General features: G+C 67.2%; 46 protein-coding genes (1 of these 46 running past the window's edge). 22 read left to right on the forward strand and 24 right to left on the reverse strand.

All coding sequences use genetic code 11. From position 1 onward, the window contains the following. The 3 genes from BLS55_RS11920 to BLS55_RS09080 all read left to right on the forward strand — a co-directional run. Nucleotides 1-159 (forward strand): transposase (locus BLS55_RS11920; RefSeq protein WP_180365437.1); only part of this gene is annotated, 159 nt, incomplete at its 5' end. Between the two features lie 41 nt (nt 160-200). After that, the gene (gene mgtA / locus BLS55_RS09075) at nt 201-2996 is read left to right on the forward strand and encodes a magnesium-translocating P-type ATPase (protein ID WP_092154505.1); all 2796 of its coding nucleotides are present in this window, start codon (nt 201-203) and stop codon (nt 2994-2996) included. Nucleotides 2997-3049: 53 nt separating this feature from the next. Further along, nucleotides 3050-3664 (forward strand): nitroreductase family protein, encoded by a 615-nt coding sequence (locus BLS55_RS09080; protein WP_092154506.1) that lies wholly within the window; start codon nt 3050-3052, stop codon nt 3662-3664. A 454-nt stretch (nt 3665-4118) separates the two neighbouring features. On the opposite strand, the gene BLS55_RS09085 is transcribed toward BLS55_RS09080, so the two are convergent. The 5 genes from BLS55_RS09085 to galE form a co-directional block, all read right to left on the reverse strand. Beyond that, nucleotides 4119-5600, reverse strand: a complete 1482-nt coding sequence (locus tag BLS55_RS09085; protein ID WP_092154508.1) for an aldehyde dehydrogenase family protein — start codon at nt 5598-5600, stop codon at nt 4119-4121. A gap of 106 nt (nt 5601-5706) precedes the next feature. Continuing rightward, a complete protein-coding gene (locus tag BLS55_RS11925) occupies nt 5707-5919 on the reverse strand; it encodes a hypothetical protein (RefSeq protein ID WP_143339541.1) in 213 nt (70 codons plus the stop codon). 444 nt (nt 5920-6363) lie between these two features. Beyond that, nucleotides 6364-8427, reverse strand: a complete 2064-nt coding sequence (locus BLS55_RS09090; protein ID WP_092154510.1) for an elongation factor G — start codon at nt 8425-8427, stop codon at nt 6364-6366. 265 nt (nt 8428-8692) lie between these two features. Further along, nucleotides 8693-9616, reverse strand: a complete 924-nt coding sequence (locus BLS55_RS09095; protein ID WP_092154581.1) for a bifunctional methionine sulfoxide reductase B/A protein — start codon at nt 9614-9616, stop codon at nt 8693-8695. Nucleotides 9617-9621: 5 nt separating this feature from the next. Beyond that, the gene (galE, locus tag BLS55_RS09100) at nt 9622-10617 is read right to left on the reverse strand and encodes a UDP-glucose 4-epimerase GalE (protein ID WP_092154512.1); all 996 of its coding nucleotides are present in this window, start codon (nt 10615-10617) and stop codon (nt 9622-9624) included. 169 nt (nt 10618-10786) lie between these two features. On the opposite strand from galE, the gene BLS55_RS09105 reads away from it, so the two are divergent. From BLS55_RS09105 to BLS55_RS09125, 5 genes are all read left to right on the forward strand, one after another. Continuing rightward, complete coding sequence (locus tag BLS55_RS09105; protein ID WP_092154513.1) at nt 10787-11221, forward strand: hypothetical protein; 435 nt, start codon at nt 10787-10789, stop codon at nt 11219-11221. A 201-nt stretch (nt 11222-11422) separates the two neighbouring features. Next, nucleotides 11423-12856 carry an efflux transporter outer membrane subunit gene (locus BLS55_RS09110; RefSeq protein WP_092154515.1) on the forward strand — a complete coding sequence of 478 codons (1434 nt, stop codon included), beginning with the start codon at nt 11423-11425 and terminating at the stop codon, nt 12854-12856. A gap of 35 nt (nt 12857-12891) precedes the next feature. Continuing rightward, complete coding sequence (locus BLS55_RS09115; RefSeq protein WP_092154517.1) at nt 12892-13305, forward strand: copper-binding protein; 414 nt, start codon at nt 12892-12894, stop codon at nt 13303-13305. A gap of 61 nt (nt 13306-13366) precedes the next feature. After that, nucleotides 13367-14740, forward strand: coding sequence for an efflux RND transporter periplasmic adaptor subunit (locus BLS55_RS09120; protein WP_092154519.1), 1374 nt, complete (start codon nt 13367-13369; stop codon nt 14738-14740). Next, nucleotides 14737-17895: an efflux RND transporter permease subunit gene (locus tag BLS55_RS09125; protein ID WP_092154521.1), complete on the forward strand. Its 3159-nt coding sequence runs from the start codon at nt 14737-14739 to the stop codon at nt 17893-17895. The genes BLS55_RS09120 and BLS55_RS09125 overlap by 4 nt, the downstream gene beginning before the upstream one ends. 273 nt (nt 17896-18168) lie before the next feature. On the opposite strand, the gene BLS55_RS09130 is transcribed toward BLS55_RS09125, so the two are convergent. The 4 genes from BLS55_RS09130 to yedF all read right to left on the reverse strand — a co-directional run bounded on the left by BLS55_RS09130 (nt 18169) and on the right by yedF (nt 21308). Further along, on the reverse strand, nt 18169-18615 hold the full coding sequence (locus BLS55_RS09130; RefSeq protein WP_092154523.1) for a flavodoxin: 447 nt from the start codon (nt 18613-18615) through the stop codon (nt 18169-18171). Between the two features lie 191 nt (nt 18616-18806). Then, nucleotides 18807-19487, reverse strand: a complete 681-nt coding sequence (locus BLS55_RS09135) for a hypothetical protein (RefSeq protein WP_092154525.1) — start codon at nt 19485-19487, stop codon at nt 18807-18809. 115 nt (nt 19488-19602) lie between these two features. Next, a complete protein-coding gene (locus BLS55_RS09140; protein ID WP_373886027.1) occupies nt 19603-20322 on the reverse strand; it encodes a septal ring lytic transglycosylase RlpA family protein in 720 nt (239 codons plus the stop codon). 380 nt (nt 20323-20702) lie between these two features. Beyond that, on the reverse strand, nt 20703-21308 hold the full coding sequence (yedF, locus tag BLS55_RS09145; RefSeq protein ID WP_092154528.1) for a sulfurtransferase-like selenium metabolism protein YedF: 606 nt from the start codon (nt 21306-21308) through the stop codon (nt 20703-20705). Between the two features lie 209 nt (nt 21309-21517). Here yedF and BLS55_RS09150 point away from each other — a divergent pair, with 209 nt between their 5' ends. Further along, complete coding sequence (locus BLS55_RS09150) at nt 21518-23212, forward strand: bacteriohemerythrin (protein ID WP_092154530.1); 1695 nt, start codon at nt 21518-21520, stop codon at nt 23210-23212. A gap of 229 nt (nt 23213-23441) precedes the next feature. On the opposite strand, the gene BLS55_RS09155 is transcribed toward BLS55_RS09150, so the two are convergent. Further along, the gene (locus BLS55_RS09155) at nt 23442-24998 is read right to left on the reverse strand and encodes a sigma-54-dependent transcriptional regulator (protein ID WP_092154532.1); all 1557 of its coding nucleotides are present in this window, start codon (nt 24996-24998) and stop codon (nt 23442-23444) included. Beyond that, nucleotides 24983-27484, reverse strand: coding sequence for an ATP-binding protein (locus BLS55_RS09160; RefSeq protein WP_143339542.1), 2502 nt, complete (start codon nt 27482-27484; stop codon nt 24983-24985). The genes BLS55_RS09155 and BLS55_RS09160 overlap by 16 nt, the downstream gene beginning before the upstream one ends. Before the next feature lie 196 nt (nt 27485-27680). Here BLS55_RS09160 and BLS55_RS09165 point away from each other — a divergent pair, with 196 nt between their 5' ends. From BLS55_RS09165 to BLS55_RS09185, 5 genes are all read left to right on the forward strand, one after another. Beyond that, nucleotides 27681-28148, forward strand: coding sequence for a cytochrome c3 family protein (locus BLS55_RS09165; protein ID WP_092154536.1), 468 nt, complete (start codon nt 27681-27683; stop codon nt 28146-28148). Beyond that, a complete protein-coding gene (locus tag BLS55_RS09170; RefSeq protein ID WP_092154538.1) occupies nt 28141-29721 on the forward strand; it encodes an ammonia-forming cytochrome c nitrite reductase subunit c552 in 1581 nt (526 codons plus the stop codon). Before BLS55_RS09165 ends, BLS55_RS09170 begins: the two co-directional genes overlap by 8 nt. Before the next feature lie 300 nt (nt 29722-30021). Beyond that, on the forward strand, nt 30022-30741 hold the full coding sequence (gene dsrO, locus BLS55_RS09175) for a sulfate reduction electron transfer complex DsrMKJOP subunit DsrO (protein ID WP_092154583.1): 720 nt from the start codon (nt 30022-30024) through the stop codon (nt 30739-30741). After that, on the forward strand, nt 30734-31798 hold the full coding sequence (locus tag BLS55_RS09180; protein WP_092154539.1) for a polysulfide reductase NrfD family protein: 1065 nt from the start codon (nt 30734-30736) through the stop codon (nt 31796-31798). The genes dsrO and BLS55_RS09180 overlap by 8 nt, the downstream gene beginning before the upstream one ends. Next, the gene (locus tag BLS55_RS09185; RefSeq protein WP_092154541.1) at nt 31710-34832 is read left to right on the forward strand and encodes a molybdopterin dinucleotide binding domain-containing protein; all 3123 of its coding nucleotides are present in this window, start codon (nt 31710-31712) and stop codon (nt 34830-34832) included. Before BLS55_RS09180 ends, BLS55_RS09185 begins: the two co-directional genes overlap by 89 nt. A 216-nt stretch (nt 34833-35048) precedes the next feature. Here the strand turns inward: BLS55_RS09185 and BLS55_RS09190 are convergent, their stop codons facing one another. The 4 genes from BLS55_RS09190 to BLS55_RS09205 form a co-directional block, all read right to left on the reverse strand. Beyond that, the gene (locus tag BLS55_RS09190) at nt 35049-35864 is read right to left on the reverse strand and encodes an energy transducer TonB (RefSeq protein ID WP_257243197.1); all 816 of its coding nucleotides are present in this window, start codon (nt 35862-35864) and stop codon (nt 35049-35051) included. Between the two features lie 573 nt (nt 35865-36437). Next, nucleotides 36438-37421, reverse strand: coding sequence for an AEC family transporter (locus BLS55_RS09195; RefSeq protein ID WP_092154543.1), 984 nt, complete (start codon nt 37419-37421; stop codon nt 36438-36440). A 143-nt stretch (nt 37422-37564) separates the two neighbouring features. Further along, nucleotides 37565-38158 carry an OmpH family outer membrane protein gene (locus BLS55_RS09200; protein ID WP_092154544.1) on the reverse strand — a complete coding sequence of 198 codons (594 nt, stop codon included), beginning with the start codon at nt 38156-38158 and terminating at the stop codon, nt 37565-37567. Between the two features lie 168 nt (nt 38159-38326). Next, complete coding sequence (locus BLS55_RS09205) at nt 38327-39397, reverse strand: transglycosylase SLT domain-containing protein (RefSeq protein ID WP_092154546.1); 1071 nt, start codon at nt 39395-39397, stop codon at nt 38327-38329. A 294-nt stretch (nt 39398-39691) separates the two neighbouring features. On the opposite strand from BLS55_RS09205, the gene BLS55_RS09210 reads away from it, so the two are divergent. The 5 genes from BLS55_RS09210 to BLS55_RS09230 all read left to right on the forward strand — a co-directional run bounded on the left by BLS55_RS09210 (nt 39692) and on the right by BLS55_RS09230 (nt 45979). Further along, the gene (locus BLS55_RS09210) at nt 39692-40816 is read left to right on the forward strand and encodes a hypothetical protein (RefSeq protein ID WP_257243198.1); all 1125 of its coding nucleotides are present in this window, start codon (nt 39692-39694) and stop codon (nt 40814-40816) included. 76 nt (nt 40817-40892) lie between these two features. Further along, on the forward strand, nt 40893-43022 hold the full coding sequence (locus BLS55_RS09215; protein WP_218970738.1) for a SulP family inorganic anion transporter: 2130 nt from the start codon (nt 40893-40895) through the stop codon (nt 43020-43022). Further along, the gene (locus BLS55_RS09220) at nt 43019-44026 is read left to right on the forward strand and encodes a tRNA dihydrouridine synthase (protein WP_092154548.1); all 1008 of its coding nucleotides are present in this window, start codon (nt 43019-43021) and stop codon (nt 44024-44026) included. Before BLS55_RS09215 ends, BLS55_RS09220 begins: the two co-directional genes overlap by 4 nt. A gap of 33 nt (nt 44027-44059) precedes the next feature. Then, nucleotides 44060-44911, forward strand: a complete 852-nt coding sequence (gene ispH / locus BLS55_RS09225) for a 4-hydroxy-3-methylbut-2-enyl diphosphate reductase (RefSeq protein ID WP_092154550.1) — start codon at nt 44060-44062, stop codon at nt 44909-44911. A gap of 57 nt (nt 44912-44968) precedes the next feature. Next, nucleotides 44969-45979, forward strand: coding sequence for a chemotaxis protein (locus tag BLS55_RS09230; protein ID WP_092154552.1), 1011 nt, complete (start codon nt 44969-44971; stop codon nt 45977-45979). Between the two features lie 125 nt (nt 45980-46104). Here BLS55_RS09230 and BLS55_RS09235 read toward each other — a convergent pair whose 3' ends face one another. The 7 genes from BLS55_RS09235 to BLS55_RS09265 form a co-directional block, all read right to left on the reverse strand. After that, nucleotides 46105-46932, reverse strand: a complete 828-nt coding sequence (locus tag BLS55_RS09235; RefSeq protein ID WP_092154554.1) for a histidinol-phosphatase — start codon at nt 46930-46932, stop codon at nt 46105-46107. Between the two features lie 51 nt (nt 46933-46983). Then, nucleotides 46984-47436: a GtrA family protein gene (locus tag BLS55_RS09240; protein ID WP_092154556.1), complete on the reverse strand. Its 453-nt coding sequence runs from the start codon at nt 47434-47436 to the stop codon at nt 46984-46986. 150 nt (nt 47437-47586) lie between these two features. Next, nucleotides 47587-48510, reverse strand: a complete 924-nt coding sequence (locus tag BLS55_RS09245) for a ChbG/HpnK family deacetylase (RefSeq protein WP_092154558.1) — start codon at nt 48508-48510, stop codon at nt 47587-47589. Nucleotides 48511-48513: 3 nt separating this feature from the next. Next, nucleotides 48514-49467 (reverse strand): glycosyltransferase family 2 protein, encoded by a 954-nt coding sequence (locus tag BLS55_RS09250; RefSeq protein ID WP_092154560.1) that lies wholly within the window; start codon nt 49465-49467, stop codon nt 48514-48516. A 9-nt stretch (nt 49468-49476) separates the two neighbouring features. After that, a complete protein-coding gene (locus BLS55_RS09255; protein WP_092154561.1) occupies nt 49477-51117 on the reverse strand; it encodes a hypothetical protein in 1641 nt (546 codons plus the stop codon). A 363-nt stretch (nt 51118-51480) separates the two neighbouring features. Beyond that, complete coding sequence (gene gltA / locus BLS55_RS09260) at nt 51481-52899, reverse strand: NADPH-dependent glutamate synthase (RefSeq protein ID WP_092154563.1); 1419 nt, start codon at nt 52897-52899, stop codon at nt 51481-51483. Further along, entirely contained in the window at nt 52889-53731 is an 843-nt protein-coding gene (locus BLS55_RS09265) for a sulfide/dihydroorotate dehydrogenase-like FAD/NAD-binding protein (RefSeq protein ID WP_092154565.1), read from the reverse strand. The genes gltA and BLS55_RS09265 overlap by 11 nt, the downstream gene beginning before the upstream one ends. A 315-nt stretch (nt 53732-54046) precedes the next feature. Between BLS55_RS09265 and BLS55_RS09270 the strand changes: the two genes are divergently transcribed. Both BLS55_RS09270 and gmhB read left to right on the forward strand, forming a co-directional pair. Beyond that, the gene (locus BLS55_RS09270) at nt 54047-54331 is read left to right on the forward strand and encodes a hypothetical protein (RefSeq protein WP_092154567.1); all 285 of its coding nucleotides are present in this window, start codon (nt 54047-54049) and stop codon (nt 54329-54331) included. A gap of 451 nt (nt 54332-54782) precedes the next feature. Continuing rightward, complete coding sequence (gene gmhB / locus BLS55_RS09275; protein ID WP_092154569.1) at nt 54783-55400, forward strand: D-glycero-beta-D-manno-heptose 1,7-bisphosphate 7-phosphatase; 618 nt, start codon at nt 54783-54785, stop codon at nt 55398-55400. On the opposite strand, the gene BLS55_RS11930 is transcribed toward gmhB, so the two are convergent. Together BLS55_RS11930 and fliM are read right to left on the reverse strand one after the other, a co-directional pair. Next, nucleotides 55397-55690, reverse strand: coding sequence for a hypothetical protein (locus BLS55_RS11930; protein WP_143339544.1), 294 nt, complete (start codon nt 55688-55690; stop codon nt 55397-55399). The two genes, gmhB and BLS55_RS11930, sit on opposite strands and share 4 nt — an antisense overlap. A 20-nt stretch (nt 55691-55710) precedes the next feature. Beyond that, entirely contained in the window at nt 55711-56691 is a 981-nt protein-coding gene (fliM, locus tag BLS55_RS09280) for a flagellar motor switch protein FliM (protein ID WP_092154570.1), read from the reverse strand. A gap of 197 nt (nt 56692-56888) precedes the next feature. Between fliM and BLS55_RS09285 the strand changes: the two genes are divergently transcribed. Then, a protein-coding gene (locus BLS55_RS09285; RefSeq protein WP_092154572.1) for an ASKHA domain-containing protein crosses the window boundary here: on the forward strand, nt 56889-57671 show its start. It continues 897 nt past the right edge of the window; the window shows 783 of its 1680 coding nt (coding positions 1-783); it begins with the start codon at nt 56889-56891; the stop codon falls past the right edge of the window.

Here is a 57671-nt window from a genome sequence, read left to right on the forward strand (position 1 = left end):
AGGCTGAATCGTGAAATTCGGCGGCGAACGCGGGTGGTGGGGAGCTTTCCCGATGGGCACGCGGCCTTAATGCTGGTAGCGGCCCGGCTGCGCTATATGGCGGGCCAGAAATGGGGCACACAGCGGTATCTGTGCATGTCCAGGGAGGAAGCAGAATAGCGTCGGCGCTGTCACGGCCCTTGCAGCCGCGGCATCTTTGAATGTACCGCTCGCAAGGCCCGCGCCAGCGCCTTAAGGCAGACCCAAAAATCCTGACCACGCGGGCCGCTACGAAATGTGCGAAAAATTCTGGACACTACCGTTTTGGGCGCGCCGCCGGCCGCCCCGCGCCTGCGGCCACGCCACAGCAGATCCGCGAGGCTGCCGCGCGCCTTGCCGCGGCGGCCGTTGCCGCGCCGGCGGCCGTCTTGCAAAGCGTGGGTTCGGCCCCCGATGGCCTGGCCGCCGTGCAGATCCCCGCCCGGCGGCAACACTACGGGGCCAATGTTCTGGCCGTGAAAAACCGGGACGGCCTGGGGCGGCGGCTGTGCCGCTCCTTCATCAATCCTTTCAGCGCGGTGCTGCTGGTGCTGGCCTGCGTTTCCTTCATTACGGACTACCTGCTGGCCGCCGCCGGGGAGAAAGACCTTACCGCCGTGCTCATCGTGGCGGGCATGGTGCTGGCGAGCGGCACGCTGCACTTTGTGCAGGAGGCGCGCTCCGGCAACGCCCTGGCCCGGCTGGAGGGCATGGTCAAAACCACCATCGCCGTGCTGCGCGAGGGCCGGGAACGGGAGCTGCCCATTGCCGCCCTGGTGGTGGGCGATGTGGTGCGCCTGGCCGCGGGGGACATGATCCCTGCGGACATGCGCGTCGTCAAAGCCAAGGATCTGTTTGTGAGCCAGGCCTCCCTGACCGGCGAAAGCGGCCCGGTGGAGAAATTTGCCCAGGCCCTGCCGGCAGATCCGGCGCGCCAGAGCCCTCTGGATTGCGACAATCTGGTTTTTCTGGGCAGCAACGTGCTGAGCGGCGCGGCCCACGGGGTGGTGCTGGCCGTGGGCGGGGCGACTCTGTTCGGTTCGCTGGCCCGGCAGCTTTCGGTCACGGCAGCGCCCACCAGCTTCGACACGGGGCTTACCTCCGTTTCCTGGCTGTTGCTGCGGCTTATGGCCTGCATGGCGCCGGTGGTTTTTCTCCTCAACGGCCTGACCAAGGGCGATTGGGTGGAGGCCGCCGTCTTCGCCCTTTCCGTGGCCGTGGGCCTGACGCCGGAGATGCTGCCCACGGTGGTTTCGGCCAACCTGGTGCGCGGGGCCGTGTTTATGGCCCGCAAAAAGGTCATTGTCCGCCGTCTCAACGCCATCCAGAACCTGGGGGCCATGGACGTGCTCTGCACGGACAAGACCGGCACCCTGACTCAGGACAGGATCATTCTGGAATATTCCCGGGATATTCACGGTAACGACGACGATAACGTGCTGCGCTGCGCCTTCCTCAACAGCTGGCTGCAGACGGGCCTCAAAAACCTGCTGGACGCGGCCGTGGTGAGCCACGCCGAAGAAAAACGCATGCAGGACCTGCGCCAGGGCTGCCGCCTGGTGGACGAAATGCCCTTTGATTTCAGCCGTCGGCGCATGAGCGTGGTGGTGGAGAACCAGGGCGGCAACCGCCAGATCATCACCAAGGGCGCGCTGGAAGAGATGCTGGGGGTCTGCGCCTGGGCGCGGGACAAAGGCGCAGACGTGCCCCTGACCCCGGAACTGCGGCGGGAGATCGCGGCCCATGTGCGCCGCTGCAATGCCGACGGCCTGCGGGTGGTGGCCGTGGCCGTGCGCGCTGTGGAGGCTGCGCCCCGCGCCTATACGGTGGCGGACGAGCGGGAGATGACCTTGCTGGGCTTTCTGGCTTTTTTGGATCCGCCCAAGGAATCGGCCGCCAGAGCCGTGAGCGCGCTGGAGGCGCACGGCGTGCGCGTCAAGGTGCTGACCGGCGATAACGACGCCGTAACCCGCAGCGTCTGCCGCCAGGTGGGCCTGCCCGACCGCCGGGCGCTGCTGGGCGCGGATCTGGAAGGCATGGACGCCGCGGCGCTGAGCCGGGCGGTGGAAGAGGCGGACATTTTCGCCAAGCTGAACCCGCTGCAAAAGGCCCGCATTGTCGCCTGCCTGCGCGGCAACGGCCATGTGGTGGGCTTCATGGGCGACGGCATCAACGACGCCCCGGCCATGAAAAATGCGGACGTGGCCGTTTCTGTGGATACGGCCGTGGACGTGGCGCGGGAATCGGCGGGCGTCATTCTGCTGGAAAAAGACCTCACCGTGCTGGAAGCCGGGGTGATGGAAGGCCGCCGCACCTACGTCAATATCCTAAAGTATATCAAAATCACCGTGAGCTCCAATTTCGGCAACATGCTCTCTGTGCTTACGGCCAGCCTTCTGCTGCCTTTTTTGCCCATGACGCCCCTGCAGATCCTGGTGCTCAACCTGCTCTACGATCTTTCCTGCACGGCCATGCCCTGGGACAACGTGGATGCGGATATGCTGGCGCGCCCCAGCGTCTGGAACCGTGGGGGCATCCAGAGCTTCATGCTCTGGTTCGGGCCTGTCAGCTCGTTGTTCGACCTTTGCACCTTTGCCCTGTTGTTCTGGGTCATCTGCCCGGCGGCCATCGGGGGCGGCTGGGCCGGGCTGGACCCTGGCGGGCGCGCGGCCTTTGCCGCCCTGTTCCAGGCGGGCTGGTTTGTGGAATCCATCTGGACCCAGAGTCTGGTGCTGCACATGCTGCGCACGCCGCGGGCCCCCCTGCTGCAAAGCCGCGCCGCCTGGCAGGTGAGCCTGCTGACCTTTCTGGGCGTGGCCGTGGGCACGGCCATCCCCTTTGCCTCCCTGGGGCGCTGGCTGGAAATGAGCCCGCCGCCCGCCGCCTTTTTCCCCTGGTTGCTGGCCGTGCTGGTCGGTTACCTCGGCCTGGTCAGCGTGGTGAAGCTGCGCTATGTGCGGCGTCAGGCCTGGCTGTGAGGTCTTGCAGCCGTATTTTACAAAAATATAACCTTGCAGCTGGAGGCAACACTATGGTTTTTCGTCTGCGTCAGACCCTTTCCCTGCTTTTGTCGTTGGCCGCTCTGGCTTTACTGCCCTCGGCCCCGGTGCGGGCCGCCGACGGGGCCGCGCCGCGCCTGGAGCTGCCCGCGCCGGATAAAAGCGGCGGCCTGCCGCTCATGCAGGCCCTGGCCCAGCGCCGTTCCACCAAGCGCGGCTTCAGCGGCGCGCCCTTGCCGCCGCAGCAGTTGAGCGACTTGCTCTGGGCCACCTGGGGCGTTAACCGGGCGGACGGCCGCCGCACCGCGCCTTCGGCCATGAACCGGCAGGAGGTGGAGGTTTTTGTGGCCCTGCCGGACGGCGTGTGGCGTTACGATCCCGCCCACATTCTGGTCCGGGTGCTGGAGGGCGACAAGCGCGGGGCCATGGGCGGCGGCTCCCTGACCTTGCTTTACGCGGCCCCGGCCGCCAGCCAGTGGTCGGGCATGCATGTGGGTTCGCTCTATCAGAATGCCGGGCTTTACTGCGCTTCCGTCGGGCTGGGCAGCTATGTGCACGCCTCAGGCCTGCACGCCCTGGACGGGCAGCTGCCCCTGCCCGAAGGCTGGCGCGTGCTGATCGTCCAGACGGTGGGCGTGACGCAGTAGCGGCCTTGCCGCATATTGCGCTTGGACTGTAGTGCCGCGCCGGAGATGGCGGCCTGCAGGCGACGGCAACGCCCATGGACGGAGCCGGCTTCAGGCCAGCGCCTTGCCGCGGGCGGCACAGCGGCGGCAGGCGCGGTAAAGCGAGCGCCCCGCGCGGCCTGGCGCAAAAAAGCCCTTGCGCGGGGAACGCAAGGGCTGGGGACGGGGCCGAACCGCGCTGGCAGGCGGCCCAACCCGGAGGCGGGGCGGCGGGGCGCGGGTCGGCGTGCGCTCCGCCGCACCAGTAGGGCAGATTACCTTTGAAAATAGGCGTTCTGCAAAGTTTACGGCACGCTCGTTTCGGCGCTTGCCAGCGCAAATAAATTGCGCTTGCGCCGCCACGGCGGGCGTCTGCTCACGCAGCCGCCAGGGCATTTCAATTTTGAAACGCCCTGGCGGCCTCTGCGCTCAGAACCTACGGATAGAGGCCCGTGGGCATTTCCGCCATATTGATCATGATGTTCTTCTGCTGGGTGTAGTGCTCCAGGATGACCTTATGGGTCTCCCGGCCGAGGCCCGATTCCTTATACCCGCCGAAGGGCGCGCCCGCCGGGATGCTGTTGTAGGTGTTCACCCACATGCGGCCCGTTTCAATGGCGCGCGAGACGCGCAGGGCGCGGTTGATGTCGCGGGTCCAGACAGCGCCGCCCAGGCCGTAGATGCTGTCGTTGGCCATGGCGATCACTTCTTCTTCGCTCTTGAATTTGATGACCACGGCCACGGGGCCGAAGATTTCGTCCTGGGCCACGCGCATCTTGTTGTTCACGTTGCCGAGCAGGGTAGGCCGCATGAAGCAGCCCTTGGCCAGGGGGCCGTCGGTAAGGCGTTCGCCGCCGCACAGCACCGCGGCACCTTCGGCCTTGCCCTGTTCCACGCACATGAGGATGGCCTTGAGGTGGGATTCGTAGATCTGCGCGCCCATCTGCGTGTCGGGCTCCCAGGGCAGGCCCACCTTCACGCGGTTAAAGCGCTCCACGGCTTCGGCCACGAATTTGTCGTAAATGTCCTCATGCACAAAGACGCGCGAACCAGCGCAGCAGACCTGCCCCTGGTTGAAGAGGATGCCCAGCTGCAGGCCGTCCATGGCCATATCCCACTGGCAGTCGGGGAAGAAAATGTTGGCGGATTTGCCGCCCAGTTCCAGCGTGGAGGGGATGATGCGCTTGGCCGCGGCCAGGCCCACGTTGCGCCCCACGTCGGTGGAGCCGGTGAAGGCCAGCTTGCGGAAGCCGGGGTGCTCCAGCATGTACTGGCCGGAGCGCGAACCGCGCCCGGTCACCACGTTGAACACGCCCTTGGGCAGGGTGTCGCCCAGCAGACGGGCCAGCTCCAGCACGGAAAGGGACGTGTGGTTGGAAGGCTTGAACACCGTGCAGCAGCCCGATGCCAGCACCGGGGCCAGCTTCCAGGCGGCCATGAGGAAGGGGAAGTTCCACGGCACAATTTGGCCTACCACGCCGATGGGCTCGCGCAGCACCAGGGAAAGGGTGTTGCCGTCCAGCAGGGTGGCGCTGCCTTCCTCGGTGCGCACGGCCCCGGCGAAGTAGCGGAAGTGATCCGCCGCCATGGGGATGTCCACATTGAGGGTTTCGCGGATGGGCTTGCCGTTGTCCAGGGTTTCCACCATGGCCAGGTGTTCTTTATTGGCGTCAATGATGTCGGCAATGCGCAGGAGCAGGTTGGCGCGCTCAATGGGGTCAACCTTCTTCCAGGTCTGCCAGGCGGCGGTGGCGGCTTTGACGGCGCTGTCCACGTCTTCCTTGGTGGCTTCGGCGCAGGCGGCCAGGCGCTCGCCGCTGGCTGGGCAGAAGGTCTCAAAAAGGCCGCCGTCCGAGGCGGGACGCCACTCGCCGTTAATGTAGAGGCCGTACTGATCCTGCAGTTTAGGTTTTTGCATTTTTTACTCCTCTGTTGCATTGATATGTATGAGGTATGCAACGGCACAGGCTTACTGCTTGTACCGCGTATAAGCAAGTGGAAGATAGCTTTATAACTGCTATGTTCTAAAAATGAACACAATTGTGAAATGTTTTACCTGCAATAATCACTCTCTTTAAAAAAATAGTGACACTACTACTTTCCATGCCTGCTGTACTAAACGCAAGAATGGCAAAAAGTGCAAGCGCATCACGCTCTGTATGCACATCAGGACGTAGTATTAAAAAAAGATATGCTATTCTGGGGGGATGGGCTTTTTCATGTGGGGATGTTGTCATACCACTGCCGCGCGCCCCGGAAAGCGCGGGCAAAAATTGGGTTCGGATAAAACATATCAATATGATATGTTATAAGCGGCTGGCGGTCAACCGCGCCGCGGCGAGAGAGGTTTTTGCCCGTACAGCGGGTTGTGTGCTTCAGGAGTTATGCGCGTCAGGCGCGGCAAATGGATTTCGTGGCATGTGGGCGGACCAGAACCATCGGCAGGGGTTTTGCCCCGCAGGCCTTTATGCGCGCGGCGCCATGCCTCGCGGCGCAGCGGGCGGTACAGGGTGCCATGGCCGTGGGGCGGACCCACAGATGTGGGGAACATTGCCAAGTGATAAGGCAGGGCGCCATGGCCGTGGGGCGGACAGCGGGAATGCGGGCCGCAGGCGGTTGCAGGCGCAAAAAAAGCGCCGGGCCAAGGCCCGACGCCATGTGTGCTTCGTTGTGCGCCGGGGCTATTCGCCGCCCCGGCTCTTCTGGTGTTCGGCCATGACCTTTTCCGCCACGGGTTGGGGGGCCTCCTCATAGTGGTCGAATTCCATGGTGAAGAAGCCCTGGCCGCCGGTCATGGAGCGCAGGTCCGGCGCATAGCGCAGCACTTCGCTCATGGGCACATGGGCCTTGATTTCCGTGGTGCCGCCCTGGGAATCCGAGCCCAGCACCTTGCCCCGGCGGGAGGAAAGATCGCCGATAACGTCGCCCATGCTTTCATCCGGCACGGAAACGGTAAGCAGCACAATGGGCTCCAGCAGCACGGGTTTGAGGCTTTCCATGGCTTTTTTGAAGGCCAGGGAGCCCGCCACCTTGAAGGCCATTTCGGAGGAATCCACCGTGTGGTAGCTGCCGTCGTAAACTTTGACGCGGAAGTCCACCACCTGGCAGCCGGCCAGAAAGCCGCGGGCCGCCGCCTCCTGAACGCCCTTGTCGATGGCCGGGATATACTGGCGGGGGATGACGCCGCCCACGATGGCGTCTTCAAAAATATAGCCCGAACCGCGCGGCAGGCCTTCCATCTCTATCCAGCAGTCGCCGAACTGGCCCCGGCCGCCGGATTGCTTTTTGTGGCGGCCCTGCACCTGGCATTTGCCGCGCACGGTTTCGCGGTAGGGCACCTTGGGCGTTTTGAGCACAATGTCCACCTTAAAGCGGCGTTTGGCCTTTTCCACCGAGAGCTCAATGTGCAGCTGGCCCATGCCGGAGATCAGAATGTCGCCGTTTTCCTCGTCGCGGCCCAGGCGCAGGGTGATGTCTTCGTCCAGCAGGCGCTGCATGGCGGCGTAGACCTTGTCTTCCTCGCCTTTCTCTTTGGGGGCCAGGGCGTAGGTAATGAGCTGCGGGGGCAGTGCGGGCATGGGCAGGGTAAAGGGGGCCTTTTCATCGCAGAGGGTATCGCCGGTGCGGGTGTTTTTGAGCTTGGCCACGGCCACCAGCGCGCCGGGCCCCACGGGCTCCTTGCAGGGGGTCTGGGTTTTGCCCAGCAGGTAGAGCAGGCCGCCCAGGCGTTCGCCCTCGCCGCTGCGGACATTTTTGAGGTTCATGTCGCCGCTGAGCGTGCCGGAGAGCACGCGCAGCAGGGAAAGCTGCCCGGCAAAAGGATCCGCCAGGGTTTTGAAGACAAAGCAGGCCGCCGGAGCTTCGGGATCCGGGGCGCGCTCCGCGCCGTCCGCGCCCACAAAGGCGGGGCGGTCCAGGGGGGAGGGCAGCAGGGCCTCAATGGCCGCCAACAGGGCCTTGCCGCCTTTGTTTTCCAGAGCGGCGCAGGCCAGCACCGGGGTCAGCTCGCCTTTGAGCACGCCCGCGCGCAGGCCGGTACGCAGATCTTCCGGGCTGAGGCTGCCTTCCTCCAGGTATTTTTCCATGAGTTCTTCGTCGCTTTCGGCAATGTTCTCAATGGCCACATCGCGCAGCAGGGTCACGTCGTCGGCCAGGGCGGCGGGGATGTCCGCTTCGGCCGTGGCACCGTCGGGGCCAAACATGTGCGCCCGGCCCGCGAGCACGTCGGCCATGCCCACCAGGGTTTCGCCCTGGCGGATGGGCAGCTGCAGGACCACGGGCTTGACGCCCAGGGCGGTCAGACCGTCAAAGGCCATCTGAAAGTCGGCCCGGTCGCGGTCCATCTTGTTGATGACCATCAGGGCGGGCAGCCCGGCGGCGCGCGTCATGCTCCAGAATTTTTTGGTCAGGGGGCGCACGCCGTCCACGGCGTCCAGCACGAAGACCACGGCGTCCACGCCCATAAGCAGGCATTCCATATCGCCCGTAAAATTGCCGTCACCGGGAATATCCAGCAGGAAATGGCGGTTTTTGTTCCAGAGGTAGGTGGCGCAGGTTGGCTGCACCGAACCGCGGCGGCGCACTTCTTCGGGTTCGTAGTCCAGGCAGGTGGTGCCTTCTTCAATGGCGCCCATGCGGCTTACGGCCCCGGCGTTGAAGAGCAGCATTTCCGCCAGGGACGTTTTGCCGCAGCCGCCGGTGCCGACGAGTGCGAAGGTGCGTTGCATTTCCAGTGGAGTAGGCATGGTGTTCTCCCTTGCTAAGCGATGTGGCGGGCGCGTCGGGCGCTGGCCGGATGTACGGAAACAAAGGGCGAGGCGTATCCTCCTGAAAAAACGGCTCAAACTTATGGATCAGCGGGGTCGTGCCCGGCCGGGCAAAGGCCGGGGCGCGCGGCCGAGGCCGTGGCGGGGGATCTCGCCCCGTCTGGCCCATTGTCTTGTACCCTACAGGGTTGCCGCCAGAAAGGGAAGGGGGCCCGCCCTGAGGCGGTGCGGGCGGCCGCCCTGTTCAGCCCTTGGCGCGGCGGGAAAAGCGCGGCACGGACATGTGGCAGACCCCCCGCCCCGTGCGCCGGGCAAAGTGCTGGTGGTAGGGCTCCGCCGGGTAAAAGGGCCCGGCGGGCAGCACCTGGGTGGTCACGGCGTAGCCCAGGCCGCGCAGCTCGTCCAGCAGGCGCAGGGCCACGGCCTTCTGGTCCGCATCCAGCCAGAACACAGCGGAGCGGTACTGCTCCCCCACGTCCGGGCCCTGGCGGTTGCGCTGGGTGGGGTCGTGGATTTCAAAAAAGCGGCGCAGGATCTGCTCATAGCTGATTGCGGCCGGGTTGAAAGTCAGGCGCACGGCTTCGGCATGGCCCGTTTCCCCTGAGCAGACCTCTTCATAGCTGGGCTCGGCTGTGTGCCCGCCCGTGTAGCCGGACTGCGCCGTGCAGACCCCAGGCAGGCGGCCCAGGGCGTCTTCCACGCCCCAGAAGCAGCCCCCGGCCACCACGGCCACGCCCGTGCAGGCAGGATCCGCGTTTTGCAGGCCTGCCTCGGCTGCCCCGTGCGGGGCGGCGGCCACAGCGGGCGCTTCTTCGCCGGCGGGCACAAAGTGCAGGGAGAGGGAGTTGACGCAGTGCCGGGTGTTTTTGGGGGTAAAGCCCTCGCCCGCAAACACATGGCCCAGGTGGCCGCCGCAGCGGGCGCAGACGATTTCCGCGCGGTGGCCGTCCGCATCGGGCTGGCGGCGCACGGCCCCGGGCAGGGTGTCGTCAAAGCTGGGCCAGCCGCTGCCGGAGTCGAATTTGTCTTCAGCGCGGAACAGGGGCGTGCCGCACTGGCGGCAGCAGTAGCGGCCCGGCGCGGCCGTGTGGACATAAGCCCCGCTGAAGGGCGGTTCTGTAGCCTTGTGCAGCAATACGGCGGTTTCTTCCGGGGAGAGGGGGGGCAGGGTCTTCATGGGGCAGTCTCCTCATAGCCGTGGGGGTGGCTTTTGTGCCAGGCCCAGGCCGCGGCGATGACGCTTTCCACCTCGGCGCGGGCGGTCCAGCCCAGGATCCGGCGGGCGCGTTCCGGCGCGGCCACCAGGCGGGCGGGGTCGCCGGGCCGCCGGGGGCCGATCTTCACGGGGATGTCCCGGCCGGTGACGCGGCGGGCCGCGTCGATCATTTCCCGCACGGAAAAGCCCCGTCCGTTGCCCAGGTTGCAGACCACGCTTTCCCCGCCGGCGCGCAGGTAGCGCAGGGCGCGGCAGTGGGCGTCGGCCAGCTCCAGCACGTCCAGGTAGTCGCGGATGCAGGTGCCGTCAGGGGTGGGGTAGTCGTCGCCGTAGACGGTGACATGGGGCCGCAGGCCCAGGGGCACCTGCAGGATGATGGGCACCAGGTGGCTTTCGGGCCGGTGGTCTTCGCCCAGACTGCCGTCGGGCCAGGCCCCGGCCACGTTAAAGTAGCGCAGGGTTACGGCGCGGATGCCGTGGGCCAGCCCCACCCAGTGGGTCATGCTCTCCATAATGCGCTTGCTTTCCCCATAGGGATTGGTGGGCGCAAGGGGCGCGTCCTCCGGGATGGGCACGGCGGCGGGCTCGCCGTACACGGCGGCGGAGGACGAAAACACGAGCTTGTCCGCCCCGTGGCGCAGCATGGCCTCCAGCAGCACCTGCATGCCGTGGATATTGTTGTTGAAGTAGGGCAGGGGGCGCTCCACGCTTTCCCCCACCAAAGACCAGGCCGCAAAATGCAGCACGGCTTCTACCTTGTGGCGTTGAAAAATGGTGTCCAGTTGGGCGGGATCACGCATGTCGCCCACATACAGGGGCACGCCTGCGGGCACCGCCGCCCGGTGCCCGGTGCGCAGGTTGTCCAGCACCACGGGGTCTTCGCCGTGCGCCAGCAAAAGCCGCACGTTGTGAGAGCCGATGTAGCCCGCGCCGCCGCATACCAGTATGGCCATACCTTTTCCTTTTCTTGCCTGACATTGCCCCGGCCGGTGCGGGGCCTGGGAACATTTTGCCCCGGCGCGCCGCCTTTGACAAGAGCGCGCTGCAGGCGGGCAGGGCAAAATAGGAACAGTTCCGAAATTTCTGCTTGACACGCCGTCGGGCAAACCTTATTAAAAAGCTATGTTGAAGCGGAAAACCTCCATATGCGTCATCCTGCTCATGGCCCTGCTTGCGCTGGGCCGGGTGCAGCCCGTCTTTGCCGACGGGTGCGGTCAGGCCGCGCCTGCGGCGGTGGGCTGCCTGATGGGCGATGCCGCGCCGCTTGCCGCCTGCTGTGCCGCAGCCATGCATGGGGGGTGGGGCGCGTCAACCGTTGCGGACGGCGCTGGCGCCGCCCACACGGGTCACGCCAACGACGCGCCCGCCCCCGCAGGGCATGCCTGCGCCGCGCAGCTCTGCCTGCAGCTTTCCGCTTCCATCCTGCCGCAAACGCTGACCGTGGCCACGCCGCCTCCGGCGGCGGAGCGCCTCGCGGTTTCCGGCGTCAGCGTCCTTCCTTCCCGTCTTGGCGACAATCTCTTCCGTCCTCCCCGTCTGACCACCTCCAGGGGATAGTGCCCGGCCTGCGGTCTTGCGCCGTCTTCGGACGGCCTGAGCGCCCGCGCCCGGCCGCTGTCCCTCCGGGCCGGTCTTGCGTCGCGCCGTGCGCGCCGCATCCCGGCATGCGATCCATGACCCTGTGCGGCAACCTTCGCCCGCGTCCGTTCCTGCGGCGCAGCGGCCTGGTTGCGTGGATTGAACCAGAGGTGGTGTTTTATGGATACTCCGCGAGTAAACGTCGCGTTGGCGCTTGTGCTGGCGTTCTGGCTTTCCGCCTGCTCGCTTGCGCCGGACTACCAGCGTCCGGCGGCCCCCATGCCGTCCGCGGTGACGGAGGCGGGCTACGGCCCCGACGCCGCGGCCCGGGCTCCGGGGCAGACTGTGGATATAACGGCCCCGGGCTGGCGTGACTTCTTTAAGGACGCGCAGCTGCAGGCGCTGCTGGACGAAGGCCTGCGCCGCAACCGCGACCTGAAGCTGGCCGTGCTGGCCGTGGCCGAAGCCCGCGCCCAGTACGGCGTGCAGCGGGCCGAGCGCCTGCCCCAGCTCAGCCTGGACGGCAGCGATACGGTTTCCGGCTCCTTTTATGACCAACCCAAGGACAAGTTCGCGCCCATGCTGACCATTCCGGCTTTTGAGCTGGATTTCTTCGGCAGGGTGAAAAACCTGAGCGGCGCGGCCCTGGAGCGTTACCTCGCCAGCGAGGAAGCGGCCAGAGCGGCGCAGATCAGCCTGGTGGCGCAGATAGCCCAAAGCTGGGCGGATTTGCGCCTGGCCAAGGAAAGCCTGCAGCTGGCCCGCAAAACCGTGCAGAGCTGGGAGGCCTCCTACGCCTTTATGGGGAACCGGCTGCGTTCCGGCCAGGCCTCCGTGCTGGAGCTGGAGCAGGCCCGCGGCGCGGCGGCTTCGGCCAGGGCGGCTTTGGCCCAGCAGGAGCAGGAAGCCGTGCGGGCCGCCAATGCCCTTTCCCTGCTGCTGGGCAGCTTTGAAAAACGGGATCTGCCCCCGGCCGCGCCCCTGGCGGAACAGGCCACGGCGCCCCTGCCGGAGAGCCTCTCCTCCTCCGTGCTGCTGCGGCGGCCCGACGTGCTGGAAGCCGAACATAATCTCAAGGCCGCCAATGCGGACATTGGCGCGGCGCGGGCGGCCTTCTTTCCCATCATCAGCCTTACGGGCAGCGCGGGCTATGCCAGCGGCGCGCTGGCGAGCCTGTTCGACGGCGCGGCCTCGGTCTGGACCTTTGTGCCGCGTCTGGTCCTGCCCATTTTTACGGCGGGGCGCAACAAGGCCAACCTGGATCTGGCCGAGGTGCGGAAAGAAAGCTCCGTGACGACCTACGAAAAAACCCTGCAGACGGCCTTCCGCGAGGTGGCGGATGCGCTCATGACCCGGCGTTATTATGCCGGGCAGCTGGCCGCGCAGCAGGAATACCTGGCCGCGCAGCGCCGGGTGCTGGCCCTGGCCTCCGGCCGCTACGCCAGCGGGACCATCAGTTACCTGGAGGTGCTGGACGCGCAGCGCACGGTCTATGCCGCCGAGCAGGCCCTGCTGACCATCCGGCGCAACCAGCTGGTTAACGACAGCAACCTTTACGCCGCCCTGGGCGGGGGCCTTGCGGCGCAAACCGCCGCCCCCGCCGCGCGGCCCTGACCAACCATACTGCAACAAATTATAAGGAAAACATCATGAATACCCGTACCTTCGCTTTCGCTTCCGCTCTGGCCCTGACCCTTGCCTTCGGCTTTGCCCCCGCCAACGCCTCTGCGGCGCAGGACATGGAGCACGCGGCCCACACTGCGGCCCCGGCCGCCGACATGGCCCAGGGCGGCCAGATGGAGGGCATGAACCACGCGCCCGACGCGGCCCGCGCCGGGCAGGTCTATACCGCCCAGGGCACACTGATGAGCGTGGACGCGGCCGCGCCCAAGGCCGTCATCAAGCACACGCCTGTGGCGGCCCTGGGCTGGCCGGCCATGACCATGGGCTTTGCCGTGGAGGACGCCGACCTGCTGGCGGGCCTCAAGCCCGGCGACGCCGTGCGCTTTGACTTCCGCATGGAAGGAACCAAGGCCGTCATCGTGGATCTGGAACGCCGCTAACCTGTCGCATCCGGCGCGCGGAGGGCGCTTTGTCCGTCCGCGCGCCGCAGAGGAATACGCCATGACTGCGAAAAATCTGCTGCTGGCCGCCGCACTGCTTGCGGGCGGTCTGGGCCTGGGCTACGCCCTCTGGGGGCAGGCCGGAGCCGGGGGAAAAGCGCCCGCTGTAAGCGCGGCCGCCGCGCCTGCGGGCGAGCGCAAGGTGCTCTACTGGTACGATCCCATGTATCCGGGCACGCACTTTGACAAACCGGGCAAATCGCCCTTTATGGATATGGATCTGGTGCCGCGCTACGCTGACGAAGGCGCGGGCGCGGGCGTGCGCATTGACCCCGTGCAGGTGCAGAACCTGGCCGTGCGCACGGAAAAAGTGCGGCGGGGGCGGCTGACCTTTACGCGGCAGGTGCCCGCCAACATCAGTTACAACCGCTACAGCATGGCCAAGGTGCAGCCCCGCGCCGAGGGCTTTGTGGAAAAAATCCGCGCCTATGCCGTGGGCGACGCCATTGCCCAGGGCGCGCCCCTGGCGGAAATCACCGTGCCCCAGTGGGCGGCGGACCAGAGCGAATACCTGCTGCTCAAGGCGCAGGGGGGCGACCCCGCCGTGGTGCGCGGCGTGCGCGAAAAGATGCGCCTGACGGGCATGCCGGAGGAAATGCTGGCCGCTGTGGACCGGACCGGCCGGGTGCAGACCCGCATGACCATCAAGGCCCCGGTGGCGGGCATCATTACCACCCTGGACGTCTACCCCGGCATGAACGTGGGCAAGGATACGACCATCGCCGTCATTGAGGGCACGGACCCCGTGTGGGTGACGGCCAACGTGCCGGAAAGCGACGTGCACCTGCTGGCGGGCAAGAGCCGCGTGCGCCTGAGCGTGGCGGCCTATCCGGACCGGGGGTTCCAGGCGGAATCCTTCACCCTGCTGCCCGATGCGGATCCGGCCACGCACACCGTGCCGCTGCGCCTCAGCGTGCGCAACCCGGAAGGCCTGCTCCGCCCCGGCATGACCGCCGGCATCAGCCTGCGCGGCAAGGGGGAGGAGGCCCTGCTCATCCCCACCCAGAGCCTTATTGATTTTGGCGAAGAGCAGCGCGTCATTGTGCGTGCGGCGGACGGAACCTTTGTGCCCCGCAAGGTGGCGGTGCTGCGTTCCTCCCGCGAGCAGACGGCGGTGGCCTCCGGCCTGGAAGAAGGCGAAGAGGTGGTGACTACAGGGCTCTTCCTCATCGATTCTGAGGCCAACCTGCGTGGTGCGCTGGAAAAAATGCGGGCCGACGCCGCCCCGGCGGCGGACAAGGCGCCCGAAGCGCAGCCTGCGCCGAAGGACAAGGCCGCCGCGGCTTCCGGCCATGCGCCGGAGGATAAGGCCGCCCCTGCGGCCGGCGGCAGTCAGGGGGCCGGCGGCGCGGCCTCCGGGAGGCAAGGATCATGATCGGTTCGCTTATCCGCGCCTGCGTGCGCAACCGTTTTTTTGTGCTGCTGGGGGCGGTGCTGCTGGCCGCCTGGGGGGCCTGGGCCGTGTACCACACGCCCGTGGACGCGCTGCCTGACCTCTCGGATACCCAGGTCATCATCCGGACGTCCTATCCGGGCAAGGCCCCCCAGCTGGTGGAGGATCAGATCACCTATCCCCTGACCACGGCCATGCTTTCCGTGCCGGGGGCTACGAGCGTGCGGGGCTATTCCTCCTTCGGCGATTCTTATGTTTACGTCATCTTTAACGACAATACGGACCTCTACTGGGCGCGCAGCCGCGTGCTGGAATATCTGAACCAGGTGCAGAGCCGCCTGCCCGACGGCGTGACGCCCTCTCTGGGGCCGGACGCCACGGGCATCGGCTGGATCTACGAATACGCCCTGGTGGACAAGAGCGGCAAGCACGACCTGGCCGAGCTGCGTTCCCTCCAGGACTGGATGCTCAAGTTTGAGCTGGCCGCCGTGCCCGGCGTGGCCGAAGTGGCTTCCGTGGGCGGCGTGGTCAGGGAATACCAGATCGTGGCGGACCCGGTGAAGCTCGCCCAGTTCGGCATCCCCCTGAGCGCCATAGCCTCCGCCGTGACCAAGGCCAACCAGGAAGCGGGCGGCTCCGTCATTGAGCAGGCCGAGGCCGAATATATGGTTCGCGCGGGCGGCTATCTGAAAAGCCTGGAGGATTTTCGCAAAATAGTGCTCAAAACCGCGGCCGACGGCACGCCCGTCTACCTGGAGCAGGTGGCGGCCGTCCGCCTGGGCCCGGAAATGCGCCGGGGCCTGGTGGAGCTCAACGGCCAGGGCGAGGTGGCCGGCGGCATTGTGCTGCTGCGTTCGGGCGAAAACGCCCGCGCGGTCATCGCCGCCGTGCGCGAAAAGCTGGCCGCGCTGCAAAAAAGCCTGCCGGAGGGGGTGGAAATCGTCACCACCTACGACCGCAGCCAGCTCATCCAGCGCGCCGTGGACAACCTTACGGACAAGCTCAAGGAAGAATTCCTGGTGGTGGCCGTGGTCTGCGTGCTCTTTCTGCTGCACCTGCGCTCGGCCATGGTGGCCGTGCTGGCCCTGCCCCTGGCCCTCTGCGCCGCGTTCATCGTCATGTACTATCAGGGCATCAGCGCCAACATCATGTCCCTGGGCGGCATAGCCATTGCCGTGGGGGCCATGGTGGACGCCTCCGTGGTTATGGTGGAAAACGCGCACCGCAAACTGCGCCGCTGGGAGGACGCCTCGCCGGGCGAGACGCTGAGCGACGCGCAACGCTGGGAAATCATCACCGACGCGGCGGTGGAGCTGGGCCCGGCCCTGTTCGTAAGCCTGCTGATCATCACCCTCTCGTTCATCCCCGTCTTTGCTCTGGAGGGGCAAGAAGGCAAGATGTTCCGCCCCCTGGCCCTGACCAAGCTCTACGCCATGGGCGCTTCGGCCCTGCTTTCCGTAACGGTCATTCCCGTGCTCACGGGCCTCTGGGTGCGCGGCAGGATTCCTTCGGAAGAAAAAAACCCCATCAGCCGGTTCCTCATCCACCTGTACAACCCGGCCATCCGCGCGGTTCTGCGCCGGCCCCGCCTTACCCTGGCCGTGGCCCTGCTGGCGCTGCTCTCCACGCTCTGGCCCCTTGCACGTCTGGGCGGCGAATTTCTGCCGCACATGGACGAGGGCGACCTGCTCTACATGCCCTCCACCCTGCCGGGCGTTTCCGTGGCTGAGGTGGGCCGCATTCTGCAGCTTACGGATAAAATGATCAAAACCGTGCCGGAGGTGGACACGGTCTTCGGCAAGGCGGGCCGGGCCGAAACGGCCACGGACCCCGCGCCGGTGGAAATGCTGGAAACCACCATTCGCCTCAAGCCGCGCGAACAGTGGCGCAAAGGCATGACCATCGACAAAATCATTGAGGAACTGGACGCCGCCGTGCGCCTGCCGGGCATGGCCAACCTTTGGGTGCCGCCCATCCGCAACCGCATCGACATGACCTCCACCGGCGTCAAAAGCCCCATTGCCGTCAAGGTTTCCGGGGCGGACATGGCGCAGATCGACGCCACAGCCCTGCAGGTGCAGCATGTGGCGGCCGCGGTGCCCGGCGTGGTCTCCGCCCTGGCGGAAAGCCTTACGGGCGGGCGCTACGTGGACGTGCGCGTCAACCGGGAACAGGCCGCCCGCTTTGGCATGAACGTGGCGGATGTGCAGCTCTTCATTTCTTCCGCCGTGGGCGGGGAAAAGATCGGCGAAACAGTGGAAGGCGTGGCCCGCTACCCCATCAACCTGCGCTACCCCCAGCAGTACCGGGACAGCGTGCCCGCCCTGCGCAGCCTGCCCGTGCTCACGCCTTCCGGGGAGCAGATTACCCTGGGCGACGTGGCGGACGTGCGCATGGCTTCCGGCCCCACCATGCTCAAGAGCGAGCAGGCGCGCCTGGCCGGCTGGGTGTACATAGACGCGCGCGGGCGGGACATGGTTTCGGTGGTGCGCGACCTGGACAAGGCCATCCGGGAGCAGATCCAACTGCCCGCCGGGGTGAGCGTCTCCTTCACCGGCCAGTACGCCATGCTGGAGCGGGCCACGGAGCGGCTGAGCCTTATGGTGCCCGCCACGTTGCTGATCATCTTCCTGCTGCTCTATATGGAGTTCAGGAGCGTGAGCGAATCCCTGCTCATTATGCTCTGCCTGCCGTTCTCACTGGTGGGCGGGGTGTGGTTTATGTACCTTATGGGCTATGCCCTCTCCGTGGCCACGGGGGTGGGCTACATTGCCCTGGCCGGGCTGGCCGCGGAATTCGGGGTGGTTATGCTCATCTACATCAAGCACGCCGTGGCGGAGCGCCCGGCCCTGGCTTCGCCCCAGACGGCCACCGCGGCGGAGCTGGACGCCGCCATCCACGACGGCGCGGTGCTGCGCGTGCGGCCCAAGGCCATGACCGCCGTGACCACCGTGGCGGGCCTGCTGCCCATCTTCTGGACGGCGGGCACGGGCTCGGAGATCATGACGCGCATCGCCGCGCCCATGTTCGGCGGCATGATCAGCGCGGCGGCTCTGTCCATGTTCATTCTGCCCGCAGCCTACAAACTGCTGCTGGCGCGCCGCCTGCTGCCGCGGGGCAAAGGCCCGGTGGCGTAAGCCCCCTGCGGCAAACGGCGCGGTGAACAAAAAAGGCCGGGGAACCTTCGGGTTTCCCGGCCTTTGCGGCGTAATAACGCAGCCGCCGCGGCGCTGCAGCTTCTTGACGCCGCCCCTAGGGCGTTGCAACTTTGAAATGCCCTAGGGGCTTGTGCGGGCAGACTTCCGCCGTGCAGGCGTAAGCGCACTGTATTTGCGCTGGCAAGCGCCGAAGCGAGCGTGCCGCAAACTTTGCGCATGCCTGTTCTCAAAGAGAAGCTGCTCTCCTGGCGGCTACAGCTTCTTGATGACGTCCTCGGCGAAGGATTCCACGGCGTCGGGGTCGTTCATGGCGTCGCCTTCCATTTTGAGGCCGTCGGCGATGATGGTGGCCCCCAGCTCCTTGGCGCGGTCTTCAATGGCGTTGACGGCCCCGCAGAAATGTTCGTACTCCCGGTCGCCGGAGGCAAAGGCGGCCACCTTGCGGCCCTTGAGGTTCATGCGGTCAAATTCGTCAAACAGAGGGGCGAAGTCGTCCTGCATTTCCAGGTCGTCCGTGCCCCAGGCCGAGCAGCCCATGAGCACGGCGTCGTAGCCGTCGGCCAGATTGTCCGCTGCGGCTTCGGCGGCGTTGAGCAGCGTAACGTCGTGCCCGGCCGCGCCGATCAGCTCAGCGAGCTTCTGGGCGATGCTTTCCGTGTTGCCCGTGCTGGAACCATAAAGAATCAGAACCTTGCTCATGGGGGTGCTCCTCCCGGCGTAGCCGTGGGTTAAAATTGAAATCTATTTTCATAAGAGAGGTAAGGGGCATCGGCCTTGGTGTCAAGAGACTTTTTGGAGGGGCGGCAAGGGGCCAGGAAGCCCGGCGGCAGGCCCAGGCGCGGGCGTGGGGCGCGTCCCGTCCGGCGCGGGCGGGGCGGATAGGAAGGAGGCTAAAAATCCAGCTTGAACTGCATGCCCAGCCCCAGCTGGGATTCGGGCTGGTGGCTTGCGCTGCCCGGCCGTTCGCGCTGCTCGTTTTTGAGGATGAGCTCTGGCCCCACGCCGATGCTCAGGTCTTCGGAGGGGGCCATATCCGCGTAGGCGCGGACCACATGGCGGCTTTCCATGGGCAGATTTTCGTCCGGGGCGGTGTTCTGGGCAGGGGTGGATTCGCGCCAGGAGGAGCTTTCGTCCGCCACATGCACGTTCATGCCACCGCGCTCTTTTTCCTTCCGTCCGGCCTTCTCCAGAGCGGAATTGATGCCCGTGGCCGTATTGACGCCGCCGTTTTCCCTGCCCACAGCCCGTTGCTGCAGGTTTTGGGAGGGCAGGCCTTTTTGCCAGGCGCTGCGGCTGGAATCGGCCGGGCCAAAGGCCCAGGGGCGGGCGTGCAGCCCTTTGGCCCCGGCGGTATGCGGGGCGGTCTTGCCGGATTTTTCGTGGGGCTTGGCGGTCGCGGCCGCGTTCGGTCGATGGGGCTGGGCCGCCGCGGCTTTGGGCCGCGAGCCGTTAGGGACGGCTGCGGCGGCTTTTTCGGGCGCGGCGCGCGGCGGCTGGTCCGCAACGGTCTGGGCCGCCGCAGGGGCGGCAGCAAGCAGGCAGCAGAGCAGGAAAAAGGACAGTCTGACCATAGGCGCTCGTGTAGGCGGGGGCAGATCCCCCTGTAAAGCGCAGCCCGCAGTCCGCGGCAACAGCCTGAAGGTCCGGGGCGGGCGGGCCCGCAAAGGGCTGGAAGCCCCGGCGGCGTCAGTGCTTGTCCGCGCTGCCCAGCACCACTATGGCTTCGGGGTGGACCTGACGCACGGCTTCGTGCATGGCGGCGGCGTCGGCAAAAGCGCGATAGGGGCCCAGGGTTTCGTCGCCCATGGCGGCCTTGTAGCGCACATAATAGGCTTTGTCCGGGCTCAGGGGGGTGCCGCTTTCGTCGCTGACCACTTCCAGGGCCACGCGGCCCACGCCCCGGTCGTCAAAATCAAGCTGCTTGGCCGCGGCGTAAGAAAGATCGATAATCCGGCCGCGCACAAAGGGGCCGCGGTCCGTCACGCAGACCATAACGCTTTTGCCGTTTTCCTGGTCCGTAACGCGCACTACGGTGCCCATGGGCAGGGTGCGGTGGGCCGCGGTAAAGGTGTACATATCGTAGCTGAGGCCGCTGGCTGTGGGGCCGCCGTGAAAATCGCGGCCGTACCAGGAGGCCTTGCCGGTCATAATTTCGCTTTCCTGGGCGCGGCGCAGCCATATCTCGCGGCTGTCCACGCTTTCACGCCCGCCGCGGACCTTTATTCTGTCGGTCTTGCGTGGCGATTTCTGCTTTTTGACAGAAGTTTTTTTGGCCTTGGACGTGGTTTTGCGCGTCTGTTTGGCGGCGGCGGACTTTTGGGCGGCCTTGGAGGAAGCGGAGACTTTTTTGGCGGAAGCATCGCTGGGGGAAGCCGCGTCGGCCTTCAGGGGGGCGACCAGGAGCATACAGGCTGCCAGGACCGCCGGCACGAAAAGCCAGCGTGAATACTGCATGACCATTCCTTTGTTGCTGTTCGAGGCTGGCCGGCGGAATTGCCGGACGGACCGCGCCCGCGGCCCTGACCCCAGAAACCTTCCTTTGGCGGCGGCTGCGTCCTTGCGTGCCGTTCCGCCGGTTTCCCCGGGGAATGCCTTTTCTGTTGCATCAAGCATACCGTAGCGGAATAGTCTGTGTCAAACCGAGAAAACTTTTTTATTTCAGTATATTATCACGACGTTTTTTCTAAACAAAGTCAAGAGGTGGCCACCGTCGGCCCTGTGACGCCGGGGCGCGTCCACGTTCCGCCAGTGCGAAGGGACGCGCCCCGGCCGGTTGCGCGCGGAGCTCAGGGACGAAGGATTTTGTCCGCCAGGTCGAGGCTGGTGACGATATCCAGCATATTGGAGGTTTCACCCACGGCCTTGGCTTCCAGCAGGCCGTAGTGGGCAAGGCAGGTGCCGCAGACCAGCACGGAAACCCCGGCAGCGGCCAGGCGCTGGAGGGCCTCCAGGGCCGGGCCGGGCGCGGCGGCCAGGGTAACGCCGCCGTTGATGAGGATAACGCGCCAGAGGCGGGGGCCCAGCTCCGGCAGGGTAGCCAGAAAGTTGGCCATGAGCTTGGCGCCCAGGCCTTCGTCGCCCCGGCCCAGGGTGGGGGTGGTGATGAGGACCAGGGTGCGCTGGCCGTCTTGCCCCTGAGGGGCGGGACAAGGCGCGGCGTCGGCGGCCGGCGCGGCCTTTGCTCCGGCGCGGGCCTCAAGGCTCCAGCAGGCCGGGCCCTCCTGGCTCACGCGCACGTCAAAACCCTGACCGTGCAGAAAGCGCCGCACGTTGTCCACGGCTGGTTCGTTGTCCACCAGGATGCGCAGCTCCCGCGCGCCGGCCCGCAGCAGGTCGCGGCAGCGCACCACGGGCAGGGGGCAGGCCAGGCCGCGAAAATCGGCTGTTTCCATAGCTCCTCCAGAGCGTCCGGCGCGGGCGGGCCGCGTCGGTTTCGGTTTACACGTCGCCCCCTTAAGAATAGGGTTGAAAGCGTCGATAAGCAAGCAAGGGCGTTCTGCGCCTGACGCGCTCCGGCGGCACAGGCCGGCGGCAACGGATCCGGGCAGGGCGCGGCGTCTCGCGTTGCGCCGCGGCTGTTCCTAACACAAGGCAGGCTGGTATGGGTATTGGATTGCAGGTGCTGATATTGGTGGTTCTGGGCGGTCTGACCGCCTATGCGGGCCTGGGAGGGGATACGCTGATTTTTGTGGGCCTGGCGGCGCTCTGCGCTCTGGCCGACGCGGCCCTGTGGCTGCAGGCCCGCGCCAGGAACAAAGAGCTTTACGACTACACGGGCACGCTCATTGAAGAGGGCGACAACGCCCTGCACGGGGACGCCGCGCAGCGCGCCCTGCACTGCCTGCAGCGCCTGCGCGAGGCCGCGGCCAGAGAGCCGGAGGACAGCGCCGCCCTTACGGATCTGCGGGACGAAAACGCGCGGCTCAAAAGCCGGATCGCGGCCCTGGAGGCGGAGGAGGAAGCCCTGCGGGCCAAAAACGAGCGCGGGGCCATGGTGCTGCACAAGGCCCATACGGTGTGCAACAAGCTCTCCGAGGAGGTGCGCGGCCTTTCCCGCCTGATCACGAACGTGAACAAGGGCGTGGAGGTGCAGCGCGACCACCTGGCCGAAACGGCCCAGGCCATGGAACGGGTGGCCGCCACGGCCAGCGAGGCCTCCGTCAAGGTGCGCGGCCTTTCGGACAGCGCCCAGAGCTCCAGCGCCAGCGCAGCCACGGGCGAGCGCGAGGTGGAGGGCTCCGTGGCCTCCATCGAGCGGGTCAAGGACACCATCGTGCAGCTCAAGGAGGCCATGGCCGGGCTGGGCGACAAAGCCAGCAACATCGGCCAGGTCATGACGGTCATCAACGAAGTGGCGGACCAGACCAACCTGCTGGCCCTCAATGCGGCCATTGAGGCCGCTCGCGCGGGCGAGGCCGGACGCGGCTTTGCCGTGGTGGCCGACGAGGTGCGCAAACTGGCGGAAAAGACCATGGGCGCCACCAAGGAAGTGGAAGAGGCCGTGCGGGCCATCCAGGACGAGACCCGCCGCAACGTGCTTACGGTGGACAGGGCCGCCCAGCTCAGCGTGGACGGGGCGGAACAGGCCACGCGGGCGGGCAACTTCATGCGCGACATCATCCACGCCATGACGGAGACGGCCGGGAGCCTGCAGGTCATTGCCGACAACGCGGCGGCGCAGTCCGAGAACAGCGCGGGCACCAACGGCGCGCTGGAGGAAATCCGCAACGTGGCCGAAAACACGGCCACGGCCATGGAAAACTTTACCGCAGCCCTGCTTACCTTCCAGAGCGGCATGGAAGAGCTGGACATGATCGTCAACGCCCTGGTTTCGGGCGATTACGACCAAGCCGTCACGGACCAGTTTGTGCAGTGGACACCCAAGCTGGACCTGCACGTGCCGCAGGTGGACCGCCAGCACCGCCTGCTGGTGGGCTACATCAACGAGCTTTACGAGGCTATGGTCCACAACCGCACCAGCGAGGAGCTCCAGGCCATTGTCAAAAAGCTGCGCGACTATACGGCCACCCACTTCAGCGACGAAGAAAAGCTCTTTGGCCCCACCAAATACCTGGGCACCCAGGAGCACATCAAGATCCACAAGAAGTTTGTGGCCAAGCTGGACGAGGTGGAAAAAGAGCTCCGGAGCGGCACGGCCACGGTGAGCATGGACCTGCTCACCTTCCTCAAGGACTGGCTGGTGCAGCACATTATGGGCACAGACCCCACCTATGTGCCCTACCTGCCGCCCAAGGACAAGGAGCCCGAAGCGGACGTCAAGGACAACGGCTTTTAGGGCAGATTAACTTTGAGAATATGCATTCTCAAAGTTTAAGGTACGCGCGTTTCGGCGCTTGCCGGCGCGAATGCATTGCGCTGGGGCGCGCCGGGGCGCGCTCCTTGCCGGCCCTTGAGGACGTCCCTTTTCAAGGGCGATAGGCGCTCCAGGCCTTTCCGCCGCAAAAAGCCCCGACGGCGGCGCGGGCAGGCGGCCATCCGGGCGCTTCAGGCGTCCAGGCCCGGCCCTATGCGGCGCCGTGTTTTTTGAGCAGTTCGTACCAGTGCCCGCGCGAAACTCCGGCCACGGCCGCGGCCTTGCGGGCGTCGCCCCCGCATTGGCTCCAGAGGCGACGCACATAGGCCGCCTCGGCCTGGCGCTTCCATCCGCGCAGGTCGGGCAGGGGGGCGTCGCCTTCCGGCCAGGTTGCGGCCTGCGGCGCTGCAGGCGCATCCCTGGCGGCCGGGGGGGCTGGGGGCGCGAAGGGGGCGGGCCCCTGCGCCCAGGCCTCCCTTGTCGGTCTGCCCGCGTCCTGGCCCCGGCTGAGCCCGCCGGCTGCCGGTTCCCAGCGTTCCGGCTTTCCTGGTTCCGGGCCGCTGGCGCAGGGCTGCGCCGTCCGCTCCACCCCGCCCAGACGGCGGCGCGCCGCATCCACCCGCACGCTGGTGGGCAGGTGGGCGGGCAGCAGTACGTCCGCCTTGCCGGCGGCCAGGCAGGCGCGCTCCAGGCAGTGGATGAGCTCCCGCACATTGCCCGGCCAGGGGTAATCCAGCAGAATATCCATCAAGGGCTGCGCCAGGCTCTTTTCCGGCAGGTCGTTGCGCAGGCAGAAGCGCATTGCCGCCTGCCGGGCCAGGGCCGGGATTTCGTCCCGCCGACGGCGCAGGGGCGGAATGCGGATGGTCATGCCCTGGAGCCGGTAAAGCAGGTCCGCCCGGAAGCGCCCTTCCTTCACCATAACGTCCAGATCGCGGTTGGTGGCCGCCACCAGGCGAAAGTCGCTCTCCACCTCGCGCAGCTCGCCTACGGGCCGGAAGCGCCGTTGTTCCAGAGCGCGCAGAAAGGCCCCTTGCACGGCCAGGGGCAGGTCGCCCACCTCGTCCAGAAACAGGGTGCCCTTGTCCGCCGCCAGCAGGAGCCCCTCCCGCGCTCTGTCCGCACCGGTAAAGGCCCCCCGGCTGTGGCCGAACAAATGGCTCTCCACCAGGGTGTCGGGCAGGGAGGCGCAGTCCACCGTCACCAGCGGCCGCGCTGCGCGCGGGCTGTTGCGGTAGAGCGCCTTGGCGAAGACTTCCTTGCCCACGCCCGTTTCCCCCAGCAGCAGCACGTTGACCTCGCTGCGCGCCGCCTGGCCCAGCAGCTTGAGGGCGCGGCTCATTTCCGCCCCGGCCCCGGCAATGTGCCCGCTGTCCAGCAGCAGGGCCTCGGGCGCGGGGTTGCGCTGCTGCCGGAAGGCCAGCACCTGCCGCAGGCACTGCTCTATATCCCGCACGCGCAGGGGCTTGCACAAAAACTCCCAGGCCCCGGAACGCAGGGCCGCCTCCACCGCGTCGCCGTCCCCGTGCCCGGTGACGATGATCACGTCCGGGCGGCCCGGCAGGTGCGCAAAGTCGTTCTGGCGCTCCAGGCCGTTGCCGTCCGGCAGCCAGACGTCCAGCAGCACCACGTCCGCCCCGGCGCGGCCCAGCTCCAGGCCCGCGGCCAGGTCCGCCGCGGTTGCGGCCGTGTGCCCCAGCCGCGCGCAGGCCTCTGTGGCCATGGTGCGCATGAGGGCTTCGTCGTCAACGATCAGGATGCGGGCCATGCGTCTCCTCCCAGCGTTTCCAGCGCTTCGCGCAGGGCGGCGGCCAGGGCGGCGCGGGCGGCGGGGGCGTCCTCCGCACGGGCCTGCTCCAGGGCGGCGGCGGCCCGGCGCAGGGGCCCCAGGCACAGGCTGCCCGCCGTGTTCTTGCAGGCGTGGGCCAGACGGCGCAGCTCCGGAAGCGCCGTCGGCTTCGGCGGCAGGGCCGCCAGGGCGTCGGCCCGCGCCCGCAGGTCCTGCGCGGCCACGGCGGCCAGACGGGACAGCAGCGCGGGGTCGTTGTCCACGGCTTCCAGGGCGGCTTTGCGGTCCCAGACGGGGGGCGCGGCGTCCGGAAGGAGCGCGCAGGGGGCCTTTGTGCCGGGCGCGTCCGCTTCGGAGCGTGCGGCGGCAGCGGATAGCGGGGCGGCGGGGCTGCGCAGCGCGGCAAGCGCGCGGTGCAGGGCGGCAAAGCTGCAGGGTTTGCGCAGCAGGCCGTCGGCCAGGGCGGCGCGGCGGCGCGCCTCTGGCGCTTCGGTCATGGCCGGGGAGGCGGTGCAGAGCAGGATTTTCTGGTCCTGGGGGGCGGCGGTCTGCCCCGCGCGCACGGCTTCCAGCACTTCCAGGCCGCTGCGGCCGGGCAGGCAGGCGTCCAGCAGCAGGATGTCCCAGGGGCCCTGGGCGGCGTCCCGCAACAGGGCAAGGGCGGCCTCGCCGTCCGCAAGGAGGCGCGTCGCGGCTCCGGCGCGGGTCAGCATGTGCTGCAGATAATAGGCCGTGGCCGGATTGTCCTCCGCCAGCAGCACGCGCAAGCCGTTCAGGGCGGCTGTGGCCGCCGGGGGCGCGTCTGCGGGACTGTCTGGGGCGTTGGCCGCCGGGGCTGCGGCGTCGGCGCAGTGCGCCGCGACGGGAGCGGAAGGCGCGGCGCCTGGGGGCCGGGGCGAAGCCAGGTCCGCCTCGGCCGCCATGGGCGGCCTGGGGGCCGGATCCGTAAGCGTCTGCGGCACGGGGGGCGCAGAGGGCCGCCCGCCCGCGTCCTGTTCTTCCGCCGTCCGAAGGTGGATTTCCAGCGTAAAGCAGGCCCCTTCGCCGGGGCGGGAGCGCAGGGAGACGTCGCCGCCCATGCGCCGGGCCAGCCGCCGGGCCATGCCCAGGCCCAGGCCCGTGCCGGGGCAGCTGGCCGCCGCCTCCCCGCGTTGAAAACTGGCAAAGACGCGCTCCTGCTCCTCGGGCCGCAGGCCGGGGCCCGTGTCCGTCACGGCCAGGGAGCAGCGCAGGTCGCGGTCCTTCCGGCCACCGGGGCGGGCGCGCACGTCTACCCGCACGCCGCCCTGCTCCGTGAATTTGACCGCATTGCTCACCAGATTGCCCAGGGCCTGACGCAGGCGGAAGCCGTCGCCCGTCACGGCGTCGGGCACATCGTCGGGCACGTTCAGGCGCAGGAAAAGGCCCTTGGCTTCGGCCACGGGGCGGTAGAGGGCCAGGCATTCGCCAAGGCAGGCCCGCAGGCCGAAGGGCGCGACGCGCAGGGCGGGGGCGGCCCGTTCCAGAGCGGCGTGGTCCGTGATATCGCCCACCATCTCCAGAAGCGCGCCGCCCGCCTGGGCCAGGTAGTTCAGGGCGCGGGCCTTTTCCGGCGGGCGCAGCTCCGGGCGGCGCAAAAGCTCCGTCATGCCCAGCATGGCCGTGAGGGGGGTGCGCATATCGTGCCCCAGGCGGGCCAGCAGGTCGCCTTTGAGGCGGCTGGTTTCCTCCGCCAGCCAGCGCCTTCGGGTCAGGTAGAGGGTTGCGCCGCCAATGCCCAGCATGCCCGTCAGGCCCAGCAGCCCGTAGAGCAGCCGCATGTGGCGCGTTTGGGCGCGCAGGCCGCTCAGGTAGGCCGCGGCGTCCTGGCTGACGCTGATGCCGCCGAGGATTTCGCCCTCCTTGCTGCCCTGGTGGCAGCGCAGGCAGTCCGGCCGGGCCGTGAGCACGCTGAGCAGACGCAAACGGCCCTGCGCGTCGGCCTGCGGGGGGGTGAAGATTTCGCGCGGGCCTTCCGCGCACTGGAGAAGCGCGCCGTTTTCCCAGGCATCGGCCAGATTTTCGGGCCGCAGGGGCCGGGGGCTGACAATGCTGATGCTGAGGCCCGGTTCGGCCGTGCGTTCGGCCAGCTGACGGCTCATGTAGGCGGGATTCATGAGCACCAGGGTGCGGCCGTCGGCGGTGGCAAGGGTGCGTTCCCCTTCCGGCAGCCAGGGGTTGGGCGGGCCGTAGGGGCTCTGGCGCACATAAACGCCGCCGTGGGCCGCGTTCCAGTTGCGCACATCCAGCAGCTGCCGGGCCACGGTGGCAAGACGGATGCGCTCCAGCTCCAGGCGGTGGGTTGTTTCCGCGTGCAGGGCCTGGCGGTAAAGCCCGGCGGTGAGGAACAGCCAGAGGGCGCAGGCGGCCACGGGCAGCCAGAGCAGGCGGCCGGGGGTGCGGCAGAGGGGGCGGGCGTGGGTCATAAGCGACGGCCTGATTGTCATATTTTTATGAATACTGTCTTTTTTTTCTGAAAAAGACAATTGGGTCCGGGGGCTGCGCCTTTGGCCTGGGTGGATAATCTCTCGGAAACATATGTGAATTTTTTTACAGATGTATGCCGGAATTTGGTATGCATTTTGATAAGCGCCCTCCAGCCGGGGTCATGGGGACCGCGGACAATGCATCCAAGGAGGCTTTATGGGAATACCCCGCCATGGACCTTGGCTCAAGTGGCTGGCGGGCGGCGTTGTGGCGGGCATGGCGCTCCTGGGCGTACTGGCCTACGCCATGACGACCACGGACAGCCGGCCCTTCTGCTCCACCTGTCACATCATGGAGGAGGCCGCCGTTACCCAGAAGATGGGCACGCACGCGCGGCTGGCCTGCAACGAGTGCCACGCGCCGCACAATCTGCTGGTCAAGTTGCCGTTCAAAGCTCAGGAAGGCCTGCGCGACTTCTGGGGCAACATCACCGGCAAGGACGTGCCGCACCCCGTCAGTCTGCACACCCGCGACGTGGTCAACGCCAACTGCAAGGCCTGCCACGCTCAGACCAACGTCAACGTGGCCAGTATGGACGCCAAGCCCTACTGCGTGGATTGCCACCGCAACGTGGCCCACATGCGCATGCGGCCCATCAGCACAAGGACGGTAGCCTATGAATAAGACCGTAGTTTCTCCTCTTTTTGCCGGGGCCGCGCTGCTGGCCGTGCTGGCGCTCGGCGGCTGTGAAGACGTTTCCACCGAGCTTAAGGCCCCCACCTACAAAACGGGCATCGCCCAGACGGAAACCCGCATTTCCGCCTTCAAGGCGGCCTTCCCGCAGCAGCACGCCTCGTACATGAAGAACGACGAGGATAAAGTGATGACGGAGTACAAAGGCTCCGTGCCCTACCACAAGAACGACGACGTCAATCCCCTGCCCAAGGGCTTCAAGCACGCCCAGCCCTACCTCAAAAATCTCTGGCTGGGCTATCCTTTTATGTACGAATACAATGAAACCCGCGGCCACACCCACGCGGTGGAGGACTTTGTCAATATCGACCGCCTCAACCGCTTCGGCGCGGACGGCAAGGGGAAGATGCCCGCCACCTGCTGGAACTGCAAAACGCCCAAGATGATGACCTGGGTGGCCCAGTACGGCGATGCTTTCTGGTCCAAGGACGTCAACGAGTTCCGCGGCAAGGAATCCATCGACGCCAGGGACGAGACCATCGGCTGCGCCAACTGCCACGACCCGGCCACCATGGAGCTGCGCCTCTATTCCGAACCGCTCAAAGACTGGCTCAAGCGCAGCGGGCAGGACTGGAACAAGCTCAGCCGCAACGAAAAGCGCACCCTGGTCTGCGCCCAGTGCCATGTGGAATACTACTTTACCCACCAGGACAACGGCCCCAAGCTGCGCCCGGTCTTCCCCTGGGATAACGGCAAAAACCCTGAGGATATCTACCAGTACTACAAGGGCCACGGCGCCAAGGGCCCCGACGGCAAGCCCGGCCCCTTTGTGGATTGGGTGCACGCCGCCTCCAAGGTGGGCATGATCAAGATGCAGCATCCGGATTATGAAACCTTCCAGGATGGCCCCCACGGCGCAGCGGGCGTCTCCTGCGCCGATTGTCACATGCAGTATGTGCGCGAGGACGGCAAAAAGATCTCCAGCCACTGGATGACCTCGCCCATGAAGGATCCGGAAATGCGCGCCTGCCGCCAGTGCCACGCGGACAAGACTGCGGAATACCTGCGCAGCCGCGTGCTCTATACCCAGGAAAAAGCCTACAAGCAGCTCATCAAAGCCGAGGAGCTTTCGGTCAAGGCTCACGAGGCCGTGCGCTTGGCCAACGCCTATGACGGCCCCCGGCCCGAGAACTACGAGGCCCTCATGACCGAGGCCCGGGAGATGGTCCGCAAGGGGCAGCTCTTCTGGGATTATGTCTCGGCCGAAAACAGCATGGGCTTCCACAATCCGGTCAAAACCATGAACACCCTGGCCGTCTCGCTGGAATGCAGCAACCGCGCCGTGGCCCTGGCCACCGAGGCCACGCAGTTCACCATTGCGCCGGTTATGGCCAAGGACATCAAGGAAGTGGTGCCGCCCATTCTGGAAATGAGCCGCAAGCTCCAGCAGGACGCGGACTTCCTGCAGAAGAACCCCTGGACGAAGATTCTGCCCGTCCTGCCCAAGGCCGATCAGGTCTGGGACGGCCAGAACAGGCTGAAGTCCGACGCCGCGCGTCCGTAAGCGCGCAAAGCCCGACTGCAGCGGCGGGGGCGGCCTTGGCGGGCCGCCCCCGCCTTTGCTTTTTTTGTCGCCGCCCTGGTCGCGGAGCGCCTGCCGCGGGCGGGCGCGTTTTCTTCCGCCCTTGTCTTCCCTCTGCCGCGCCTGCCCGCGCAGACATTTGTGCCAAAAGGGCCAATATTGACAGCAGGGCGCTCAAAGCCTACAGAATGAGTCCAATTACGGTCAGCCCGCAGTGGAGGAGGTTTCCGCTTGCGGGAAGCGAAACCGCGGGGGCCGCCCGGCCCCGGATGGGAGGCTTTGATGCGCCGAAGAACATTCCTTTCCCTCTGTTGCGTGAGCGCGGCCGGCCTGCTGCCCGGCCCCGCCAGGGCGGCGGAAGCCCAGAGGCCGCGCTACGCCATGGTGGTGGATCTGCGCCGCTGTGTGGGCTGTCAGTCCTGTACCGTCTCCTGCGGGGCGGAAAACGCCGTGCCCTTGCACGAGTTCCGCACCACGGTCAATGAATACGCCCTGGGCGCTCAGGACGCCCAAGGGCGCGCCCCGGCCCTGGCCGTGCTGCCGCGCCTCTGCAATCATTGTGAAAATCCCCCCTGCGTGCCCGTCTGCCCGGTGGGGGCCACCTATAAGCGGGAGGACGGCCTGGTGCTCATCAACGCCGCCACCTGCATCGGCTGCGGCTTCTGCGTGCAGGCCTGCCCCTACGACGCCCGCTTCCTGAACCGCGAAACCCATACGGCGGACAAATGCACCTTCTGCGCCCACCGCATGGCCGCCGGGCTGCTGCCCGCCTGTGTGGAAAACTGCGTGGGCGGCGCGCGCGTCTTTGGCGATCTGCACGATCCTCAGAGCCCGGTCAGCCGCCTGCTGTCCGCCTATGCGGGCAGGGTGGCCGTGCTCTATCCGGAAAGGGACACCAAACCGCACGTCTTCTACCTCGGCCTGGACGAGCGCTTCGCCCATGTGGACGCCGTGCCGGAGCCGCTGCCCCTGTACCCGGCGGGGAGGGCCAGCCATGACTGAATTTCTTGACCTCGTGCCTTTTGCCCGGCCGCCGCAGTGGGGGGCCTGGGAGCCCCTGGCCCTGACCATGATCCTGGCGGGCGGCGCGGCCCTTATGGCCGCCGGTCTGGCCGTCTGGCGGGCCGCCTCCTGGACGTACCTTTTTGCCCTCACCGCCTGCTGCGCCCTGGCCTGCGGCCTTCTGGGCGTGTTTGTGCCGCTGGAGCAGCCCCTGCGCGTCTGGGAGTTTGCGGTGCACCCGGCCTTCACTTCCTGGACGGCCTGGGGGGCCTGTATCCTGCCCCTGGCCGTCTGCTGCGCCCTGGCCCTGCTTTGGCTGCACCGCGGGCGGGGCGTTGCGCCCCGCCTCTGCGGCTTGGCCGGGCTTGTTCTGGGGGCGCTGGTGCTGGCCTACGCCACGGGCGAGCTGCGCGCCTGCGTGGGGCGTCCGCTCTGGTCCGCCCTCTGGGCCACACCCGTGCTGCTGGCGGGCGGGGCCGCGGCGGCCGCAGGCCTGGCCCTGCTGCTGGCGCTGCGCCTCTGGCCCCTGCTGGGGCGCTGGTCCGCCGTGCCGGAAGGGCTGCACCGCGCGGGCCTTCTGTTGCTGCCGCTCTGCGCCTTGCTGGCCCTGCTGCTGCGCGCTCCCCAGGGCTTTGCCCCCTTTGCGGGGCCGTGGTGGCACGGGCCGGAAATCCTCATAGTTCTGTTGGGGCTTGCGGGCCTGTTGCTGCACAGTGCGGGCCGCGGCGGCGCGGCGGCCTGGGGGCTTGCGGTCTGGCTCTCCGGCGTGTTGCTGCTGTGGAAGGTTGTGCACCTGGGCGAAATTTTCGGGCGCAACGCCGCGCTCTATCCGGCCAGGGCCGCCGTTCTGGATCTGCTGGGCCTGGACGCCTTGCTCGCCTTTGCCGGTACGGCGGGCCTGGCTGTGCTGCTGGCCGTGCTGCTCCGCGGCTCTTGCCGCCGGCCGCCACTTTGGAAGGATGAAAGCTATGGATGCGAAAAAACGCCGATTCCTGGGCACGGGCGCGGCCCTGTTGGGCGCTGGCGCACTGGCCGCCGCCTCTGCCGGGGCGGGTAAAAAGGTGCTGGACGGTCTTCTGCGAGGCACGGCCGGGGAACCCGTGCGCGATCCCGTGAACAAAAATTCCCTTGAGCCGGAATACGCTGTGGACGCTCAGGGCCGCGTCAGCCCCGGCAAGGGCGCGCGCACGGCCTTTGACCTTTGCTGGGGCTGCACCACGCTCTGCGGCGTGCGCCTGCACATTGACGCAGCCACAGAGCAGGTGGCCCGTGTGGCGGGCAACCCCTACAATCCGCTTTCTTCTTCCCATGCCCTGCCCATGGAGGCCCCCGTAAGCGCGGCCCTGCGCTCCGTTTCCGCCAGGGCCGACGCGCCGGAATCCCCCCTGGCCGGGCACAGCGGCCGGGCCACGGTCTGCGGGCGCGGCGCGGCCATGATCGACGCCCAGACGAGCCCCTTCCGCATCCTGCACTGTCTCAAACGGGCGGGCAAGCGCGGCGAGGGCCGTTGGAAGAGCATTTCTTTTGAGCAGCTGGTGGAAGAAGTGGTGGAAGGCGGGGATCTGTTCGGCGAGGGGCATGTGGACGGCCTGCGGGCCATCCGTGAAACCCCTGGCCCGGCCAATCCGGAGCATCCGGAATTTGGCCCCCACGCCAACCGCCTGCTCCTGACCTACGCCTTTGACGACGGGCGGGAGACTTTTTTCTTTCAGCGCTTCGGCATCCAGGCCTACGGCACGCGCAACTTCGGCAAGCACGGGGCCTACTGTGGGCTTTCCTTCCGCATGGGTTCGGGCATGGCCCTGAACAACCTGGCCACCAATACCCACGCCAAGCCGGATTTTGAAAACTGCGAGTTCGCCCTCTTCTGGGGCACGGCCCCAGCCCAGGCGGGCAATCCCTTCAACCGCTCGGCCCGTATGGTGGCCGAGGCCCGCACCCTGGGCAAGCTGCACTATGCGGTCATCGACCCGGTGCTGCGCCTTTCCGTCACCGACGCCGTGCGCGACCGGGCCCGCTGGGTGCCCGTGCGCCCCGGCACGGACGCGGCCCTGGCCCTGGGCATGATCCGCTGGATGCTGGAAAACCAACGCTACGACGCGGCCTTCCTGAGCCACCCCACCCTGGAAGCGGCCACGGCGGCCGGGGAGGCGGCCTTTTCCAACGCCACGCACCTGGTGGGCCTTTCCGGCCCGCAGCAGGGCAGGATTCTGCGTCTGCCGCCCACGGGGCAGAAGGGCCAGGACGGCAAACCTTTGCCCGGCGAACCGCTGGTCATAAGCCCGGAGGGTGCGCTACGCCCGGCGGGGCAGTGCCCCACGGCAGCGCTCTTTTTCCGCGGGGAGGTGACCCTGCCCGACGGCAGCGCTGTTACGGCGGCCACAGCCCTTCAGTTGCTCAAGGAGGAAGCCTGCGCCCACAGCCTGGAGGAATACGCCAGACTGTGCGGCGTGCCGCAGAAAGTTATGGAGGATCTGGCGCGGGAGTTCACCGCCCACGGCAAGCGGGCCGTGGTGGACGTGCACGGCGGCATGATGCAGCTTTCCGGCATGAACGCTACCTTTGCCGCCCTGACCCTCAACACGCTCATCGGCAACTGCAACGTCAAAGGCGGCCTGGCCGTGCCCCCGCCCAACTTCCACAAGGCCGCCTACGCCGGGCCGCACTACGATCTGAACAACTTTCCCGGCAAAAAGGGGCCGCAGGGCTTCCCGGCCAACCGTTGCCGCGCGCCTTACGAGAAGTCCTCGGCCTTCCGGCGCAAAAAGGCGGCGGGCCTTAATCCGTACCCGGCGGACATGCCCTGGTTCCCGCTCACGCCCCCCAATATGCCGGGGGAGCATCTGCTGGGCCACGCCAACGGCTATCCCTTCACCTTCAAAGCCTGGCTCAACTGGACGGGCAACGTGCTCTACGGCCACGGCGGCCTGCACAAGGTTATGGATCCCCTGCTGCGCGATCCCAAGAATCTGCCCCTTATTGTCGGCATCGACGCCTTCCACAACGAAACCAACGCCTATGCCGACTATCTGGTGCCGGATCCCTGCATGTACGAGGGCTGGGGCGGTTTTGCCGGGGCCTGGTGCGGCGTGCTCACCCGCATGTCCTCGGCCCGCTGGCCCGCCGTGGCCCCCAAGCAGCAGAAGACTGCCGCGGGCGAGCCCGTGTGCATGGAGCAGTTCCTCATCGCCGCAGCCAAACGCCTGGGCCTGCCCGGCTTTGGGGAGAAGGCCATTCCCGGCGCGGACGGAACCCTGCACCCCCTGAACACGCCGCAGGACTATTATCTGCGCCTGGCCGCCAACATGGCCTTCGGCAAGGGGCAGCAACCGGCCGCACCCAGCGCTGAAGACGTGCAGCTTTCGGGCATCGGGCGCATTCTGCCGGATCTGGAAGCCGTGCTCGCGCCGGAAGAGCGCGGCCCCGTGGCCCGCATCTACAGCCGGGGCGGCCTGTTCGCGCCCTGTGCCGCCGCCTATGAGGGAGACAAGCTGCGGAGCCGCTGGACCCGCGCGCTGTGCGTGTACAACGAGGACGCCGCGGCCGCCGTGCATTGGCAGACGGGGCGGCGCTACAGCGGCATCCCCACCCTGCGGACCGGAGAGTTCTGCGACGGCGCGCCCCTGCGCCAGCGCTGGAGCGAACGGGACTATCCTTTGCTCATGATCTCCTTCAAATCCAACCTGATCAACTCCTACGCCATTGTCTCGCCGCGGCTGCGGGCCATCAAGCCCGTGAACATGGTCTTCCTGCACCCGCAGGACGCTCGCGCCCTGGGCGTGGGGCAGGGGGAACGCGTGCGCCTGGTGAGCCCCGGCGGCACGGCTGAAGCGCAGGTCACGCTGACGGAAACGGTCATGCCCGGCGTGGTGGCCGTGGAACACGGCTTCGGCCACAAGGCCTTGGGCGCGGCGGACGTCTGGGTGGACGGACGTCGCATCCCGGCCGCGCCCGGCTGCGGCGCTGGTCTGAACCTCAATGACCTGGTGCCCGGCGACCCCAGCCGTCAGGGCGTCACGGCCCTGACGGAGAGCGATTCCGGCAGCGCCGTGCGCCAGGGCATCCCCGTGCGGGTGGAGCGCCTGGCATAAAGCCGGAACCACAAGACAACATAAGGGCGGAGAATGCCGGTTTGCCGGCTTTTCCGCCCTTTTTGGCCCGCTGCCGGGCTGTGCGCAAGGGCGACGCGGTTTGCCGGCAAGGCCCGTCCGCAAGGGCGCGCAAGACGCCCGCACAGCCGGTTGGGCTTGCGCTTTTGCGGCGAACCTGCCTGCGCGGTGCGCAGGGGATTGCAGGCGCGCAATGCCCTATTGCAGCCGGAAGTCAAAGGGCAGCAGTACCACCGTGCGCACGGCCCGGCCATCTTTGCGCCCTGGCCGAAAGCGCATGCGCCGCGCGGCTTCCAGGGCGGCGTCTTCAAAGTAGCCGCGCGGCTGGGCCGCATGTACGCTGCAATGGCCCGGCAGACCGGAAGATTCCACCACCAGGCGCACTACCACCCGGCCCTCCAGGCGGCGGCTGCGGGCGCGGTCCGGATAGTCGGGCCGCACGGGGCGGGTGACGGTCGGGGGCCTGTCCAGTTGGTTGGGCGCGTAGAGGGGGTCGCCCTGTGGGGTTCCGGCAGTCTGGCCGGCGGCGAGGCTGCCGCCCGGAGGGCCGGCCGGAGCGGGGGGCGCCGTTGCGGTAAGGCCTTTGACGGCGCTTGGGGCGGGCCTTGGCGGCGCGTCCTGGGGAGCTGTTGGTGGGGCCGCTGGGCGGGCCCTGGGCTTCGGCGCGGGCCTGGGCTTGGCGGCGGGCTTGGGGCGCGGGGCGGCCTGGACGGGCGTGGGCGGCGTGGGGGCGGTTTCTGCGGTTGACGGCCGTGGGGGCGCGGCCGCGCCGTCTGCGGTAACGGTGGCAGGGGCTGCCTGGGCGGGCGCTGGCACGGGGGCTGGCGTGGCCGCGCCGTTGCCGGGAGCGAGGCTGACCAGGCTGACCCGCAGCAGGGGGGCGGGCCGCTTCCCCACGTTGGTGAGCGGGGCCGCCAGCACCAGTGCGGCCACAGCGGCGTGCAGCAGCAGGGCGGAGAAAAGCCCCCTGCGGAACGGAGCGCGAAGGTTGTGCGGCAGCGGCAGGGGCGGCAAGGACAGGGAAGGGCGCGGCGGCGTTTGCGCGGCGCGGGGTCCGGCGCTCCCCCCGGATCGCGCGCCATGGGCCTGGGGCGGCGTTCCTGCGGCGCGGGGCGCATCGGCGGCAGCAGGGCCGCAGGCGGCGCTGGCCATCGGAAGGGGAAGCGGCGGGGGCGGCGCGGGACGGCGCATGCCAAAACTCCTTGCGTTGGCGTGGGGGGCTTGCCGTGGCCCAGACCACGGCGGTCTTTGCGGCAGTCAATGCTATCTTTTTTGTAATCGTAATACTTGACGGCCTTCAGGGCAAGGGGGCGGCTGCGCAAGCGCCGCTTTGCGGTGCGGAGATGCGTTGGCGTGAGTGTGTTGCCTGCCCTTGAGCACAACTGCGCTCAAGGGCAATACGTTACGGCGCTGCAACTTTGAAATGTCGTGGCGGCTGCGCGAGCGGGCGCGCGCTGTGCAGGCGTAAGCGCAAGTGATTTGTCTGGTGAGCGCCGGAAGGGCGTGCCGTAACCTTTGGGAATGCCTGTTCTCAACGTTACTCTGCGGTAGCGCCCGTCAGCCGGGCGCAGCGCAAGGCAGGGGGCGTCAGACCAGCCCCAGATGCTGGAACAGCCAGACAAAGCCCGTGAGGGTAAACAGGCTGATGCCGTTGGAGAGCACGGCAGTGAGGGCGGCTTCTTCGGGCGCAGCGCGGTAGACCTCGGCCATCACTGTGACCAGCAGGGCCGTGGCCGTGGCGCTGATGAGCACGCCCACCACCAGCCAGCGGCCGCCGATGCCCAGCAGGGCCAGGGCGGCCCAGCAGAGCAGGGGATGGATAAGGAGCTTGCAGACCAGGTACCAGCACTGACGCAGCACGGCGTGCCCCTGGGCGCGGCGGCGGGCCAGGGTGAGCTTCTGGCGCAGGTCCAGGCCCAGGGCCAGGAGCATGCAAGGGGCCGCCGTGTAGCCCACCAGGCTGGCGGCGCGGTCCAGGGGCGTCCAGAGCCCCAGGCCGGACACGGCCAGAATCATGCCCAGCAGGGTGGCGAGCAGGATGGGGTTGCCCAGAAAAAAGATGCGCAGAAAGCGCCCGCAGCGCAGCAGCGGGCCGGAGGCGTCCTCGGCCAGGGATCCGTTGAGAAGATCCAGCCGTCCCTGGGCCAGGATCATGACCACGTTGGGCGTCAGGATGGCCAGGCCCGCCACGAGCATGGCTTCCTTATCGCCGGGCAGCAGGTTGGCCACGATGGGCAGGCCCACAAAGGCCGCGTTGCAGGCGGAGCAGGAAAGCCCGCTGATGACTGCCGGGCCGACGCCGCGCCGGCAGAACAGCTTGTCCCCCGCATAGCCCAGGGCGTAGACAGCGAGCTGGGAGCCGATGACCCCCAGCCAGAAGCCCCAGTTGGCCAGGTCCTGTGGGCGGGCGTCGGCCAGGAGGTGCAGGATGAGCAGGGGCAGGGCCGCCCGCAGCACATAGATGCCCAGCACGGATCCGGCGCTTTCGGGCAGCGCGTCCCGGCTGCGCAGGGCAACGCCCGCAAGGATGATAAGAAAAACCGGCACAACGGCGGCAAAAGCGTGGAGCATGGGACCAGACGGTTGATGGAGGGTTGCGCCCGTGGGCCGGACGTGGGCTTTTGCCCGGCGTGCGGCAGCGGGTTCGCCGCGCCAGGGCCGAATCTCCGGCAAACGGCGGAGACCCGGCCCCGGCGGGCTCTGCGGGGAAGGCCTTACTTCTTGGCGGGCGCGGCGTCAGGCTGGGCCGCATCCTTCTGGCCTGCATCCTTCTGGGCTGCGGCATCGGCTGCGGGCGCGGCGTCTTCCTTGCCGGCTTCGGGCTTGGCTGCGGCGGCGGGCTTGAAGTCCACCTTCTGCTTGTTGACGGCGGCCACAATGTCGGCGGTGACGTCGGCCTTGGAGTCATAGGCGGCCGCGGCTTCGCTGCTGAGGATGACGGCGTAGCCCTTTTCGACGCGGTAGCCGTTGATGACGCGCTGCACCATGTCGTAGAGCACGTTGATCACGTTCTGCTGCTCCACCTGCATGCGTTGCTGCGCGCCCATGTAGACGGTCTGCAGTTCTTTCTGGGCCTGGGCGTCGTTGGGGTTCTTTTCCAGCCGGGACTGGATGTCGTTGAGCGAGGTTTGCATCTCGGCCTGGATGCCTTCCAGGAATTTGACGCCGGCCTTGCCCGGTTCGCTGTCGCGCATGATGCGCGCCATATCCACCACGGCCAGTTGGGGTTTGGCGGTTTCGGCCTGTTGGCAGGCGGGAAGCAGCAGGCACAGCCCCAGGGCCAGGGGCGCAAAGAAGGAAATTCGCATGATGGTGAGCACTCCTTATGGGCGAAGCTGACGGATTTTCCGGACGGTCGGACGGGCCCGCCGCGGCGTCAGGATCAAAAAGTAGCCGACGGCGCGAAGGTCCGGACCGCCGTCGGCCGTACAGATGTACGTTGTTTTGCCGCCCGCCACAACCTTTTTCCGGGGCGTTCAGCGCAGGGCCGCATAGTGGTTTTTCATGCGCTGCACCTTGGCCACATAAAAGCGGGTTTCGCGCACGGGCAGCCGGGAGGTGAGGTCCGCGTAAAGCTCCGCCGCGCTCATGGCGTTGATGCGGGCCACGGCGGCCTCGTCCGTGCTGCCGTAGAGGCGCAGAAAACGGTTGGGCCCCATGTTGTAGGCCGCCACAGCGCAGTATTCGCGGGCCAGCTCGTCCTCCACTCCCGCAAAGTAGCGGGTCAGCAAAATGTGCAGGTAGGCGGTGCCGTAGCGGATGTTGGTTTCCGGCACGCGCAGCTCGTCAAAGCTGATCTCCCCGCGGCGGCCGTAGAGGTAGCGGTGCACCTCGTCGCTGGCCGTGTCCGGCAGGATCTGCATAAGACCCATGGCCGACTTGCCGCTGACCAGGGTGGGGGAGAAATCGCTTTCGCTGTGGATGATGGCGTAGACCAGGTCCGTATCCAGATTGTAGCGGCGGGAGAAGTTCTCCACCAGGCGGCGGTAGCGGGCGGCGCGGGCGCTGAGGGCGGCGGGGGTATCGTCCTCGCCCGTGAAGGGGGGCGGATCCGACGCCCGTTGCGGCGTGCGGGGGCGCAACGGGCTGTACCCCGCAAGCGCACCCGGCGCGGCCAGCCAGCGCAGGGGGCGGCCGCCGTTGTCCAGGGCGTCGCCGTAGCGGGGGGGCAGGCTGCCCAGAAGAAGGGGCGGGCTTGCGCCGTCCAGGGGAAGCAGGGGGGCAAAGCCGCCGGGTTCGCCTACGCTCGTCCGCAGGGGCGGGGCCTGGGGGCTTCCTCCGCCGGAAGGGGCGCGCGCGTCACGCTGCGGCGGGGCCGCTGCGGCGTCGGCGGCTGGGGCGCGCACGGCCCATTGCCGCACGCCGTCGCCCAGGGGCAGGATGGGCGCGGGCAGGTCTTCAGGGGCCAGGCTCACCACGCGGGGGTTGGCCCGACGGCGCAGTTCCGGGCCTTCGGTCTGCGGCACAAAGCCCGCCAGCAGGCCCAGCACCGCCAGGGTGGCCAGCAGGCCAAAAAGGAACAGCAAAAGGGCGTTACGGCGTTTCATGGCAAACCTCGCGGCGGCCCCGCTGCGGCCGGGCCGTCACTCCTGCTGCAATTCTTTTGCCACTCAAAAAAATCTTTTTCTTTTCGGCGCATTGAGCCTTGCTTGTGAAGGGCGTGACACATGTGGTCAAAAATCTGAATGGCGTTGACCGAACGCCCTGGAGGCCATATAGTATGTTCTGGACGGGAAAGCGGTTTCAGGAAAACGCGCGTCCGACACCGCAGCAAGGCGGGCGCGGCTGTTCCGACGGGAGACCGTCCTCGGGGCCGCGTGAGCCTGTCCGGACCTGCGGGTATGGAGTTCATCGTGTCACAGCACAACCCCGAATACATCCGCGAAGAAATCAAACGTCTCCTCAAGTATGCCCCGCCGGAAATGCGCGCCGCCGCTCTGGCCCTGCTGCCCGCGGCCAAGCGAACCCTCAATACCGGCTACGACCCCGCCGTGCGCGGGGTGCCCATGCGCAGCTGGCGCTGCCTGCTTACGCTGCTGGCCTCGGTGGCCAGCATGCAGAACGACACGGAAATGCTGTTGCGCGTTTCCAACGATCTGCTTTCCATTGCCGACCGCATGGCCCCGCCCAGTGAGGTTCTGCGCCAGAGCGCGGAAATTCTGGTCCACGCCCTGTACGCCGAAATGTACGTCTGTCGCCTGCGCACGCCCAACGGAGAGTGGGTGGTGAGCACGGCCAACCAGGTGGACGGCAAAAGCATCCCCATCGTGGCCCCCATGCTGGAGGAGGGCCTGCGCAAGCACCCGGTCATGCGGGCCATTCTGGAGGGCCACACCCGCTATGTGGTCTCCAACAACCTGCACGCCCTGGACCGGGGGGGCGAATCCTTCGACTGCATTATCTATAAGGAAGGCTACCGCTCCCGTCTGGCCTTTGTGCTGCGCGAGCGCGGCAACCGCCCGCCGTTTGGGCTGGTCATGCTCTACACCAAGCGCGAATACGGCTTTGAGAGCTTTGACGAGCGTTTTCTGGCCAAGTGCGCCAGCATTGTTTCCCTCACCGTGGGCCGCCGCGTGGCCGTGGCTCGCGATACCCTGGAAAAGGCCGCTGGGGCCATGGCCCACTACGGCAACAACGCCCTGAATGTCATGCGCAACCAGGCGGAATACTGCGGCGAGCTGGTGGAAGACATTGACGCCAACCAGGCCCGCGCCCTGCGCCTGGCCCGGGAGGTGCTGGCCGAATTTCCCGAGGGCTCGCGCGGGCGCGGCCTGGCCCTGGAGCTGGAAAGCATCCTCGCCCGCACGGACCTCACCGAGCTGGCCGGGCACCTGGGCGGCGTGCTGGAAGGCACCAGGCGCATGACGCGGATCATCAATTCCCTGATGAAGTCCGCCGAGCGCCCCCGGCTCATGCACTACGCCCTGGGGCACGACGTGCTGCGCCTGGAGGACGACAACCAGTAGCGGCCGCCCGCCGCGCCCTGCCCGGCGCGGCCTCTGCGCGCCGCCCAACCTTCGCCATGAGGATGCCGGAACAGCCGTGAACACGTCCGCCGCACGCTTCTTTCCCTTTCTGGAAACCCTGCGGGGCTATTCCCGGGCGGATTTCCGCGCGGATCTGCTGGCCGCCGCCACCGTCACCCCCATGGCCGTGCCCCAGGCCATGGCCTACGCCATCATTGCCGGCGTGCATCCGCAGTACGGCATTTACGCCTGCATGCTGCCCGTGGCCCTGGCGGCCCTGTGGGGCTCCTCCCGCTACATGGCGGCCGGGCCCACCAACGCCATCTCCATGGTCATCTACTCCACCTTCGCCACGGTAAGCGTGGGGGGCGTGCTCATTGCGAGCCTGCCGGAAGAGGCCCGCATGGCCTATGTCTTTGGTCTGGCCGTGCTCTGCGGGTTGATCCAGATGGGCCTTGGGCTCGCCCGGCTGGGCGACCTTGCCAACTTTATTTCCCATTCGGTCATGGTGGCCTTTACCACAGGGGCGGCCCTGCTCATTGCCGTGGGCCAGATCAGCACGGTGCTGGGCCTTTCCGGCCCCAAACCCGCCGGGTTTTTTAACCAGATTTTTGCCGCCCTGCACGGGCTGCCGCAGACCAACCTCTGGTGCCTGGGCCTGGCCGCGCTCACCGTGGCCCTGACCCTGGCCTTCCGGCGCGTGTCGCGGCGTTTTCCCGCCTCGCTTGCGGCCCTGGCCGTGGTTACGGCCGTAAGCGCCCTGGCGGACGCGGGCGCGCGCGGCGTGCCCCTGGTGGGGCCCATTCCCAGTGTGGTCCCGCCCCTTTCCCTGCCGCCCGCCTTTAACCTGGACGCCCTGCGCGATCTGTTCATGCCCGCTCTGGCTCTGGCCTTGCTGGGCACGGTGGAATCCCTGGCCATCGGCAAGCAGCTGGCCAGCGTCAAAAACGACTCCTTTGACGGCAGCCGGGAGCTCATGGGCCAGGGCCTGGGCAACCTGGCCGCCGGGCTCACGTCGGGCATTCCCGGCTGCGGTTCTTTCACCCGCAGCGCGCTCATGGTTTCTTCGGGCGGACGTACCCGCATGGGCACGGTGTTTTCGGGCATTCTGGCCCTGCCCATGCTTTTTGTGCTGGCGCCGCTCCTCAGCCGGCTGCCCTTGTCCGCCCTGGGGGGCACGCTGCTGCTTATTTCCTTCAAAATGATCGACGTGGAGGCCATCCGCCTCTGCGTGGTGGCCACCCGGGTGGACCGCATCGTCCTGCTCATAACCTTTCTCTCTACCCTGATTTTTGATCTGGAGAAGGCCATCTTCATCGGCGTGCTGCTCTCGCTGGTGTTGTTTATCTACAAGACCTCCCACCCCCGCGTGCGCCGCCTGCACCCCAACGACCCTCTGCTGCGCGAGGCCCCGGCCGACCTGCCGGACGGCGTGGCCGTGTACGTCATTGAAGGCACGCTCTTTTTCGGGGCCATCCATGAGCTGGAGCGCCAGCTGTATGAGGAAGACCGCGAACCCGCCCGCCTGGTGCTGCTGCACCTTTCCCGCGTGTTCTGGCTGGACGCCTCTGGCGCGCACGCCCTGGCCCAATTTGTGGAGCGCTGCTACGCCCGCAGCATGCCCGTCATTCTGGTGGTGGGCAGCAGCAGTGTGCGCGATATTCTGCAGCGCACGGGCATTCTGGACTACCTCAGCAATGGTTTTGTGGCCGACACCATCAACGATGGCCTGCGCCTGGCCGCGGCCTTGCTGCGCCGGGTAAGCTGCCGTGATGGCCAGTGCGCCTTCCCCATGCCGACCATGCCCTCCTGGCAGGGCGACGGCCATGCCGACCCCTTGCTCACGGCGGGCGAAGCCGGAGCCGCCGCCAGCCCCGCGCCTACTCAGGTTGATCAGCTTCCCAGCCCCCGGCGGCCCGCGCCCGGCAGCGCAACGCACGCGCCCGCCGGGCCCCAGGCTGCCGGCACGGCAAATCCGGCCAGGCCCCTGCCCCCGGCCGAGGCCCGCGTGCGCATGGCCGGTCCGCAACCAGCCGCAACGCCCCCGGCCACCGCTCCCGTCCCCGCGTCTTCCGTCCCGCCTTCCGCCGCCGCAACCCCGGCCCAGACGGCTTTTCTGCCAACCGCGGTCTTGCCGCAAACCACGCCGTCCGCAGAGGGCACAGCGCCCGCCGCGCCCGCGCAGACCCCCAAAACCGCTCCGTGAAAACGTCCCTCCCCACCTGTCCGGCCGGTCCAGACGCTTTGCCGTTTGGCCGGGAACACCCCTGGCTGGCCCCCCTGGCGGGCTACAGCGATCTGCCCTTCCGTCTGCTCTGCCGGGAATACGGGGCCGCCGTCTGCGTTACGGAAATGGTCAGCGCCAAGGGCCTTGCGTACCAGAGCCCCGGCACCAACGAGCTGCTCCGGACTCTGCCGGAGGATCAGCCTCTGGTGGTGCAACTTTTCGGGGCCGAAGCCGATTTTCTGGGCCGGGCCGTGGGCCTGCTGCGCGAGGCCGGGTTTGGCTGGTTTGACCTGAACATGGGCTGCTCCGTGCCCAAAGTTCTGCGCCAGGGCGCGGGGGCGGCCATGCTGGGAGATACGGACAACGCCCTGGCCGTGGCCCGGGCCATGCTGGCCGCCGCCGGGCCGGGGCGGGTGGGCTTTAAGCTGCGTCTGGGCCTGGATGCGGCCCGGCCCGTGCTGCCGGATCTGGCCCTGCGGCTGGAGGACGCGGGCGCGGGCTGGCTGACCCTGCACCCCCGTACGGCCCGTCAGGGCTTTGGCGGCGTGGCGGATTGGGAAGCTCTGGCCCGGCTGGCCCCGCGGCTTTCCATTCCCTTGCTGGCCAGCGGCGATCTGTTCAGCGCGGCGGACGGCCTGGCCTGCCTGGAGCGCACGGGCGTCGCGGGCGTCATGTACGCCCGCGGGGCTCTGCACAATCCCGCCGTTTTTGCCGAGCACACGGCCCTTTGCGCCGGTCGCGCGCCGGAGCCTCAGGCCGCGTCGCGCCTCAGGGCTATGATCCTGCGCCACATTGCCCTGGCCCGCCGCCACAGCCCCGGCCAGGCCGCCCTGTGGAAGATGCGCTCCGTAGCGCCCCGCTATGTGCGCGCTCTGCCCGGCGCGCGCGCCCTGCGCCAGGAGCTTTGCCGCTGCCGTGACTGGGAAGCCGTGACCGCGGCGCTGGACAATTTTCTGGACGCCTGCGACACTGAGCAGGACTGAACATTGGCTTCAAGCGTAGGGAGGAAGCGCAGTATGGACGTCATCCGCGCCAGAACCGCGGGTTTCTGCATGGGGGTGGGCCTGGCCCTGCAAAAGCTGGAGGCCGCCCTGCAGGAGCGCGCGGCGGATACGGCGCGCATCTGCACCCTGGGGCCCATTATCCACAATCCGCAGGTGCTGGAAGACTACGCGCGCAAGGGCGTGGCGCGCCTGGAGGAACCGGAGGAAGCCCGGCCCGGAGACATGGTGGTCATCCGGGCGCACGGCGTTACCCGGCAGACGGAAGAGCGCCTGCGGGCGGGCGGCGCGCGGGTGCTGGACGCCACCTGTCCCAAGGTCAAAAAGGCGCAGCTTTCCATCGCCAGGGCTACGGCCGGGGGGGCGGCTCTGCTGCTCTTCGGCGAGGCGGATCACCCTGAGGTGCGGGGGCTGGTTTCCTACGCGGGCGGGCCGGCTTACGTCTTTGGGGATATGGAGGCCCTGGAGGCCTTGTCCCTGCCGGAAGACCGTCCCTATGTGCTGGCCTCGCAGACCACGCAGGACCGCGCCCTGTTTGCGGTTATTGAGCGGCTGCTGCGGGGGCGGCTGCCCGGCCTTACGGTGCTTGCCACCATCTGCGACGCCACGCGGGAGCGGCAGGACGAGGCCCGCAGCATTGCCGCCCGCGCGGATGTTATGGTAGTGGTGGGCGGACGGGAAAGCGGCAACACCCGCCGGTTGGCCGATGTGGCTCGGGCCGCGGGCATTGCTACCTATCATGTGGAAACGGTGGACGAGCTGCGGCCCGAATTTTTTGCGCAAAAAGCGCGCGCAGGCCTAACGGCCGGCGCGTCCACGCCGAAAAGCCTCATAGAGGCCGCGGAAGAACGGCTCACGTCCCTGTAGCCCGCGGCGCGGCTGAAGAGCCCGCCCGAAGCGCAGGAGTTTTTTGCTGGAGGCAGCATGGCCCAGACCAATATTTTGCTGGAAGCCGGCACCAACGAACTGGAAGTGGTGGAATTTTACCTGGATGAGGCCGTGCCGGAACAAACGGCCGACGCCGCGCCTGAGGCTGCCGCCGGCGCGCCGCCCAGGGCGGACCGCTACCGGGGGTACTACGGCGTCAACGTGGCCAAGGTGCTGGAGATCATCCGCATGCCCAAGGTCACGGAGCTGCCAGAGGTGCAGCACCCCAGCGTGCGCGGGGCCTTTAACCTGCGCTCGCGCATCATCCCGCTGGTGGATCTGGCCATGTGGCTGGGCAAAACCCATCCGGCCAGCGAGGAGCAGCCCAAAACCATTGTGACGGAGTTCAACAACGTCACCACGGCGTTTATGGTTTCGGGCGTCAACCGCATCCACCGCATCAGCTGGGAGCGGGTGGAGCCGCCCAACAAATATGTGGCGGCCGTGTCCAACAACACGGTCATCGGGGTGGTCAAGCTGGAGGACCGCATTGTCTTTCTGCTGGATCTGGAGAAGGTGGTGGCCGACCTCAACCCCAGGCTGGGCCTGCGCCTGGATGACCTGGGCGCGGACTGGACCAATACGGGCTACAAGGCGCTGGTGGCGGACGACTCCGCCCTGGTGCGCGAAATGCTGCGCGATCTGCTGGAAAAAGCCGGTTTTGCCGTGGAGGTGGTTTCCAACGGCCGCGCCGCCTGGGAACGGCTGGAGGAATTCAAGCGCCGGACGGAAGAAACGGGCCGCGCCCTCACCGAATTTGTGCATGTGGTGGTCTCAGACATCGAAATGCCGGTCATGGACGGGCTCAACCTTACCCACCGCATCAAGACCGACCCGGTGCTGCAAAAGCTGCCCGTGGTGCTGTTCTCTTCGCTTATTACGGATAAGTTGCGCCACAAGGGCGTGAGCGTGGGCGCGGACGACCAGATTTCCAAGCCTGAGGTGACGCAGCTGGCCCAGCGGGCCCTGGCGCTGATCAAGGCGCAGGAAGCAAAGCCCGCGGCCTGAGCGCTGGCCGCGTGGGCGCGGACGTTTCAAGGGAGGGGCGGGAACGCCTCTCCCTTTGTTTGTGGGCGGCGCGCCTTTTGCCAGGGCACGCCCGGCGCGCCCTCCGGACCCCCAAAAAAAAAATTTTAAAACTCCCACATGCTGCAGTGGCCGTGGTCGAAGACGGCGTGGCTGGTGAAGCCGAAGGCCTTGGCGTAGGAGGCCAGGCGGGCGAAGCCGTAGCCCACGTCGTCGGGGCCGTGGGCGTCGGAAGCGAAGCTGATGCGGCAGCCCAACTCGGCCGCGGCGGCCATGATGGGCGGGGCGGGGTAGATTTCGCGGCAGGCTTTGCGCAGCCCGGCGGAGGAGACCTCCATGCCCATGCCCGCGTCGCGCAGGGCGGTGAGGCCCTGGCGGATGAGGGCCATGCTTTCGGGTTTGGCCAGCCAGATGTGGAACTGCTCCACGGAAAAGATTTTGATCAGGTCCGGGTGGGCCGCAATGTTGAAGAGGCCTGAGCGCAGCATGGCTTCCCAGGCCGTGAAGTAGGCGCGGTAGCGGGCTTCGCATTCCTCCTGCGAGAAGGCCTTCCAGGGCTCCGCGCCGTCGTCGAATCCCCAGTGGCCCACAAAGTGGACGCTGCCCAGCAGATAGTCAAAGTCGTAGGCCGCGCAGCCCCGGCGGGTGAAGTCTTCCTGTCCTTCCAGCCAGTCCATTTCCATACCGAAGAGCACCCGGCAGGGGCCGTGGGTGTTGGCGGCCTTGAGCTCCAGCACTTCGCGCACATAGTCCGGCAGGTGGCGGGCGAGCTGGTCGCGGTATTCATGGGTATAGTCAAAGCCCTGGGGCCGGGGAGAGTGCTCTGAAAAACCCAGCAGGGCAAGGCCGCGGGCCGCGGCTGCGGCGTGCATGGCGGCCGGTGTGGCGCTGCCGTGGGAATAGCGGGTGTGGGTGTGCAGGTCGGCGAGAATCATGGGCAATCCTTTGCGTAGAGAATCTGGGTCCGGCGGGAACGTGCTGCGGCGTCAGCGGTTGCGGCGGGCGCTCAGCGCGGTTGTCTGGCGGAACACCCAATATTTGCAGGCCGTATAGACCACGGCCGGCACCAGCAACACGGCAATGGGCATGGCCGCCGTGTAGCTCAGGCCGCAGGCCATGAGCAGCCAGACAATGACGCTGTTGAGGGCCAGCCCTAACGCCTGGGTGGCGGCAAAGCGGGGCAGCATGGTGCGGTCCGCGCCTTTGGCCGGGGCGGCGGCGCGGAAGGTCCAGCGGCTCTGCCCCAGGTAGGAGACGACAAAGCTCAGCACATAGGCCAGGGCGTTGCCCGCCAGGGCGGGCAGCCCCAGCTGGTTGACGAAGAGCAGGCCCAGCAGCCCGTAGCACAGAGCCGCAGTGCCGCCCACCATGCCGAAGCGCACCCAGCGCCGGGCGGTCAGGTCGCGGATAAGGGCAAAGATGGCGTTGGTTGCGTTCATGGCGTTTTGTGGCTTGCGGGCGGGCCCTGCACGGCGCGGGGGGGCGGATTTTCTGCGTGGCGCCCGGCCCTGAGGTGGGCGCGTGGGGCATGGTACCGTTAAGAATATATATCTGCAAGGAGCGTTCGCGGGCCTGCGGCGGACGGAGCTTCACGGGGCGGCGGCAAAGGCGGGCGGCGCGCCGTAGCGCTGCAGCACGGCGTTCAGGCTGCCGTCAAGGAGCATGGCTTTTTCCGCCTGGCGGGCGGGGCTCTGATAAAAAGCGTCGTGCCGCAAGGGGGGGCCGCCGCAGGGCTGGCCGCCGGGATGGCACATGATTTCCACCAGCGCGGCCGCGTCCTGGCGGCGGATGGCCGCAAGGGACGCCGCTGCCAGGGCTGCCGTGAGGCTGCCGCCGGAAACTAGGCCGCAGAGAAAGGCGTTGTGCGCCACGCCGGTCTGGTTGAGCAGGGCGGCCAGCCCGACCGACCAATGCGCCAGCAGGGCGCGGCGCGCGCAGCCTGTAAGCAGCCGCGCTGCGGGCAGGGGGGGCAGGTGCGCCGGTTCTCTGGGCAGGCGGACATAGGCGGGGCTGTGCTCCCGGATGAGCTCGCGCATGACGCCGGAGAGGGCGGGGATGGCGTGGACGTGCAAATGGCCGTCCAGGCGCAGCCCGCCCCGTTGCCGCCACTGCGGGAAGCCCGCGGCAAAGGCGGCGATCTGGGCTTCAAATTCGTCGCGGATGGCGATGAGCAGGGCTTTCCGGCGGCGGCCCACGCTGCCGGCAAGGGCGGCGAGCAATTGCCCCAGGCTGCAGCGGAAGACGCCTGCGGCGTCCGCCAGCGGCCGGACCTGCCCGATGGGGGCGGTGCAGCGGCCCTCAAGAAGATTGAGGTGCAGGCATACGCGCGTCTGCGGCAGGCCGGCAAGCCGGCGCAGGCTTTCCGCAGCCCAGGAGCCGCCCATGAGGACGGAAACGGAATGGAGGGGGCCGTGGGCCAGGCAGGCGAAGATGTCCTCGCTGATGCTTCTGGTCAGACCGCAATCGTCCGCATGGACGATGAGGCGCAGGGATGGGCTGGCGGGTGCGGGCATGGTTCAGAAATCCGCGGCGTCGCTCTGGGCGGTTTCCGCCAGCAGAAAGCGCGGCCTGCCTTTCAGCTCGACGAAGGCGTGGTGGATGTAGGCCGAGAGGATGCAAAGGCCGGTGAGGATGGCGCTGCCGGTAAACAGGATCAGCAGAATGACCGTGGTAAAGCCGGACTGCGCCTCGCCCGTGACGTAGCTCCACAGGGCTTCGCAGCCCACCACAAGGGAGAGGGCGTAAAAAAGCAGGGTGATGCAGCCGATGAGCAGCAAGGGCTTGCCGCTGAAAGAGGTCACGGAATCCACGGCCAGCGTGGTTTTGCGGGCTAGGCTCCATTTGCTGCTGCCGTTGTTGCGGGCGCGGGGCGTAAAAAAGATCTCTTTGTGCCGAAAGCCCATCCATGAGGTCAGGCCGCGGTAAAAGGCCTTGCGTTCGCCCAGGTTGTTCCAGGCATCCACCACTTTGCGGTCAAGGAGCTTGAAGTCCCCGGAGCCTTTGAGATCGTAGGAGGTCAGCATCTGAAAGAGGCGGTAAAAGGCCAGCGCGCAGAACCTGTTAAAAACAGATTCCGCCTGTCGCTCCTGCTTGCGGACGTCCACCACATCCGCCGCGCCGGAGAGCCACAGCGCCGCCATCTCCGGGATAAGCGAGGCCGGGTGCTGCATGTCACTGTCCATGGTGACGACGGCGTCGCCGCGCGCGGCCGCAAGCCCGGCGGAAAGGGCGGCGTCCTTGCCGAAATTGCGGCTCAGCCGCAGGCAGCGCAGGCGCGGGTATTGCTCCGTAAGGCGACGCATGGCGGCCCAGGTGTCGTCCGTGGAGCCGTCGTCAACCAGAATGATTTCGTAGCCGAGGCGGGTTTCCGCCTGCAGCCGGTCAAGCACGGTCGCAAGGTCGGCCACAAATTCGTGCAGGCACGCGCCTTCGCAGTAGGCCGGCGCAACGACGGAGATGGTGGATTTCATGACAAAGCCTCACTGCTGAGGAGGGGCGGCGGCAAGGCCGCGTCTGGCGATGAGCCAGCGGCCGTTGCTCCAGAGGATGCTCCCCTGCCGCGCGATCTGTTCTTGAAGGGAAGTGTCGCCGCACAAAAACCACTGCGCGCCAGAAGCCAGCCAGGCGGCTGTCGCCCCCTGGGCGCTGCTGACATCGGCCAGCGCCAGCCAGCGCGCCGCCCCTTGCGGGTCTTGGTTATAGAGGTAGGAAGAGCCGTCTTTGAAGGCGTAGGTCAGGGGCCGGTACAGCCGGTAGCGCACGGCCATGGCGTCCGGGGCGGCAAAAACAGGCGCCTGCGGCGGCACAAGCCGCTGCAGGGCTTCCAGCGCCTGGGCGTAGTCCGCCCCGCGGCGCAAAACCTCCTGCACCGCCGCGGGCTGCTGCAGGCCCAGAGCCTGACGGAAGGCGAACCGCGCTCCGGAAGCCCAGCGCCCCTGGTCCCAAACCAGTACGCAGACAAAGATGACTGCAGCCGCGGCCGCGGCCCGGCGGGGGGCGCGCTGCCAAAAGCAGGCAAAGGCGCAGATAATCATAAGCCAGCATAAAAGAATGACGAACCTGGTGCCGCGAAGAAGCTCGGAGCCCAGGGGCAGCCTGTGGAGGGTTTCCGCAAGGCTTGCTTCCGTTACGGAAAGCAGGGCCGCAAGGCAAACGCCCAGGAACAGGGTGGGCGTTATGGCCGCCAGGCGCTTCATGGGCGGCGTGCCGCAGCGCCTGGTAATGAAAAAGCCGACAAGGCCGCCGAGCATAAGGGGAAAGGCGTCGTTGCGGTAGTGCAGCAGGCTGATGAGCCTGTGCCAGCGGTTGCCTTCGTCCTCAATGAAGCGTTGGTCGAAAACCTGCTGCAGCACGGCCAGATCCTGCGCCGTAAAGGGCGTGGCGTGCTTGATGGAGCTGCAGAGGTAGAGCAGGGTGGGGAGGCTCCAGGCCATAAGGCTCAGCAGCAGCCGGAGGCCGTGCCGCGGCAGACTGTCGCCCGGCGCCCGGTGGAAAAAAAAGACCGTAAACAGCATGCAGCTTGCCACAAGCGAGCTGATGCCGTGCAGGTACATGCCGCAGCCAGAGGCGAACAGGATGACGGGCCGCCACTGCGGCTTGTCAAGGGCGGCAAGCGTGCCCGCCAGCAACACGGGGAACAGGGCTGCATAAAAAACCCTGGGCGTGATGTCGCCCGATCCGAACCCCCAGTAAGTGCCGAAGTTGACCCATACGGTCACGCCCGTGAGCAGGGCGAACAGGGCGGCCGGCAGGGGCGCGCCCAGCAGGCGGCGGCCCAGATAGTAGCAGCCGACGTAATGGAGGAAAACGCCCGCCGCGCCGGCCCGCAGCAGGCCCTGCACCACATCGCCGCCGGGCTGGAGCAGCGCCGCCAGCGAGGACTCAAAGTTGATGATGGAATTGGCGGTGGTGGGCACGGCCAGCAAGGGATCCTGCGCAAAGAGCCCCCGGTGCAGCTCGCCGGCCATGTTCTGCGCGTAGCAGCAGAGGTCGCTGCTGATGGCGAGCCCGTTGGAGGAAAGCTGCGTCACGCCCCACAGGCCGACCAGGGCATAGGCCGCAACGGCGAACAGAAAGACCATATCCCAGAGCATATATTGGGGGGGGCGGGTGCGTGTCATTGTTTGAGCGCCTGCAGCGTGCGGTCCTGTGCCGTGAAGATTGTTGTCCCGTCGGCGCGGGGCGCGGACGGAGCAACGGGTTGCCGCGTCGGGAAGCCCGTCGGGCTCTGTGCGCGCGCAACCTTGCGTAAAACATCTATCGTGCGAAGATTAATTTTTGTAACGAATTGGAAGAAGTATTGCAAGGTGGCGCGGCCCGGACGCCGGAACTTTTGCCTGAGAAGTCGGGCCGTTTTTGTGCGGCGCGGAAGGCCCGCAGGGAAGGTGGCGCGAAGCTGCCTCCGGGAGCAGGGAAGGAAGCGCTGGGGTACAGTTTCCTTCCCCGCTCCGGGACGCATTCACAACTGGCGTGCGGCTGGGGCCTCAGCCCCGCAGGCGGCGGACAATCTCCTGCCCTGCGCGGCGGCCAGCGCCCATGGCCAGGATGACGGTGGCCGCGCCGGTGACGATGTCGCCGCCGGCGAAGACGTTGGGAATGGAAGTCTCGCCCGTTTCCTCATGAACCTGGATGTAGCCGCGCTGGGTTTTGACCAGGTCGGGGGTGGCGTCCAGGAGGATGGGGTTGGAGCGGGTGCCCAGGGCCACAATGGCCAGGTCCGTGGGCATGTCGTATTCCGAGCCGGCGATGGGCACGGGGCGGCGACGGCCCGAGGCGTCGGGTTCGCCCAGCTCCATCTTCTGCAGGGTAACGGAAGTCAGGTGCAGCTCCGCGTTGCCGTTGAAGCGCAGGGGCGCGGAGAGCATGGCAAACTGCACGCCTTCTTCTTCGGCGTGTTCCACTTCTTCCAGGCGGGCGGGCATTTCGGCCCTGGTGCGGCGGTAGACAATGTGCACGCTTTCCGCGCCCATGCGCAGGGCTGTGCGGGCCGCATCCATGGCCACGTTGCCCGCGCCGAATACGGTGACGTTTTTGCCGGGGAAGGCCGGGGTGTCCTGCTTGGGGAAGTCGTAGGCCCGGCCCAGGTTCACGCGGGTAAGGTATTCGTTGGCCGAGAACACGCCCACCAGATTTTCACCGGGCACGCCCAGAAAGGTGGGCAGGCCCGCGCCCACGCCGATGAACACGGCGTCGTATTCCTTGCGCAGATCCGCCACATCCACGGTGCGGCCGCCCACGCTGTTGAGGTGGAACTCCACGCCGGACTGGCGCAGGCCGTCAATCTCCGTGGCTACAACGCTCTTGGGCAGGCGGAAGGCGGGGATGCCGTAGATGAGCACGCCGCCGGGCTCGTGCAGGGCTTCAAACACGTCCACCCGGATGCCCGCGGCGGCGCAGACGCCCGCACAGGTCAGGGAGGAGGGGCCGGAACCGATGCAGGCCACCTTTTTGCCGTCCAGGGGCAGGGAGCAGGCATTGGTGCCGGTTACCTGCTCGCAGGCGGTGGTGGCGATGTAGGTATCGGCCACAAAGCGCTCCAGCCGACCGATGGCCACGGGCTGGCCCTTGGCCTTGAGCACGCACTTGCCTTCGCACTGGTGCTCCTGCGGGCAGACCCGGCCGCAGACCGCAGGGAGGCTGTTGGTGCTTTTGATGATGCGGTAGGCGGCGTCCATGTTGTTCTGGGCCACCTGGTGGATGAAGTCGCGGATGGGCACTTCCACCGGGCAGCCGGTGACGCAGAGGGGTTTTTTGCACTGCAGGCAGCGCGCGGCCTCCTGCAGGGCCATTTCCCTGGTGTAGCCCAGGGCCACTTCCTCAAAATTGCCGCGTCGCACGGCGGCGGGCTGACAGGGCATGGGCGTCCTGGGGGCCACGGTCTTTTTGGGTTTGCTAGTTTCCATGAGCGGACCTCTGGTAGGCTTCAAGAGAAATGCGTTCCTGCTCCCGGTAGGCGGCCAGCCGACGGCGCAGCTCTGGGAAATCCACTTCGTGGCCGTCAAATTCGGGGCCGTCCACGCAGGCAAACTTGGTTTTGCCGCCCACGCTCACACGGCAGGCGCCGCACATGCCGATGCCGTCCACCATGATGGGGTTGAGGCTCACCGTGGTCTTGACGCCGAAAGGACGGGTGGTTTCGGCCACGGCGGCCATCATGGGCACGGGGCCCACGGCCACCACCTCAAAGACGGCCTTGTCCTTTTCCAGGCGGTCCCGCAGCAGGTCGGTGACCAGCCCCTTGTGGCCGTAGCTGCCGTCGTCCGTAGAGATAAGCAGCTCGTCCACAAAGGAGGCCAGCTCCTTCTCAAACAGCAGCAAGTCCTTGCTGCGCGCGCCGATGATGCCCACCACCCGGTTGCCCACGCGGGCGTGGCCTTTGGCGATGTGGTGCATGGCGGCAATGCCCGTGCCGCCGCCCACGCAGATCACGGTGCCGTGTTTTTCAATGTGGGTGGGGTGCCCCAGGGGACCGCAGACGTCCAGAATGGCGTCGCCCTGGTTCAGTTCCTCCAGCATGGCCGTGGTTTTGCCCATGACCAGGTAAACGATGGTGATGGTGCCCTGCGCGGGATCGGTATCCGCGATGGTCAGGGGGATGCGCTCGCCCTGGGGGCTCACGCGCAGCATAACAAAGTGCCCAGGCCGCGCTTTTTGGGCGATCTGCGGCGCGTGGAGCACCAGTTTGCTGGTTTTGCCCGGGATCAGGCGTTCCTTGTGCAAAATGGGTGTCGGCATAGGCTCTCCTCATTCAAGCAGCATTGCCGCCGATAGTAGCCATGACGCGCAAGCCTTGCAAGCGGCGCGCGATTTGTAATGGTATCGCGACATCTTTTGCGGATTTTTATACCATAAGGGCGGAGGGATTTGGCCGTGCCGGGCCGGCTGCCGCAAAAAAGGCCGGTTGGACGGTTTTGGGCCTAAAGAAGGTTTTTTTGTTACCGATAGTAGTAAGTGTTGTGGAAAAGCAGAAGGCTCAGGGCCCCGCCGCGGCGGCGGGCGTCTGCGCCTTCTATAAACGGGAAGCAATGACCGATTCAGGGAGGAATGGTCATGACGTACGACTGGTTGCATGCGCTTCCCACGGCGGCCTCGCCGCCGGAGCCTGAGAGCGCGCCCGCGCGGCGCGACCTGGAGGCTCTGGAGCGCTACCTTGCCGTGCTGGAAGCGAACCGAAGGGCCGGCCGCACGGCGGTGACAGATGCGGTGCTGGCCCTGGATATGGCAGGATTTGTGCGGCAAAGCCTGCGCGAGCCGGGTAGACGCCCCTGCGGCGTCAGCCCGGCAGTGCTGGCCATGACTCTGGTGCGGCGCACGGTGGACGCGCCGGAGCAGTAACGCAGCAACAACCGTTCCCGGAGGTTCGGCCCTGGCCCTGAAACCTGCGTGGAATCCGCCTGTGGAAGCGCCGTCGCGCGGGCTTGATGAAGCCCCGCGGCGGCGCTGTTTTTTGCAGGTCAGGGCCGCGTGGCGGGGCCCCAGCGACGGCGCAGGCAAGAGGCCCGGCGTACAGGCGCACGCGCAAACCCACGGCGGCGGGCTGCATGACGTGCCTGCCGACGCAAGCGGACCCGCCCCGCCCCGTCCCCGTCTTCGGCGGCGGGCTTTGCAGAGAGGTGAACCCACGTTGCCGCTTCGCGGCGACGGCCGCGAGGATTTGCCTTCCTTCAGCGCGCGTTTTGGGTTATACTTGCCCTGCCGCCGGGCTGCGGGCCGCCACCGCGGCCTGCGGCAATAGTTGTCGGCAGCGCGGGGAAGCGGTTGCAACGCCGCTCCGCAAGGAGGACGTATGGACGGGCAGCGCGCCTTGCGGCGGGCCATTTTTCTGGATCGGGACGGCACCCTGAACAAAGACACGGGCTATGTGCACCGCAAGGAGGATTGGCAGTGGCTGCCCGGCGTGGCGGAGGCGCTCAAACGCTTCCGCGCCGTGGGCTACGCCCTGGTGGTGGTGAGCAACCAGTCCGGCCTGGCGCGGGGCATGTACGATCTGGCGGACCTGCGCGCCCTGGAAGCCTGGGTTGACGCGGACCTGGCGGCCAAAGGCGCGGCCATTGACGCCTGGTACTACTGCCCGCATTTGCCGGAGCTGACCGGCCCCTGCACATGCCGCAAGCCCGCGCCGGGCCTGCTGCTGCGCGCTGCGGCAGAAATGGGCCTGGACCTTGCGCGATCCTGGATGGTGGGCGACAGGGTGCGCGACGTGGAGGCGGGGCTGGCGGCGGGCTGCCGCTGCGTGCTGCTGCGCCCGGCACAGGGCGGCTACGAGGCGGACGCGCCCGTGCCCGAAGGCGTGGCCGTTGCCCCGCATCTGCCCGCGGCGGAGGTGCTTATTCTGGGGCCGGAGCTGCGCCGTCTGCGCGCGGAACGCGAAATTCGCGCCAGCAGATTAAAAGATATGGGTTAATGAGGCGTGTCCGACAGCGCGTGCAAAAGACTTCTGGCCTGGGCAATTATCTGTGTATCCACGTTCTTCGCTTTAAAAGCTACATAGGTAAGACATTCACGCAGGAGTAGGGCGTCTGAAAAAATTTTTTTGGCAGCGCTGGCTCTTATTCCGGCTCCCGCTTCATTGGAGATTTGTTTTTCTATTTGATAACGCAGTGCGGCACTGTTTTCAGGTTTAGAGCTCCAAAAGGAATATTCAGTTATAAAGATTTTTATTCCAAGAGATTGCAATGCGCGTGGAGCTGGCATCTGCCCTCCTTGCGGTCAAGCTATGTATACTGCGGTTCGTTTTCTTTAATGATCTGGAAGGACTTCATGGCTTTGACCGTGCCGGCTATGCCCTGGTACTTGCGCACGCCCGCCACCGTGCAGGTAAGCAGGTCTTCCTGGTCCGTATCCAGCGCCAGCACGTCGCCCACCTGCATGCGCAGGAGCTGGTTGCCGGTGATGGTGGTGCGGCCGAAAAGCACCTTGAGCTCCACGGGCGTTTCCATAAGCCGTTCTTTGAGCCGGGCCACCCAGGCGTGGTCCACCTCCAGGCGTTCGGTCTGGAAGCTGGCGTGCAGCTTGGAGCGGATGGGCTCAATGGTGGCGTAGGGCAGGCAGATGACCATGGAGCCCAGGGCTGTATCCAGCTCCACTTCAAAAGTGATGACCACCACCACGTCGCTGGGCGGCACAATGGCCGCGAACTGGGGGTTGATCTCGCTGCGCACCAGCTCCAGCTTCACGTCGTGCACGGGCCGCCAGGATTCCTCCATGTTGTCCAGGGCGATCTTGACGATCTTGTCCACTACGGCCTGCTCAATGCGGGTGAATTCGCGGCCCTCCACCTTGGGCTGGGAGCCGGAGCCGCCGAAGACGTTCTCCACCAGAGCGAAGACCAGGCGCGAATCCACAATCATAATGGCGTTGCCGCGCAGAGGATCCATTTTAAAAATATTGATGGAGGTGGGCACGGGCAGGGAGCGCATAAACTCCCCGAACTTGGTCATGTCTATGGAAATGGGGTTGAGCTCCACCCTTTTGCGCACGGCATTGGAAAGGGCGTTGGTGCAGAGGCGGGCAAAGCGGTCGTTGACGATCTCCAGCACGGGCATGCACCCGCGGATGATGCGGTCCTGATTGGCCAGATCAAAAGGCACAATGCCGGAGTCGTCCTCCGGCGTTTCGGTCTCGCTTTCGATTTCGCCGCCCGTCAGCCCCCGCAACAGGGCGTCCACTTCGTCTTGCGCCAGAACTTTGTTCATGTCTGCACCAAACTCCCGCCGGAAGGTCTTGCCGCATCACGGCGTTATTGCTTCATACTGCAAAAAAAAGGCCAGTTTGACAAGCGGCCGTCCCCAAACGGCCGTCCGCGTCCCTTGCGCCTGCGTCCGGCTCCTGTTCAAGGGGGCGCAGCCTTCGGCCCCTTGCCTTTGCCCGGGCCTTGGGGCAGGCTGCGGCCATGCTGTTGCGTCTTTTCCCCACTGCGGCGGCGTCCGCGCCGGCGTCTCCGGCGGAAGCCGTCAGCCGCGCGACTGTGCAGGCCGCGCCGGGCGCAGTCCTTTCTCGGGCTGTCTGGCTTTCGGGCCTTGTGCCGCCGCAGCCCCTGTGCGGCGGCCTGGGGCGCTGCGGGCGCTGCCGGGTGCGCTTTTGCCGCGCGGCCCCGCCGCCCTTGCCCGCTGAGGTGGAAACGTTCACGCCGCAGGAGCTGGCGGCGGGCTGGCGGTTGGCCTGCCGCCGCACGGTTCCGGAAACTGGGGATTATTTGGACCTGGAACTGCCGGAGGAAGATTTTTACGCTTTCGGCGCGGCCGGGGCAACAGGTTCGTCCGCTTCGGGAACGGCCGTGACCCCGGCGGACGGCGCGCCCCTTGCGCTGGCCGTGGACCTGGGCACCACGTCCCTGTACTGGCGGGCCGTGACCCCGGAGGGCGAGGTGGCGGCGCAGGGGCACGGGCTCAACCCGCAGGCCGGGGCCGGGGCGGACGTCATGTCCCGCCTGGCCGTGGCGCGGGAGCCGGAGGGCCGTCGGGTGCTGGCGGAGCTTGTCCGGCAGGAGCTGCGCGCCGTGACGGCCCGGCTGGAAGCGCGGGGCGCGGGGCGCGTCCGGCGCGTCTGCCTGGCGGCCAATCCCGCCATGACGGCCATTTTTCTGGATCGGGACGTGTCTGGCCTCTGCACCGCGCCCTACCGGCTGGATTTTGCCGGGGATGCGGTCGCGGACGTGCCCGGCCTGCCCCCGGTC

The sequence above is a fragment of the Desulfovibrio legallii genome, from assembly GCF_900102485.1.
GTDB lineage: Bacteria > Desulfobacterota > Desulfovibrionia > Desulfovibrionales > Desulfovibrionaceae > Desulfovibrio > Desulfovibrio legallii_A.

Bases quoted from the DNA above. Each gene is read 5' to 3' on its own strand.
- BLS55_RS09105 (WP_092154513.1), top strand. From the start codon at position 10,787: ATGTTGAAGCGGAAAACCTCCATATGCGTCATCCTGCTCATGGCCCTG.
- gltA (WP_092154563.1), bottom strand. From the start codon at position 52,899: ATGGAAACTAGCAAACCCAAAAAGACCGTGGCCCCCAGGACGCCCATG.
- BLS55_RS09250 (WP_092154560.1), bottom strand. From the start codon at position 49,467: ATGAAATCCACCATCTCCGTCGTTGCGCCGGCCTACTGCGAAGGCGCG.
- BLS55_RS09255 (WP_092154561.1), bottom strand. From the start codon at position 51,117: ATGACACGCACCCGCCCCCCCCAATATATGCTCTGGGATATGGTCTTT.
- yedF (WP_092154528.1), bottom strand. From the start codon at position 21,308: ATGGAAACAGCCGATTTTCGCGGCCTGGCCTGCCCCCTGCCCGTGGTG.
- BLS55_RS09240 (WP_092154556.1), bottom strand. From the start codon at position 47,436: ATGAACGCAACCAACGCCATCTTTGCCCTTATCCGCGACCTGACCGCC.
- BLS55_RS09235 (WP_092154554.1), bottom strand. From the start codon at position 46,932: ATGATTCTCGCCGACCTGCACACCCACACCCGCTATTCCCACGGCAGC.
- fliM (WP_092154570.1), bottom strand. From the start codon at position 56,691: ATGAACAAAGTTCTGGCGCAAGACGAAGTGGACGCCCTGTTGCGGGGG.
- BLS55_RS09270 (WP_092154567.1), top strand. From the start codon at position 54,047: ATGACGTACGACTGGTTGCATGCGCTTCCCACGGCGGCCTCGCCGCCG.
- BLS55_RS09170 (WP_092154538.1), top strand. From the start codon at position 28,141: ATGAATAAGACCGTAGTTTCTCCTCTTTTTGCCGGGGCCGCGCTGCTG.
- mgtA (WP_092154505.1), top strand. From the start codon at position 201: ATGTACCGCTCGCAAGGCCCGCGCCAGCGCCTTAAGGCAGACCCAAAA.
- BLS55_RS09245 (WP_092154558.1), bottom strand. From the start codon at position 48,510: ATGCCCGCACCCGCCAGCCCATCCCTGCGCCTCATCGTCCATGCGGAC.
- BLS55_RS09140 (WP_373886027.1), bottom strand. From the start codon at position 20,322: ATGCTCCTGGTCGCCCCCCTGAAGGCCGACGCGGCTTCCCCCAGCGAT.
- BLS55_RS09085 (WP_092154508.1), bottom strand. From the start codon at position 5,600: ATGCAAAAACCTAAACTGCAGGATCAGTACGGCCTCTACATTAACGGC.
- BLS55_RS11925 (WP_143339541.1), bottom strand. From the start codon at position 5,919: ATGACAACATCCCCACATGAAAAAGCCCATCCCCCCAGAATAGCATAT.
- dsrO (WP_092154583.1), top strand. From the start codon at position 30,022: ATGCGCCGAAGAACATTCCTTTCCCTCTGTTGCGTGAGCGCGGCCGGC.
- BLS55_RS09200 (WP_092154544.1), bottom strand. From the start codon at position 38,158: ATGCGAATTTCCTTCTTTGCGCCCCTGGCCCTGGGGCTGTGCCTGCTG.
- BLS55_RS09150 (WP_092154530.1), top strand. From the start codon at position 21,518: ATGGGTATTGGATTGCAGGTGCTGATATTGGTGGTTCTGGGCGGTCTG.
- BLS55_RS09205 (WP_092154546.1), bottom strand. From the start codon at position 39,397: ATGAAACGCCGTAACGCCCTTTTGCTGTTCCTTTTTGGCCTGCTGGCC.
- ispH (WP_092154550.1), top strand. From the start codon at position 44,060: ATGGACGTCATCCGCGCCAGAACCGCGGGTTTCTGCATGGGGGTGGGC.
- BLS55_RS09185 (WP_092154541.1), top strand. From the start codon at position 31,710: ATGGATGCGAAAAAACGCCGATTCCTGGGCACGGGCGCGGCCCTGTTG.
- BLS55_RS09210 (WP_257243198.1), top strand. From the start codon at position 39,692: ATGGAGTTCATCGTGTCACAGCACAACCCCGAATACATCCGCGAAGAA.
- BLS55_RS09090 (WP_092154510.1), bottom strand. From the start codon at position 8,427: ATGCCTACTCCACTGGAAATGCAACGCACCTTCGCACTCGTCGGCACC.
- BLS55_RS09230 (WP_092154552.1), top strand. From the start codon at position 44,969: ATGGCCCAGACCAATATTTTGCTGGAAGCCGGCACCAACGAACTGGAA.
- BLS55_RS09080 (WP_092154506.1), top strand. From the start codon at position 3,050: ATGGTTTTTCGTCTGCGTCAGACCCTTTCCCTGCTTTTGTCGTTGGCC.
- BLS55_RS09115 (WP_092154517.1), top strand. From the start codon at position 12,892: ATGAATACCCGTACCTTCGCTTTCGCTTCCGCTCTGGCCCTGACCCTT.
- BLS55_RS09125 (WP_092154521.1), top strand. From the start codon at position 14,737: ATGATCGGTTCGCTTATCCGCGCCTGCGTGCGCAACCGTTTTTTTGTG.
- BLS55_RS09160 (WP_143339542.1), bottom strand. From the start codon at position 27,484: ATGACAATCAGGCCGTCGCTTATGACCCACGCCCGCCCCCTCTGCCGC.
- BLS55_RS09110 (WP_092154515.1), top strand. From the start codon at position 11,423: ATGGATACTCCGCGAGTAAACGTCGCGTTGGCGCTTGTGCTGGCGTTC.
- BLS55_RS09265 (WP_092154565.1), bottom strand. From the start codon at position 53,731: ATGCCGACACCCATTTTGCACAAGGAACGCCTGATCCCGGGCAAAACC.
- galE (WP_092154512.1), bottom strand. From the start codon at position 10,617: ATGGCCATACTGGTATGCGGCGGCGCGGGCTACATCGGCTCTCACAAC.
- BLS55_RS09195 (WP_092154543.1), bottom strand. From the start codon at position 37,421: ATGCTCCACGCTTTTGCCGCCGTTGTGCCGGTTTTTCTTATCATCCTT.
- BLS55_RS09180 (WP_092154539.1), top strand. From the start codon at position 30,734: ATGACTGAATTTCTTGACCTCGTGCCTTTTGCCCGGCCGCCGCAGTGG.
- BLS55_RS09130 (WP_092154523.1), bottom strand. From the start codon at position 18,615: ATGAGCAAGGTTCTGATTCTTTATGGTTCCAGCACGGGCAACACGGAA.
- BLS55_RS09155 (WP_092154532.1), bottom strand. From the start codon at position 24,998: ATGGCCCGCATCCTGATCGTTGACGACGAAGCCCTCATGCGCACCATG.
- BLS55_RS09165 (WP_092154536.1), top strand. From the start codon at position 27,681: ATGGGAATACCCCGCCATGGACCTTGGCTCAAGTGGCTGGCGGGCGGC.
- gmhB (WP_092154569.1), top strand. From the start codon at position 54,783: ATGGACGGGCAGCGCGCCTTGCGGCGGGCCATTTTTCTGGATCGGGAC.
- BLS55_RS11930 (WP_143339544.1), bottom strand. From the start codon at position 55,690: ATGCCAGCTCCACGCGCATTGCAATCTCTTGGAATAAAAATCTTTATA.
- BLS55_RS09120 (WP_092154519.1), top strand. From the start codon at position 13,367: ATGACTGCGAAAAATCTGCTGCTGGCCGCCGCACTGCTTGCGGGCGGT.
- BLS55_RS09135 (WP_092154525.1), bottom strand. From the start codon at position 19,487: ATGGTCAGACTGTCCTTTTTCCTGCTCTGCTGCCTGCTTGCTGCCGCC.